Source organism: Intestinimonas sp. MSJ-38, from assembly GCF_018917925.1.
Lineage (GTDB): Bacteria > Bacillota > Clostridia > Oscillospirales > Butyricicoccaceae > Pseudobutyricicoccus.
Genome location: NZ_JAHLPO010000012.1, coordinates 1 through 57,671, shown reverse-complemented (window position 1 = coordinate 57,671; position 57,671 = coordinate 1). Strand labels below are relative to the sequence as shown.

Annotated in this window: 48 protein-coding genes and 2 pseudogenes (1 of these 50 running past the window's edge); 43 read left to right on the top strand and 7 right to left on the bottom strand. The window is 56.0% G+C overall.

Translation table 11 applies throughout. The features are described 5' to 3' along the window. The 12 genes and pseudogenes from KQI26_RS08950 to pyrE form a co-directional block, all read left to right on the top strand. Nucleotides 1-168: the 3' portion of an HAD family phosphatase gene (locus tag KQI26_RS08950; protein ID WP_216504149.1), read on the top strand. It extends 486 nt beyond the left edge of the window; only the last 168 of its 654 coding nucleotides appear in the window; its start codon lies off the left edge, out of view; its stop codon occupies nucleotides 166-168. 71 nt (nucleotides 169-239) lie between these two features. Next, a complete protein-coding gene (thiD, locus tag KQI26_RS08945) occupies nucleotides 240-1,037 on the top strand; it encodes a bifunctional hydroxymethylpyrimidine kinase/phosphomethylpyrimidine kinase (RefSeq protein WP_216504148.1) in 798 nt (265 codons plus the stop codon). Next, nucleotides 1,034-1,708, top strand: a complete 675-nt coding sequence (locus tag KQI26_RS08940; RefSeq protein WP_216504147.1) for a TENA/THI-4 family protein — start codon at nucleotides 1,034-1,036, stop codon at nucleotides 1,706-1,708. The genes thiD and KQI26_RS08940 overlap by 4 nt, the downstream gene beginning before the upstream one ends. A gap of 376 nt (nucleotides 1,709-2,084) precedes the next feature. After that, on the top strand, nucleotides 2,085-2,990 hold the full coding sequence (locus tag KQI26_RS08935) for a radical SAM protein (RefSeq protein ID WP_118747128.1): 906 nt from the start codon (nucleotides 2,085-2,087) through the stop codon (nucleotides 2,988-2,990). Further along, a pseudogene (locus KQI26_RS08930) lies at nucleotides 2,987-3,217 on the top strand (DUF1653 domain-containing protein). Before KQI26_RS08935 ends, KQI26_RS08930 begins: the two are co-directional and overlap by 4 nt. A gap of 202 nt (nucleotides 3,218-3,419) precedes the next feature. Next, nucleotides 3,420-4,295, top strand: a complete 876-nt coding sequence (locus KQI26_RS08925) for an aspartate carbamoyltransferase catalytic subunit (protein ID WP_118747127.1) — start codon at nucleotides 3,420-3,422, stop codon at nucleotides 4,293-4,295. 67 nt (nucleotides 4,296-4,362) lie between these two features. Then, nucleotides 4,363-5,478, top strand: a complete 1,116-nt coding sequence (gene carA, locus KQI26_RS08920; RefSeq protein WP_216504146.1) for a glutamine-hydrolyzing carbamoyl-phosphate synthase small subunit — start codon at nucleotides 4,363-4,365, stop codon at nucleotides 5,476-5,478. Continuing rightward, entirely contained in the window at nucleotides 5,471-8,662 is a 3,192-nt protein-coding gene (gene carB / locus KQI26_RS08915) for a carbamoyl-phosphate synthase large subunit (protein WP_216504145.1), read from the top strand. Before carA ends, carB begins: the two co-directional genes overlap by 8 nt. Next, the gene (locus KQI26_RS08910) at nucleotides 8,659-9,387 is read left to right on the top strand and encodes a dihydroorotate dehydrogenase electron transfer subunit (RefSeq protein ID WP_216504144.1); all 729 of its coding nucleotides are present in this window, start codon (nucleotides 8,659-8,661) and stop codon (nucleotides 9,385-9,387) included. The genes carB and KQI26_RS08910 overlap by 4 nt, the downstream gene beginning before the upstream one ends. Next, nucleotides 9,387-10,301, top strand: coding sequence for a dihydroorotate dehydrogenase (locus tag KQI26_RS08905; RefSeq protein WP_216504143.1), 915 nt, complete (start codon nucleotides 9,387-9,389; stop codon nucleotides 10,299-10,301). Before KQI26_RS08910 ends, KQI26_RS08905 begins: the two co-directional genes overlap by 1 nt. Then, the gene (gene pyrF / locus KQI26_RS08900; RefSeq protein ID WP_118427465.1) at nucleotides 10,298-11,005 is read left to right on the top strand and encodes an orotidine-5'-phosphate decarboxylase; all 708 of its coding nucleotides are present in this window, start codon (nucleotides 10,298-10,300) and stop codon (nucleotides 11,003-11,005) included. Before KQI26_RS08905 ends, pyrF begins: the two co-directional genes overlap by 4 nt. Before the next feature lie 12 nt (nucleotides 11,006-11,017). Further along, on the top strand, nucleotides 11,018-11,659 hold the full coding sequence (pyrE, locus tag KQI26_RS08895) for an orotate phosphoribosyltransferase (RefSeq protein WP_371744115.1): 642 nt from the start codon (nucleotides 11,018-11,020) through the stop codon (nucleotides 11,657-11,659). A 90-nt stretch (nucleotides 11,660-11,749) separates the two neighbouring features. Here the strand turns inward: pyrE and KQI26_RS08890 are convergent, their stop codons facing one another. Beyond that, a complete protein-coding gene (locus tag KQI26_RS08890; RefSeq protein ID WP_216504142.1) occupies nucleotides 11,750-12,325 on the bottom strand; it encodes a hypothetical protein in 576 nt (191 codons plus the stop codon). A gap of 278 nt (nucleotides 12,326-12,603) precedes the next feature. Between KQI26_RS08890 and KQI26_RS08885 the strand changes: the two genes are divergently transcribed. Then, on the top strand, nucleotides 12,604-12,816 hold the full coding sequence (locus KQI26_RS08885) for a helix-turn-helix domain-containing protein (RefSeq protein ID WP_371744114.1): 213 nt from the start codon (nucleotides 12,604-12,606) through the stop codon (nucleotides 12,814-12,816). Nucleotides 12,817-12,848: 32 nt separating this feature from the next. Here KQI26_RS08885 and KQI26_RS08880 read toward each other — a convergent pair whose 3' ends face one another. The 4 genes from KQI26_RS08880 to KQI26_RS08865 all read right to left on the bottom strand — a co-directional run bounded on the left by KQI26_RS08880 (nucleotide 12,849) and on the right by KQI26_RS08865 (nucleotide 19,208). Beyond that, nucleotides 12,849-15,062, bottom strand: a complete 2,214-nt coding sequence (locus tag KQI26_RS08880; RefSeq protein ID WP_253292766.1) for an ABC transporter ATP-binding protein — start codon at nucleotides 15,060-15,062, stop codon at nucleotides 12,849-12,851. Continuing rightward, nucleotides 15,059-16,798 carry an ABC transporter ATP-binding protein gene (locus KQI26_RS08875; protein WP_216504141.1) on the bottom strand — a complete coding sequence of 580 codons (1,740 nt, stop codon included), beginning with the start codon at nucleotides 16,796-16,798 and terminating at the stop codon, nucleotides 15,059-15,061. Before KQI26_RS08875 ends, KQI26_RS08880 begins: the two co-directional genes overlap by 4 nt. 23 nt (nucleotides 16,799-16,821) lie before the next feature. Next, nucleotides 16,822-17,421 carry a TetR/AcrR family transcriptional regulator gene (locus KQI26_RS08870; protein ID WP_216504140.1) on the bottom strand — a complete coding sequence of 200 codons (600 nt, stop codon included), beginning with the start codon at nucleotides 17,419-17,421 and terminating at the stop codon, nucleotides 16,822-16,824. A 146-nt stretch (nucleotides 17,422-17,567) separates the two neighbouring features. Next, nucleotides 17,568-19,208: an amidohydrolase gene (locus KQI26_RS08865; RefSeq protein ID WP_216504139.1), complete on the bottom strand. Its 1,641-nt coding sequence runs from the start codon at nucleotides 19,206-19,208 to the stop codon at nucleotides 17,568-17,570. Nucleotides 19,209-19,476: 268 nt separating this feature from the next. On the opposite strand from KQI26_RS08865, the gene KQI26_RS08860 reads away from it, so the two are divergent. From KQI26_RS08860 to KQI26_RS08810, 11 genes and pseudogenes are all read left to right on the top strand, one after another. Beyond that, entirely contained in the window at nucleotides 19,477-19,821 is a 345-nt protein-coding gene (locus tag KQI26_RS08860; RefSeq protein WP_216504138.1) for a hypothetical protein, read from the top strand. Beyond that, complete coding sequence (locus KQI26_RS08855) at nucleotides 19,815-20,858, top strand: V-type ATPase subunit (RefSeq protein ID WP_216504137.1); 1,044 nt, start codon at nucleotides 19,815-19,817, stop codon at nucleotides 20,856-20,858. The genes KQI26_RS08860 and KQI26_RS08855 overlap by 7 nt, the downstream gene beginning before the upstream one ends. Nucleotides 20,859-20,900: 42 nt before the next feature. Further along, nucleotides 20,901-22,820: a V-type ATP synthase subunit I gene (locus tag KQI26_RS08850; protein WP_216504136.1), complete on the top strand. Its 1,920-nt coding sequence runs from the start codon at nucleotides 20,901-20,903 to the stop codon at nucleotides 22,818-22,820. Between the two features lie 103 nt (nucleotides 22,821-22,923). Beyond that, nucleotides 22,924-23,346, top strand: coding sequence for an ATP synthase subunit C (locus tag KQI26_RS08845; RefSeq protein ID WP_216504135.1), 423 nt, complete (start codon nucleotides 22,924-22,926; stop codon nucleotides 23,344-23,346). 24 nt (nucleotides 23,347-23,370) lie between these two features. After that, complete coding sequence (locus tag KQI26_RS08840) at nucleotides 23,371-23,679, top strand: V-type ATP synthase subunit F (RefSeq protein WP_216504134.1); 309 nt, start codon at nucleotides 23,371-23,373, stop codon at nucleotides 23,677-23,679. Between the two features lie 14 nt (nucleotides 23,680-23,693). Continuing rightward, nucleotides 23,694-24,296: a V-type ATP synthase subunit E gene (locus KQI26_RS08835; protein ID WP_216504133.1), complete on the top strand. Its 603-nt coding sequence runs from the start codon at nucleotides 23,694-23,696 to the stop codon at nucleotides 24,294-24,296. A gap of 18 nt (nucleotides 24,297-24,314) precedes the next feature. After that, nucleotides 24,315-26,114, top strand: coding sequence for a V-type ATP synthase subunit A (locus KQI26_RS08830; RefSeq protein WP_216504132.1), 1,800 nt, complete (start codon nucleotides 24,315-24,317; stop codon nucleotides 26,112-26,114). Then, entirely contained in the window at nucleotides 26,111-27,508 is a 1,398-nt protein-coding gene (locus KQI26_RS08825; RefSeq protein ID WP_118427438.1) for a V-type ATP synthase subunit B, read from the top strand. The genes KQI26_RS08830 and KQI26_RS08825 overlap by 4 nt, the downstream gene beginning before the upstream one ends. Then, nucleotides 27,508-28,122: a V-type ATP synthase subunit D gene (locus tag KQI26_RS08820; RefSeq protein ID WP_118427436.1), complete on the top strand. Its 615-nt coding sequence runs from the start codon at nucleotides 27,508-27,510 to the stop codon at nucleotides 28,120-28,122. Before KQI26_RS08825 ends, KQI26_RS08820 begins: the two co-directional genes overlap by 1 nt. 89 nt (nucleotides 28,123-28,211) lie before the next feature. Continuing rightward, on the top strand, nucleotides 28,212-28,565 hold the full coding sequence (locus KQI26_RS08815; RefSeq protein WP_216504131.1) for a helix-turn-helix domain-containing protein: 354 nt from the start codon (nucleotides 28,212-28,214) through the stop codon (nucleotides 28,563-28,565). Nucleotides 28,566-28,590: 25 nt separating this feature from the next. Then, nucleotides 28,591-29,343: pseudogene (locus KQI26_RS08810) on the top strand (IS3 family transposase); the annotation flags it as partial. 121 nt (nucleotides 29,344-29,464) lie between these two features. Here the strand turns inward: KQI26_RS08810 and KQI26_RS08805 are convergent. Further along, nucleotides 29,465-30,256, bottom strand: a complete 792-nt coding sequence (locus KQI26_RS08805; RefSeq protein WP_216504129.1) for a Cof-type HAD-IIB family hydrolase — start codon at nucleotides 30,254-30,256, stop codon at nucleotides 29,465-29,467. 154 nt (nucleotides 30,257-30,410) lie between these two features. Here KQI26_RS08805 and KQI26_RS08800 point away from each other — a divergent pair, with 154 nt between their 5' ends. Then, entirely contained in the window at nucleotides 30,411-30,599 is a 189-nt protein-coding gene (locus tag KQI26_RS08800) for a hypothetical protein (protein WP_216504128.1), read from the top strand. Between the two features lie 324 nt (nucleotides 30,600-30,923). On the opposite strand, the gene KQI26_RS08795 is transcribed toward KQI26_RS08800, so the two are convergent. Then, nucleotides 30,924-32,432 (bottom strand): S-layer homology domain-containing protein, encoded by a 1,509-nt coding sequence (locus KQI26_RS08795; protein WP_216504127.1) that lies wholly within the window; start codon nucleotides 32,430-32,432, stop codon nucleotides 30,924-30,926. Nucleotides 32,433-32,619: 187 nt separating this feature from the next. Between KQI26_RS08795 and KQI26_RS08790 the strand changes: the two genes are divergently transcribed. The 18 genes from KQI26_RS08790 (at nucleotide 32,620) to KQI26_RS08705 (ending at nucleotide 57,517) form a co-directional block, all read left to right on the top strand. Beyond that, on the top strand, nucleotides 32,620-33,507 hold the full coding sequence (locus tag KQI26_RS08790) for a radical SAM protein (RefSeq protein WP_253292765.1): 888 nt from the start codon (nucleotides 32,620-32,622) through the stop codon (nucleotides 33,505-33,507). After that, nucleotides 33,504-34,850, top strand: a complete 1,347-nt coding sequence (locus KQI26_RS08785) for a CCA tRNA nucleotidyltransferase (RefSeq protein ID WP_216504126.1) — start codon at nucleotides 33,504-33,506, stop codon at nucleotides 34,848-34,850. Before KQI26_RS08790 ends, KQI26_RS08785 begins: the two co-directional genes overlap by 4 nt. 118 nt (nucleotides 34,851-34,968) lie before the next feature. Continuing rightward, nucleotides 34,969-35,550 (top strand): ECF transporter S component, encoded by a 582-nt coding sequence (locus KQI26_RS08780; protein ID WP_216504125.1) that lies wholly within the window; start codon nucleotides 34,969-34,971, stop codon nucleotides 35,548-35,550. A 158-nt stretch (nucleotides 35,551-35,708) separates the two neighbouring features. Next, complete coding sequence (locus KQI26_RS08775) at nucleotides 35,709-37,268, top strand: stalk domain-containing protein (protein WP_216504124.1); 1,560 nt, start codon at nucleotides 35,709-35,711, stop codon at nucleotides 37,266-37,268. Between the two features lie 157 nt (nucleotides 37,269-37,425). Next, entirely contained in the window at nucleotides 37,426-40,470 is a 3,045-nt protein-coding gene (locus KQI26_RS08770) for an EAL domain-containing protein (protein ID WP_216504123.1), read from the top strand. A gap of 19 nt (nucleotides 40,471-40,489) precedes the next feature. After that, nucleotides 40,490-41,833, top strand: a complete 1,344-nt coding sequence (locus tag KQI26_RS08765; RefSeq protein WP_216504122.1) for a diguanylate cyclase domain-containing protein — start codon at nucleotides 40,490-40,492, stop codon at nucleotides 41,831-41,833. Nucleotides 41,834-41,878: 45 nt separating this feature from the next. Beyond that, the gene (locus KQI26_RS08760; protein ID WP_216504121.1) at nucleotides 41,879-48,340 is read left to right on the top strand and encodes a Tfp pilus assembly protein FimT/FimU; all 6,462 of its coding nucleotides are present in this window, start codon (nucleotides 41,879-41,881) and stop codon (nucleotides 48,338-48,340) included. After that, on the top strand, nucleotides 48,337-49,074 hold the full coding sequence (locus KQI26_RS08755) for a hypothetical protein (protein ID WP_216504120.1): 738 nt from the start codon (nucleotides 48,337-48,339) through the stop codon (nucleotides 49,072-49,074). Before KQI26_RS08760 ends, KQI26_RS08755 begins: the two co-directional genes overlap by 4 nt. Then, nucleotides 49,071-49,400 carry a type II secretion system protein J gene (locus KQI26_RS08750; RefSeq protein ID WP_118747100.1) on the top strand — a complete coding sequence of 110 codons (330 nt, stop codon included), beginning with the start codon at nucleotides 49,071-49,073 and terminating at the stop codon, nucleotides 49,398-49,400. The genes KQI26_RS08755 and KQI26_RS08750 overlap by 4 nt, the downstream gene beginning before the upstream one ends. After that, nucleotides 49,397-49,906 (top strand): hypothetical protein, encoded by a 510-nt coding sequence (locus KQI26_RS08745; protein WP_216504119.1) that lies wholly within the window; start codon nucleotides 49,397-49,399, stop codon nucleotides 49,904-49,906. The genes KQI26_RS08750 and KQI26_RS08745 overlap by 4 nt, the downstream gene beginning before the upstream one ends. Then, nucleotides 49,903-51,606: a GspE/PulE family protein gene (locus KQI26_RS08740; RefSeq protein ID WP_216504118.1), complete on the top strand. Its 1,704-nt coding sequence runs from the start codon at nucleotides 49,903-49,905 to the stop codon at nucleotides 51,604-51,606. Before KQI26_RS08745 ends, KQI26_RS08740 begins: the two co-directional genes overlap by 4 nt. Beyond that, complete coding sequence (locus KQI26_RS08735; RefSeq protein ID WP_216504117.1) at nucleotides 51,603-52,688, top strand: type IV pilus twitching motility protein PilT; 1,086 nt, start codon at nucleotides 51,603-51,605, stop codon at nucleotides 52,686-52,688. Before KQI26_RS08740 ends, KQI26_RS08735 begins: the two co-directional genes overlap by 4 nt. 15 nt (nucleotides 52,689-52,703) lie before the next feature. Then, nucleotides 52,704-53,909, top strand: coding sequence for a type II secretion system F family protein (locus KQI26_RS08730; RefSeq protein WP_216504116.1), 1,206 nt, complete (start codon nucleotides 52,704-52,706; stop codon nucleotides 53,907-53,909). Nucleotides 53,910-54,009: 100 nt separating this feature from the next. Further along, nucleotides 54,010-54,390, top strand: a complete 381-nt coding sequence (locus tag KQI26_RS08725) for a type II secretion system protein (protein WP_216504115.1) — start codon at nucleotides 54,010-54,012, stop codon at nucleotides 54,388-54,390. 160 nt (nucleotides 54,391-54,550) lie between these two features. Continuing rightward, the gene (locus tag KQI26_RS08720; protein WP_216504114.1) at nucleotides 54,551-55,321 is read left to right on the top strand and encodes an A24 family peptidase; all 771 of its coding nucleotides are present in this window, start codon (nucleotides 54,551-54,553) and stop codon (nucleotides 55,319-55,321) included. A 16-nt stretch (nucleotides 55,322-55,337) separates the two neighbouring features. Next, complete coding sequence (pilM, locus tag KQI26_RS08715) at nucleotides 55,338-56,357, top strand: pilus assembly protein PilM (protein ID WP_216504113.1); 1,020 nt, start codon at nucleotides 55,338-55,340, stop codon at nucleotides 56,355-56,357. Nucleotides 56,358-56,360: 3 nt separating this feature from the next. Next, entirely contained in the window at nucleotides 56,361-56,954 is a 594-nt protein-coding gene (locus KQI26_RS08710) for a hypothetical protein (protein ID WP_118747093.1), read from the top strand. After that, nucleotides 56,951-57,517 carry a hypothetical protein gene (locus tag KQI26_RS08705; RefSeq protein ID WP_216504112.1) on the top strand — a complete coding sequence of 189 codons (567 nt, stop codon included), beginning with the start codon at nucleotides 56,951-56,953 and terminating at the stop codon, nucleotides 57,515-57,517. The genes KQI26_RS08710 and KQI26_RS08705 overlap by 4 nt, the downstream gene beginning before the upstream one ends. Nucleotides 57,518-57,671 lie beyond the last annotated feature (154 nt).

Here is a 57,671-nt window from a genome sequence, read left to right as displayed (position 1 = left end):
GTTTTTGAGGATGCTCTTCATGCGGCCCGCACCGCCAAAGAAGCGGGTTTTGTGACGGTGGGGGTGTGGGACCCTGCGGGAGAAGAGCACCGAGGGGAGATGGAAGCATTTTGCGATCATTATATAGAGCGTCTGGACGCACTGGAAGTGCCGAAATCTTTTCAATGACAGAACGCGGCGGGTCGGGGGCACCACTTCCCGTCGCTTAATAAAACTTCAATGCAAAAAGGAGAAAGAACATGAAAACAGCATTGACGATCGCTGGAAGCGATTCCAGCGGAGGCGCCGGGATCCAGGCCGATATCAAGACCATGACGGCCAATGGCGTTTACGCCATGAGCGCCATCACCGCCCTGACGGCCCAGAATACTACCGGCGTTTACGGCATTATGGAAGCAACCCCGGAATTTTTGGAAGAGCAGCTGGAGCGGGTGTTTACCGACATCTTCCCCGACGCTGTCAAAACCGGCATGGTTTCCTCTTCTGCTCTGATCGCCGTTATCGGCAAGGTTCTGCGGCGGCATCAGGCAAAAAACATTGTGGTGGACCCGGTGATGGTCTCCACCAGCGGCTCCCGGCTGCTTGCAGAGGATGCGGTGGCCGCTCTGAAAGAAGAACTGCTGCCTTTGTGCACCGTGTGCACCCCCAACATTCCGGAAGCCCAGGTGCTGGCCGATATGGCCGTCACCTGCCCGGAGGAAATGGAGCAGGCCGCCCAGCGCATCGGGGAAAAATATGGATGCGCTGTTTTGTGCAAAGGCGGCCATCAGGTGAGCACCGCCGACGATTACCTCTGGCAGAATGGAAAGGGCACCTGGATGCGGGGCCAGCGGATTGAAAACCCCAACACCCACGGTACTGGCTGCACTTTGTCCAGCGCCATTGCCGCAAACCTGGCCAAAGGCTATGACCTGCCTGCTGCGGTGGAGCGGGCCAAGGCCTATATTTCCGGGGCGCTGGCTGCCATGTTGGATCTGGGAGCGGGAAGCGGCCCGCTGGACCATCTCTTCGAACTGAAAGGGGAGTTTGTGAAATGAAGCGGGATCTGCTGAAAGTCTGTTTGGAAGAAAACACGCCCCTGTGGGATCAATGCCTGGATACCCCCTTCCTTCGGGGAATTGCCCAGGGCACTTTGCCGGAGGATTGCTTCAAGGGGTATATTGTGGACGACAGTCTGTATTTGCGGGAATATTCCAAGGCCTTTGCCTGGGGGATGCTCCACGCCCAGGATATGGCGGAGATCCGGGCCTATTACTCTCTTCTGTCCTTTGTCAACGAAGGGGAAGGGGCCACCCGCCGCCAGTATCTGAAGAAATACGGCCTCACCGATGAAAGTATCCAGCATCTGCCCCTGCGGCCGGAAAACCGGGCCTATGTGGACCGGATGATCGAAGGGGCCCGGGATGGAGAAGGGGCGGCGGAATGTCTGATGGCCAGTCTGCCCTGCATGCTCAGCTATGGCTATATTTTCCGTAAAATGGTGGAGCGCAATCCCGGGGTGCTGGACACCGTCTATGGCCCATTTGTGCGGGATTACGCTGGGGAAAAATACGAGGAAAGCTGTCGTCAGTGGATGGAGTTTGCAGAGAAGGTCTGCAAAGAGCTGCCGGAGGAGCGGTGGGAAACCTGCCGCAAGCTGTTCTGGGATTGCTCGGTGCATGAGCAGAAGTTCTGGGAAATGAGCCAGAATCCAAGAGAAGATGTGTAATGATAGCGGGCCCGGCGGCGAGCTGCCGCTCCCGTTCTATATCCGTTTTCGAGTTTTTGCAAGGGGCTGGCGGAGTGCCTCCGCTCCCATACTGCGCTCCCGCGCTGGGCAGGTCCGATGCAGAAAGGCAAAGAAAGTATGGCCGTCCGGCCACCGGACCAGCGGGGCGCCCCGCCCTTGAGAAGTGCAAAAAGCCACGCACAGGTCGCGGCTTTTTGCGGATTTATAGGGGTAGGGCGGACGACCCTTTTCGTTATATAGGTTTTTCGACAGTCTGGGCGGGCCTGCTTTTGCAGGCCCGTTTTTCTTTTGCGCTCTTGTGAAAAAGGCGAGGCTATGGTATGATAAAATCAGTACAATAGAAGGAGGATATGCCATGACCAGAGAGGAAAAACTGGCCTCCATTTACCGGGGCGGTACAGTCTATCGTCCGCTGCAGGAGGAAAAAAGCATCCTGCTGGAAGTGCAGCTGGGATGCAGCTGGCACAAATGCGCCTTCTGCGATTTCACACGGGATCATTTTGAGCTTCTGCCCCTGGAAGAAGTGCGCCGGGCGGCGGAGATTCTGGGAGAACTGAAGGTGGAAGGGAACCGGGTGTTTCTGCTGGGACAGAATCCCTTCTGCCGCTCCACCTCCGATCTGCTGCATATCTTCGGTTATATCCACCACTATCTCCCCTGGGTCAGCGAGATCAGTATGTATGCCCGGGCCGACGATATCCTGCGCAAATCCCCGGAGGATCTGCGCACGCTGCGCCAGATGGGGCTGCGGGATCTCCATGTGGGCGTGGAATCGGGCAGCGATACCGTGCTGCTCATGGCGAACAAGGGGGAGACGGCAGCTGATCTGCTGCGGGCCTTCCGCAAACTGGACGAGGCCGGTATCCAGTATCTGGTCACCTCCATTCTGGGGCTGGGTGGCAAACAGATGTGGAAGAGCCACGCCATCGAAACCGCCCGGCTGTATAATCAGATCCATCCCCGGAACATCTGGGTGCTGGCGCTGAAACTGTTCCCGGGAACACAGCTGTACCGGCAGGCCAGCCAGGGCCTTTTTGAAGCCATGACCCCTTGGCAGATGCTGCGGGAGGAGCGGCTGCTGGTTCAGTGCCTGGAAGTGAAGGACTGTTTTTATATGGATACCACCGCCCTCAATCAATACACCCTGGCGGCCCATCTTCCCGATGGGAAAGAAGGACTGTTGCAGGCCATCCACCAGCTGTTGGTGGACGAAGAGCTGCCGGTGGGGCCTGGAAGCGGAGAAGGAGGAGTGCTGTCGTGAACGGGGAAACACAGGAAAAGCTGCCCTTGGGGCGCTGGCGCCATTTCAAAGGTGGAGAATATCAAGTGTATGGGGTGGCCATCCATTCGGAAACAGAGGAAGAATATGTGGTGTACCGCCCCTTGTAAGGGGAAGGGAAACTGTGGATTCGTCCTCTTTCCATGTGGCTGGAAGAAGTGGAGCGGGATGGAAAAAAGCAGAAACGATTCACCTATATCGGGGAATAAAAACTCCTGTTTCTGGAAAAAATAAAAAATATGACGAAAATCCTTGCAATGGGGAAGCAGATCCGATATAATATAAGAAATTTTAGGCATCTGTCGCGGTGCGGCGCGGAAGCCGGAATAAAAAGAATTTCGTCTGCACGCAAAGCCTTCAGTTGACTGGGGGCTTTTCTTTCGGTCAGCCGCCGCAGAATAGGAGGTTTTTATGGGAAAGAATTTGCTGGAACTGAAAAGCCTGGATGTGTCCGAAATCGTTTCCATCCTGGATCAGGCCCAGGCCTTTCACGATGGAGAAGTCTTTCGCGGCCTGGAAGGACGCATTGCCGCCAATTTGTTTTTTGAACCCTCGACCCGTACCCAGTACAGCTTCAATGTAGCTGAAGTGAAACTGGGTCTACGGGTCGTTTCTTTTAATCCGGCTGGCTCCTCTTTGCAGAAGAACGAGAGCTTCTATGACACCGTCAAAACATTCGACAGCTTCGGCCCCGATCTGCTGGTCATCCGCCATGTGGAAAATGAGTACTATAACCAGCTGCTGGGCCATGTGAATGCCAAGATTTTGAACGGCGGCGACGGCACCGGCAACCATCCTACCCAGTCTTTGCTGGATCTGCTCACCATCCGCCAGGAATTCGGCCATTTTGAAGGGCTGAAAGTGGCCATCATCGGGGATGTGTCCCACAGCCGGGTGGCCCACACCAACTTCGAGGTGATGGGACGGCTGGGCATGGAAGTGTGCACCAGCGGCCCGGAGGAATATATGGAGACCGCCCTCAATTATAAGCCTTTTGAAGAGGCGGTGCGGGAAAGCGATGTAGTGATGCTCCTTCGGGTGCAGCACGAACGCCACAAAGAGAAGATGCACCTTTCGGTGGAAGAATACCACCGGCGCTACGGCATGGACAAGCAAAAGCTCAGCTGGATGAAGGATGGGGCCATCATCATGCACCCTGCTCCCTTCAACCGGGGCGTGGAGATCGCCGATGAAGTGGTGGAATGCAGCCGCTCCCGCATCTTCAAGCAGGTGAACAACGGCGTGTTTGTCCGCATGGCCGCCATCAAGCGGGCCCTGTGGGATTAAACGCCGGGCAGAACAGAGAAGAAATAACTCACCATTGTGGGAAGACAGATACAGGGAGGAAACACAGATGGAAAAACCCCAACGCTTTGACCGCAAGTTGGTTTTTGAAAACGGGCGTGAGTTTCTGGGCGCAGGCTTCGGCAGCCCGCGGGAAGCTCTGTACCATTGCAGCTTTGACACCGCCATGATCGGCTATCAGGAGATTCTCAGCGATCCGGCCTGCGCCGGGGAAGCTCTGGTGATGACCTATCCGGTGATCGGCAGCTACGGCATGGCCGACGAGGACTATGAGTCCCGGGCCTGCTACGCCGGATGCCTGATTGTCCGCCGCTATAACGACCGCCCCTCCAACTTCCGCTATACCAAAACGCTGGAAGAAGTGATGGTGGAAAACGACATCCCCGGCATCCAGGGTGTGGACACCCGGGCCATCGGCCGGATGCTCCGGGACGAGGGCAGCATGAAGGTGCTGCTCACCGACAAGGATACCAGCCTGGAGAAGGCCATGGAGCTCATTCGTCAGTCCGCTCCCGAAGAGGGCCTGGCCAAAAAGGTGGGCGGCAAGAAGATCCGTTACAGCCGTACGGCCAATTTCCGCTACAATGTGGCGGCGGTGGACTGCGGCATCCGCCAGAGCAGCATCCGCTGCCTGAACAAGCGGGGCTGCAATGTGACCATCGTGCCCCAGGATATTACAGCGGAAGAGCTGAAGGCTCTCAAGCCCGACGGCCTGTTCCTCTCCAGCGGCCCGGGCGATCCCAAGGAATGTGAGGGAGTTATTGCTCTGGTGAAGGAGATGTGGGGCCAGATGCCCATCTTCGGCGTGGGACTGGGCTGCCAGATCATCGCCCTGGCCACCGGCGGCGATACCTATAAGATGAAGCATGGTCACAACGGCGGCAATGTGCCTGTCAAGACCATCTATGGAGACAAGCGGGAGATCACTTCCCAGAGCCACAGCTTTGCCATCTGCGAAAAGAGCCTGGAGAACACCGGTTTGAAGGTGACCCACCGCCATCTGCTGGATGACACTGTGGAAGGCATCATGGAGGAAAAGAGCCGGGTGATTGGTGTGCAGCATTATCCGGAAAACGACCCCGGTGCCGATGACTGCGCTTATGTATACGACACCTTTATCACCATGATGGACAACGCCAAAGAGGGAGGAAGCAACAATGCCTAAACGCACCGATATCAATAAGATCTTGGTGATTGGTTCCGGCCCCATCGTCATCGGACAGGCGGCGGAATTCGATTACTCGGGCACCCAGGCTTGCCTGGCCCTGAAGGAAGAGGGCTACAAGGTCATTCTGGTCAACTCCAACCCGGCCACCATCATGACCGATACCAACATCGCCGACAAGGTGTATATGGAACCCCTGAATCTGGAATATGTGGCCCGGATCATCCGTATGGAGCGGCCCGATGCCATTATCCCCACCCTGGGCGGCCAGACCGGCCTGAACCTGGCCATGCAGCTGGCTCAGAAGGGCGTGCTGGATGAGTGCGGCGTGGAGATCCTGGGCACTCCCTTTGATTCCATCGATCAGGCGGAGGACCGGGAGAAGTTCAAAGACCTGTGCGTGCGCATCGGCGAGCCTGTGCTGGAAAGCTACATCGCCCATTCGGTGGAGCAGGCCAAGGAAGAGGCGGAAAAGATCGGCTATCCCATCGTGCTCCGTCCGGCTTTTACCCTGGGCGGCACCGGCGGCGGTTTTTGCGACAACGAGGAAGAACTGCTGAACCTGGCCGAAAGCGCCCTGCATCTGTCCCCGGTGGGCCAGGTACTGGTGGAAAAGTCCATCAAGGGCTATAAAGAAATCGAGTTTGAGGTGATGCGGGACAAGAACGACACCGCCATTGCCATCTGCTCCATGGAGAACATCGACCCCGTGGGCGTCCACACCGGCGACAGCATGGTGGTGGCCCCCGCTCAGACCCTGACCGGAAAGGAATACCATATGCTCCGGGATGCCGCGCTGCGGATCATCCGGGAGCTGGGCATCGAAGGCGGCTGCAATGTGCAGTTTGCTCTGGATCCCTATTCCTTCCGCTATTATGTTATCGAAGTCAATCCTCGTGTGTCCCGTTCTTCCGCTCTGGCTTCCAAGGCCAGCGGCTTCCCCATCGCCAAGGTGTCTGCCAAGATCGCCGTGGGCATGGCCCTGGACGAGATCAACCTGGGCAGCGTTCCCGCCAGCTTTGAGCCCTCTCTGGACTACATCGTCTGCAAAGTGGCCCGCTTCCCCTTCGATAAGTTCGACAAGGCTTCCAAGCTGCTGACCACTCAGATGAAGGCCACCGGCGAAGTCATGGCCATCGGCCGCACCATGGAAGAAAGCCTGCTGAAAGCGGTGCGCTCTCTGGAAGCCGGCGTCAACCATGTGTGGAAGGAAAAATTCGACCACTTCACCGTGGACGAGCTGCTGCAGGAGATTGCCACCCCCACCGACGAGCGCCTCTATGCCATTGCCGAGTTGGTGCGCCGGAATGTGGATCTGATGATGATCTGCCAGCAGACCAAGATCGACTACTTCTTCATCGACGCCATCCGCAACATCGTGGAATATGAGACGGTGTGCAAGGAAAATCCGGGAGATGCCGAGGTGCTGAAAGAGGCCAAGCGTCTGGGCTTCTCCGATGCCTTCCTGGGCAAGCTGTGGGGCATGGACGAGCTGGAAGTGCTCAAGCTGCGCCAGGAGCACAACATCTGGCCGGTATACAAGACCATCGACACCTGCGCCGGTGAGTTTGCCGCCTATGTGCCCTATTTCTACTCCACCTACGAGGAGGAGAACGAGTCCATCGTCACCGACAAGCCCTCGGTGCTGGTGCTGGGCAGCGGCCCCATCCGTATCGGCCAGGGCGTGGAATTCGACTATTCCACTGTGCACGCCATCTGGGCCATCCGGGAAGCCGGATATGAGGCCATTATCATCAACAACAACCCGGAGACCGTGTCCACCGACTACACCGTCAGCGATAAGCTGTATTTTGAGCCCTTGTGCGTGGAAGATGTGATGAACCTGATCCATCTGGAAAACCCCATGGGCGTTGTGGTATCCCTGGGCGGCCAGACCGCCATCAACCTGGCCGAGCGGCTCCACAAGCTGGGCGTCAAGATCATCGGCACCGGTGTGGAAGCCATCGACAAGGCGGAAAACCGTGACAGCTTTGAAAAGCTGATGCACGAGCTGAACATTCCCCAGCCGGCCGGTGAGGCGGTGACCCGCATTGAGGACGGCATCCGGGTGGCCAACGAGATCGGTTATCCTGTGCTGGTGCGTCCTTCCTATGTGCTGGGCGGCCGGGCCATGCAGATCGTCCGGGACGACGAGCAGCTGCGCCGGTATCTGGCCGAAGCCGTGGTGGCCAGCGAAGAGCATCCCGTGCTGGTGGACAAATACATTTCCGGCAAGGAGCTGGAAGTGGACGCCATCTGCGACGGTGAGACCGTACTCATCCCCGGCATCATGGAGCATGTGGAGCACACCGGCGTTCATTCCGGCGACTCCTTCAGCGTCTATCCCACCTTCTCTGTGGGTGAAAAGGCCCGCAAGGCCATTCTGGACTATACCATCCGCCTGGGCCGGGGCATCGGCATCCAGGGTCTGTTCAACATCCAGTTTATCGTCAGCGAGGACGAGACCGTCCATGTCATTGAGGTCAACCCCCGCTCCTCCCGTACCGTGCCCTTCCTCTCCAAGGCCACCGGTATTCCTCTGCCAAAGATCGCTACAAAGGTCATGCTGGGCCAGAGCCTGAAAGAGCAGGGCTATGAGACCGGTGAAGCTCCCCGGAAGAACCGGTGGTATGTCAAGGCACCGGTGTTCAGCTTCAGCAAGCTGCGCGGCGCCGATGTGTACCTGTCTCCCGAGATGAAGTCCACCGGCGAAGCCATCGGCTATGACAACAGCCTGAACCGGGCACTGTACAAGGCTCTGAAAGCCGCCAATATGCGGGTGGCCAACTACGGCACGGTGTTCTTCACCATCGCCGACCACGACAAAGAGCGTGCGCTGCCCCTGGTGCGCCGGTTCTACAACCTGGGCTTTAATATCGAAGCCACCCGGGGCACAGCTCAGTTCCTCAAGGAGCACGGCATCCGCACCCGCAGCCGGAAAAAGATCAGCGAAGGCAGCGAGGAGATTCTGGATTCCCTGCGGGCCGGTCATGTGACCTATGTGATCAACACCCTGGGACCCAATGAAATGGCCAACACCGATGGCTTTGCCATCCGCCGCAGCGCTGTGGAGAACAATGTGACCATGTTCACCTCTCTGGACACCGTCAGCGTGCTGCTGGATGTGCTGGAAGAGATCACCGTGGGCGTCTCCACCATCGACAGCGAAGGGGAAAGCAAATGACAAACGGTATGTATGAGATCGTCAGCAACCGGCGCATCGCTCAGGACACCTATGAAATGGTGCTCCAGGGAGATCTGAGCTTTGCGGAAAATCCCGGGCAGTTCGTCAACATCAAGCTGGAGGGGCTGTATCTGCGCCGCCCCATCAGCATCTGCGATTGGGACGACGCCACCCTCACTCTGATCTACAAAGTGGTGGGCAAGGGCACACAGCAGCTGGCCGGGATGAAGCCGAGGAAAGGGCTGGATCTTCTCTGCGGCCTGGGCAATGGCTTTGATATGAAAAAAGCCGGGGAGCACAGTCTGCTCATCGGCGGAGGGGTGGGGGTTCCCCCCCTCTACGGCCTGGCCCGGCGCATGGTATATGAAGGGAAAAAAGTCACCGCCGTTCTGGGCTTCGGCAACAAGAACCAGGCCTTTTATGTGGAAAAGTTCAAGGCCCTTGGCTGCCCGGTAGAGGTGGCCACCGAGGACGGCAGCCTGGGGACAAAGGGATTTGTCACCCATGTGATGGAAAACCTGTCCTATGATTATTATTTCGCCTGCGGCCCCATGCCCATGCTTCGGGCGGTGCATGCCTGCGGAAGACCGGGCCAGCTCTCTTTTGAGGAGCGGATGGGCTGCGGCTTCGGCGCCTGCATGGGCTGCAGCTGCGAAACTCTGGCGGGCAACAAGCGCATTTGTGTGGACGGCCCGGTGATGGATAGCAGCGAGGTGAAATTTTAATGAGCAGACTGACTGTGAAACTGGGAGATTGGGAGCTGGATAACCCCATCATCCCCGCCAGCGGCACTTTTGGCTTCGGCTATGAGTTTGCCAAATATTATGATCTGGATCTTCTGGGCTCCATGAGCCTGAAGGGCACCACCAAAGATCCCCGTTTCGGCAACCCCACACCCCGTATCGCCGAGTGCGAAATGGGCCTGCTCAATGCCATCGGTTTGCAGAATCCCGGGGCGCATAAAGTGATCGAAGAAGAGCTGCCCAAGCTGCGGCAGGTCTATCACAAGAAGGCCATCGCCAACATTTCTGGCTTTTCGGTGGAGGACTATGCCTATACCGCCGCCCTTTTTGACAAGGAAGAGGATATGGGCATTCTGGAGATCAACATCAGCTGCCCCAATGTGAAGCACGGGGGCATGGCCTTTGGCACCGATCCCCAGGCGGCGGCCACCGTCTGCCGGGCAGTGAAAGAAGTGACCACAAAGCCGGTTTATATGAAGCTGTCTCCCAATGTCACCGACATTGTGGCCATCGCCAAAGCGGTGGTGGAAGCAGGGGCCGATGGACTGGTGCTCATCAACACCCTGTTTGGCATGCGAATCGATCCCCGCACAGGAAAGCCCATCGTCTCCACCAAGATGGCGGGCTTCTCCGGCCCGGCCATCAAGCCGGTGGCCCTGCGGATGGTCTATCAGGTGTGCCAGGCGGTGGATGTGCCGGTGATCGGCGTGGGCGGCATCCAGAATGCCGACGATGTGCTGGAATTCCTTTCCGCCGGTGCTTCGGCCGTGCAGGTGGGCGCCCAGAACCTGGTGGACCCCTGGGCCTGCCCCCGGATCATTGAGGAACTGCCCCGGAAGATGGACGAATACGGTATTGAAACTTTGGAAGAGATCATAGGGAGGGCTCAGAAATGAAAAAACATGATGTGATCATCGCCTGCGATTTCCCCACCGGACAGGATGCGCTTGATTTCCTCAGCCAGTTCAAGGAGGAAAAGCCCTTTGTGAAAATCGGCATGGAGCTGTTCTATGGCGAAGGGCCGGACATTGTCCGCAAGCTGAAAGCCATGGGCCACGATGTGTTCCTGGATCTGAAGCTCCATGATATCCCCAACACCGTCAATAAGGCCATGCGCAACCTGGCCAAGCTGGGAGTCAACATGACCAATGTGCACGCCGCCGGTACCATCGACATGATGCGGGCCGCCAAAGAGGGCCTGGCCGAGGGAGCACAGGGAGAAGTGCCCATGCTCATCGCTGTCACCCAGCTGACCAGCACCTCTCAGGAGCGGATGCAGAAAGAACTGCTCATCCCCAACACCATTGAAGAGACAGTGGCTCACTATGCCCGGAATACTCAGCAGGCCGGTCTGGACGGCGTGGTCTGCTCTCCCCTGGAAGCGGGCATTGTAAAGAAGGCCTGCGGCACATCCTTCCGCACCGTCACCCCGGGCATCCGGTATCCTGACGGCGATGTGGGAGACCAGTCCCGGATCACCACACCCCAGAAGGCCCGGGAGATCGGCACCGACTATATCGTGGTGGGCCGTCCCATCACTAAGGCACAGGACCCGGTGGAAGCCTATCGCCGGGTGCTGCGGGACTTTTTGGGAGAATAAGGAGGAAATATCATGGAAAACATGGAAAAGAAGATCGCGTCCTGCCTGCTGGAGATCAAGGCCGTGTTCCTGCGTCCTCAGGAGCCCTTTACCTGGGCCAGCGGCATCAAATCCCCCATTTACTGCGATAACCGGCTGACTCTGTCCTATCCCCATATCCGGAATCAGGTGGAGCAGGGTCTGGCAGAGAACATCCGCAAGTACTATCCCGACTGCGAAGTGGTGGCGGGCACCAGCACCGCCGGCATTGCCCACGCCGCTCTGGTGGCCGACATTCTGGGTCTGCCCATGTGCTATGTGCGCTCCAGCGCCAAGGACCATGGTCGGAACAACCAGATCGAAGGCAAGGTGGAAAAGGGCCAGAAAGTGGTTGTGGTGGAAGATCTGATCTCCACCGGCGGCTCTGTCATCGAAGTGGTCAATGTGCTGCGGGAAGTGGGCGCCGAAGTTCTGGGTATTGCCTCCATCTTCACCTATGGTCTGCAGAAGGGCATCGACCGGATGCAGGAGGCCCAGGTGAAAAATGTGTCCCTTTCCAATTACGATGCACTGGTGGAAGTGGCTGTGGAGCAGGACTACATCAAGGCAGAAGATGTGAAGAAGCTGCAAGCTTTCCAGAAAAATCCCTCTGACAGCGGTTGGATGGATCTGTAAAAACAAAATGCAGCCAGAATATCGAAAAAGCCCTGCGGAATCATTCCGCAGGGCTTTTTTACAAGGCATTTTTATGGCGTTGGGAGCGGATCAGGCCAGAGACTGGACTTCCTCCACCACTTCCTCCCAGTCCATACCGGAGAGAAAATCCTTTTTCTGTTCGTCACCGGATTGGACGGCGATATGGTAAACTGTGCTGTCGGTTTCGGCCTGGGCGGTGAGGGTGGGGAGGGTTCCCGGGTCTTCACTGAAGAAATGGGAGGAAAGGCAGGCTTCCTTTCCGTCCTTCCGCACTTCGCCTGGTTCGCTGCTGAGGGAGTAGGTTTTCTGACCTTCTTTCAGGAAAAGCAGATAGGTTTCTCCCATTTGCGGTTCTGTGAAGGTATAGACCGGCATCTGGTAGGGGATGTCCTGCCCTTCGGCCTGGTAGGTCATCCGGATGGAATACTCTTTGCTCACCGTGATGGTCTTGGGCACATCTTCTCCTTTCAGCACTTGCTTTACCTGGAAGGAGCAATCCCGTTTTTGGGAATCCGCATTGGGAGAATCGCCCTTTTCGGCGTCCAGCGCCTTTTTGTAACTACCCAAAACCACGACATCTGCTTTTTCCGTCATGGTGCGCAGAGAGGAAGACAGGGACACATCGGGATAGGCATATACTGTCACATCTTCTTCTTTTTTATTTGTTTTCTGCTCCTCCGGAGTGGCTGCGCAGGAGGCAGAAGCACAAGGGACAGAGTCAGGGCAGCAAGGCGTGAAAGCTGTTTCATTGAGATCGGCTCCTTTCTGAAAGATTGATTATCAATAGGATAACATAAAAAATACAAAGTCAATGATATCTCATATGGGGAGTAGCCGGAGGTGAAAAGGGAACGATAACCGATATTGGTCAATATGATTACACACCAAATTTGGTTAACATTCAAGCAGAAAGGAAGGCTTGAATGGGTATGATTTCCTATAATCGTTTGTGGGTAACGCTGAAGAAAAAAGAAATTTCTCAATATGCATTGATTAAGCGGTATCACAGCAGTCCGGGACAAATCACCAGACTGAAGCGAAATGAAAGCGTAAGCACCCATACCATTGAGATGTTTTGCCGGATTTTGGACTGTCGGGTGGAAGATGTTATGGAATACATCAAAGAAGAGGACTAAAAAAGCAGGAGCCTTTGGCTCCTGCTTTTTTGTTATACTGCTTCTCCGGTGGGTTCAAACTGGCTGTTATACAGGTTTGCATAGAAGCCGCCTTTTTCCAGCAGCTCTTCGTGGGTGCCCTGCTCCACAATGTCCCCTTCCCGCAGCACCAGAATGCGGTCGGCATCCCGGATGGTGGACAGGCGGTGGGCAATGATGAAGCTGGTGCGGCCCTGCATCAGCCGGTTCATGGCCTGCTGAATGAGTACCTCGGTGCGGGTATCCACCGAGGAGGTGGCTTCGTCCAGAATCAGCACCGCAGGGTCGGCCAGAATGGCCCGGGCAATGGTCAAAAGCTGTTTCTGGCCGTGGGACACATTGCTGGCTTCCTCATTGAGCACAAAGTCATAGCCTCTTGGCAGGGTGCGGATAAAGTGGTCGGCGCAAGCCATGCGGGCAGCCTTCTCCACCTCTTCATCGGTGGCATCCAGACGGCCATAGCGGATATTGTCCCGGATGGTGCCATTGAAGAGCCAGGTATCCTGGAGAACCATGCCGATCTGACTGCGCAGAACGCCGCGAGGCAGATCCTTGATGTCCACCCCGTCCAGCAGGATGCGGCCGGAGTTCAGTTCATAGAAGTGCATCAGCAGTTTGACGATGGTGGTCTTGCCGGCACCGGTGGGGCCGACGATGGCGATGCGCTGACCGTCTTTCACATGGGTGGAAAAATCGTGGATGATGGTCTTTTCCGGGGTGTAACCGAAATCCACATGGTCAAAGGTCACATCGCCCCGCACGCCTTCGGCCGGCAGCTTGGCTTTGCCGTCGTCGGCTTCTTCCGGCTGCTCCAGGAAGGTGAAGACCCGCTCGGCTGCGGCCACAGTGGACTGGAGGGTGTTCATGATCTGAGCCGACTGCATCACCGGTTGATTGAACCGGCGCACATATTGAATAAAGGACTGGATATCGCCGATGGTGATCCGGCCATGGATGGTGAGATAACCGCCCAGTACGCACACGGCCACATAGCCCAGATTGCTCACAAAGCTGAGCACCGGCTGCATCAGGCCGGACAGGAACTGGCTGCGCCAGCCGGCTGCATAGAGCTTTTTGTTCATCTGGTGGAAGGTTTCCCGGCTGCGTTCTTCCCCGTTGAACAGCCGCACCACATTGTGGCCGCTGTACATCTCTTCGATGTGGCCGTTCACATGGCCCAGGTATTCCTGCTGGGTCCGGAAGTGCCGCTGGCTGCGGCGAACCACCAGGGAGATGATGAGGAAGGACAGAGGCAGGGTGATCAGGCTGGTCAGGGTCATCCATCCGCTGATGGAGAACATCATCACAAGGACACCCAGAAGGGTGGTGATGGCGGTGATCATCTGGGTCAGGCTCTGGTTCAGGGTGGTGGAGACGGTGTCCACATCGTTGGAGATCAGACTGAGGGTTTCGCCGTGGGTGGTCTTGTCATAAAAGGACAAGGGCAGGCGGTTCATTTTTTTGTTGATCTGATCCCGCAGCTGGTAGGAGACCTTCTGGGCTACGCCGCTCATTAGAAAGTTTTGCAGATAGCCCAGAATGGCCCCCAGCAAAATCAGCACAATGAGCACCATGATGATGTGTCCCACAGCCTCCTGGTCGATGCCGGGGCGGCTTTGGAGACTGGTTTCCAGAAGTTCGTCCTGGTATTGAGGCGGGATGTTTTCGATGATGGACTGACCGTTTTCCATGGAGGAAAGGTAGTCACCGATGGTTTCAAAGGACTGGGCCTGCCCGCTTTGGCCCATTTGGCTCAGCTGGGAAAGGGGAAGGGCCGAGAGGGTCTGGCGCAGATTTTTGTCCAGGCCATCCAGAGCATCTTCGGGCAGGAGGCCCTGCTCCATCAGAGTGCCCAGGGTAGCGTTTTCGTCCTGAGCCAGGGCGGCCATTTGCTGGGGAGGAATGTCGGCCAGGGCTTTCCTCATTTTTTCCATGGCCTTTTGGGTGTCCATGATGGTGTCATAGACATTGCGCTTCATCAACCCCACCATGATTTCGTCGGTGGCATTGCCCAGTACCTTGGGGATGTTCAGCGTGAGGATGACGCTGCCGATGGCCAGCAAGAAGGCCAGCAGGATCACCGGCACACTGGAACGCATGAAGCGGATGGTTTTTTGCAAAGTGCCTTTGAAATCCCGGGCTTTGCCGCCGGGGATCATCATGCCCCGGGGACCGTGGCCCATAGGCCCGCCACCCATGGGCGGGCGGGATGTTTGGTTCTGGTTCATTGAGCGATCTCCTCCTCGGAAAGCTGGGAACGGGCGATTTCTTCATAGACCTTGCAGGTTTTGAGCAGCTCTTTGTGGGTGCCCTTGCCCACGATCTTCCCGTCTTCCAGCACGATGATCTGGTCGGCATTCATAATGGTGCTCACTCGTTGGGCCACGATGAGAGTAGTGCGTCCCTTGGTCTCCTGGGCCAGGGCCCGGCGCAAAGCGGCATCGGTCTTGAAATCCAGGGCGGAAAAGCTGTCGTCGAAAATCAGCACCGGGGCCTGTTTGGCCAGGGCCCGGGCGATGGACAGCCGCTGTTTCTGGCCGCCGGACACATTGGAGCCTCCCTGGGCCACCGGGTCTTCATAACCCTTGGGTTTTTCCTGGATGAATTCAGTGGCCTGGGCCACGGCGGCCGCCTTTTCCACCTGCTCCTGGGAAATGTCCGGGGCGCCATAGCGGATGTTGCTTTGGATGGTGCCGCTGAAGAGCACACCCGTCTGAGGAACGAAGGAGATCAGCTCGTGGAGGTGATGGAGGTTCAGATTCCGTACATCGGTGCCGCCGATGGTCACCTTGCCTTCGCTCACATCGTACAGCCGGGGAATCAGGCTGATGAGCGTGGTTTTGCCCGAGCCGGTGCTGCCGATGAAGGCGGTGATCTCACCGGGGTTTGCGGTAAAGGAGATGTCGGTCAGCACATCTCCCGGCGCGCCGGGATAACGGAAGGACACATGGTCGAATGTGACAGGGCAGGGTTTGTGAAGATCCAGCACCTGGGGTTTCTCCGGGTTTTTGATGTCCACCGGGCTTTCCAGGATCTCACAGATCCGGTTGGCCGACACCGAGGCCCGGGGCAGAATGACAAAGACCAGAGCGATCATCATAAAGCTCATGATGATCTGGATGGCATACTGCATAAAGGCCATCATATTGCCCACATCGGCGATGTTGGAGGCGGTGAGAGAGGCGATCCACACCACGGCCAGGGAGACGCCGTTCATCACCATGGTCATCACAGGCATCATCAGGGAGATGGTGCGGTTGACGAAGAGGTGGTTTTTTGTCAGGTCCTGGTTGGCGTTGTCAAAGCGCTCTTCTTCATAGCCCTCGGTGCCAAAGGCCCGGATGACCAGCAGGCCGCTGAGCCGCTCCCGGGATACCAGATTCAGCCGATCCAGCAGCTTCTGGGCCTTTTTGAATCGGGGGATGACGATGGCCATCAGGGTGCCGATCAAAAAGAGCATCACCAGGATACTCACAGCGATGGTGGCCGTCATGCCGGGCATATTGCTGCTTTTGGCCTGGGCCCGCAGAATGCCGCCCACGCCCATGATGGGAGCATAGAACACCAGACGGATCATCACGGTGCAGAACATCTGGATCTGGGTAATGTCGTTGGTGGAGCGGGTGATGAGGGAAGAAACCGAAAAACGGTCAAATTCCGGATTGGAAAAGGAAGTGACCTTGTCGAAGACCTGCCCTCGCAGGTCCCGGGCCACCCCCGAGCCGATGCGGGCGGCCAGCAGGCCCACCAGAATGGCGCATACGGCGCTGGCCAGGGCGATGAGCAGCATGACAGCGCCCTTTTGCAGCACATAGCCCATATCGCCCACGGCCACACCCTGGGAAACCAGAGAGGACATATAATCGGGCAGGGCCAGCTCGGCCATGGCCTGGCCGAAGAGCAGGGCGAAGGCCGGCAGCATCCAGCCGGCATAGCGTTTTAAATGTGTCAATAGTTTGAGCATGGTATTCCTCCAGAAGGCAGAGTTCAAAGATGAGTGGGGCAAAGAGGATGCCCCTGGGGACGGATGAGCTGGGCCATGATGGCAGGCATCTCATCGGGATGGGTGCGGGGTTTTTCCTCCAGCCAGCACACCAGCACCGCCGACAGTGTGGCGGCCCGGGTGGCGATAAAATAGGGAGCGGCTTTGTCGTCTATATGAATGTGGCGGCGGAAAAATTCCATGTTGCGGTGAAGGGCCCGGGCAAAGGCATCGGTGAGCAGATTGGTGGTGCCTGTGGCCATCAGCACTTCCGCGGCCTGGGAGTGAGCCGTCCAGAAGAGAAAAAAGGCGTGGAAAAAACCCATTTCCCCGGTGGCCTGCCGCAGAGCCCGCTGATCCATCATATAGGCGATCATCTGCTCCACGGCCTGGTCAGTTTCATAGCGGAGCACATCGTCGATGGTGTCAAAGCTGCGGTAAAAGGTGGCTTTGCTCACTCCGGCTTCTTTGGCCAGAGCGGTCACCGAGATCTGACGGTAAGGGGTAGCGGCGATCAGCTGGTGCAGAGCCTTCCCGATGGATTCCACCGATTGGTTCACCCGCTTGTCGCTGTGGATATGGTACATGGCATCAACTCCCTCCATGATATTTCGCTTCGATAGTATAGCCCTGCGGGAGAAACAAGTCAATCGTATCGTAAACCTTTTTACAAACTGGTCATATTTTTTTGCTGCATTCTGGGGAAAAAAGAAAAATCCCCGGGAGAAATCCCGGGGATTTGGTGTTGTTTTTATGCCTTTTTGTAGCGGCAGACGCCGGAGACCCAGGCTTCATCCACATGGGTGTGGAGAATTTCTTCCGGGTCGATCTGGAAGAGATCCTGGTCCAGCAAAATGAAGTCGGCCAGCTTGCCGGGGGTGATGGAGCCTTTCAGATGCTCTTCACCGGAGGCGTAGGCTCCTTCGATGGTGTAGCATTTCAGGGCCTGTTCCATGGTCATGGCCTCCTGGGGCAGGAAGGCCCGCTTTCCCTCTCCGGACACATTCTGCCGGGTGACGGCGGAATACAGGTTGGGCATGGTGTCGAACTTTTCCACCGGGCAGTCGGTGCCGAAGCTCACATGGACGCCGTTTTCATACAGATTGCGCCAGGCGTAGGAGGTGGAGGTGAGGGCTTCACCGATACGGCTTTGGCAGATATTCATGTCGTAATCGATGAAAATGGGCTGGACAAAGGCCAGCACATCCAGGGTGCGGAACCGGCGAAGCAGAGCCTGGTCGGTGATCTGGCAATGGACGATGCCGTGGCGGGGATGGTTTTCCGGGCAGAGCAGCTGGGCGTTTTCAATAGCGTCCAGGGCCATTTCCACTGCACGGTCTCCGATGGCATGAATGGCCACCGGCATATTGTGGCGGTGAGCACACAGCACCAGGCCGTTGAGCTGAGGCTGGGTGAACATCTCCAGACCCTTGGTGGAGGGATCGTCGGCATAGGGCTGGCGCATGGCGGCGGTGCGGGCGCCCAGGCTGCCGTCGGCCAGCAGCTTGATGCAGCTGGGCCGGAACCAGGCAGAACCCCACTGGTCATCATAGCCGGCGTCGAAGAATTCCTGGATCAGCTCTTCCTTTTGCAGCAGGCACTGTTCGCTCACCCGGATGTGGAGTGCGCCCTGGGCCTCCAGCTGAGCAAAGGCGCGGAAGAGCAGATGGTAGTCGGCCTTGGGGGTGTAGCCCACATCGTCGCTTTGCAGGGAAGTGATGCCCTGGCTCAGAGCCTGCTCCTGGGCGGAGAGGATGATCTTTTTCAGTGTCTCCAGGTTCAGGCTGGAGATCTGGGCCTTGGTGTCATCCAGCAGGCTTTCTTTGATGATGCCGTTGGGTTCACCATTTTCGTCCACTTCCACCAGATCGCCATAGGAGGGAGCGGTCTCCCGGGTGATGTTCAGTGCTTTCAGGGCGGCGGAGTTGAGCACGCCGATGTGGAAGCAGGCCCGCATGATCATCATGGGCACGGTGGAGGACACCTCATCCAGGTCGGCCCGCAGGGGGAAGCGGCGCTCGCCTTCGGTGAAATAGTCCTGGTTCCAGCCTTCCCCTTCCACAAAAGCATCGGGGCCGGCGGGACGCAGACGGACGCCTTCGGCCATCCGCTCCTGAATTTCCTTAATAGAATGGGTGCCGGTGAGGTTGACGCTCATCAGGCCTTTGGCAAAATGGATGAAATGCATATGGGAATCGTTGAGGCCGGGGAGCATCAGCCGGTTTTTGGCGTCCACTTCCTGGGCCTGCTGACCACGGCGGCACAGCTCCACCTGGGCTCCTTCCAGAGAACCCACAAAGACAAACCGGTCGTCTTCGATGAGAGCGGCCTGGGCCACAGGGCGCCGGTCATCCATGGTGTGGATGCGGGCATTTTTGATCAGGGTAAGCATGGGATATTCCTCCTGTTTTTTGTGAAAATAGGATAGCGATCGTATTTGAATCAAGGCGATCTCATTATATCACACCCATTTACATTCCGGGGAGAAAGCGGAAAAATAGGGAAAATGATACAAATTTGCACAAGAGTTTTTGGTCAAGATGCTGAATTGATGTGAAAAATTGACCTTGCCCCCCTTGCCAAGCATGTTATAATAAAAGCAAAAGGCCCCTGAAAGCAGTATTTCAGGGAGAATATGGAAGCGAGGAGGGAAGAGGAAAATGCGCCACAGCGACATGATCAACAGCATCGTGGAAGCCGAGCATCACGCCCGGGAGATCACCGATAAAGCCGAAGAAAAGCGGCGTCACTTGGACGAGGAAGTGGCCCAGGCGGTGTGCCAGATGGAAAAAGAATATGAAGAAAAAGCAAAGCTGCAGATCGAACAGGCCAAAAGGGAAGAGGAAGCCCTGCGGCAGCGGTCTCTGGCCGAGCTGGAAGGTCGTCTGCAATCGGCCATGGATGATCTGGAAAAGAAAAGCCAGATCCAACATGATGCTTGGGTAGACGCCTTGTTTTCTCATATTGTAGGTGAGGAAGCAGAACGGGGGGACGGCGGGTGCTGAGAGAGCTGTTCGACTATGCAGCCATAGGCGGCAAAGTCCATGCCATGCTGGGAAACCGGCTGCGGCAGGAGGATTTTGACAAGCTGATGCAGATGCACACCGTGCCGGAAACCGCAGCCTTTCTGCTGAATACCCCTGGCTGGGGGAACTGCCTGCAGGGGATGGATGTGGAGCATGTGCACCGGGGCGAGCTGGAAAAACGACTGCGCATGGGTCTTGCGGGGGAATATGACCGGCTGGCCACCTTTGCTTCCAAGGGGATGCGTCAGCTTCTGCGGGCCATGGCCGCAAAAGCCGAAGCGGTGGAACTGTTTCGCTTTCTCCGGTATTTTTCCGCAGGGCACCCGGCGGATTTTGCTGTCAATCTTCCGGCGGGGCTTCTGCGCCGCAGTCATATCCGGTTTGATAAACTGGCCGCCCGGCCCGATTACCAAGGTCTTTTGCAGGCCGTGGAGGGAACGGTGTTCTATTCTTCCCTGAAAAAGACCCAGCCGGGAGAAAATGGCTTTGATTACACCATGGCCGAAGCGGCCGTGCAAAACGCCTATTACCGGGGGGTGCTCACCAGCATCCAGCGGGCCTTCCATGGAGAGGACCGGCGGGAACTGGAGGAATATTTCCTGCGCCAGTGTGATTTTCAGAACATTGTGCGCATTCTGCGGATGAAGCGGTACTTCAAGGTGGAGAGCGAAGAAGTGCTTCGGGGATTGCTGCCTTTCTCCTTAAAACTGAAGGATGGTTACCTGAAGGAGCTGATCAAGGCCCCCACCTGGGATGAGGCCATGAGCATTCTGAAGGAAGGACCCTATGGACCGGTGTTCCGGGAAGAAGAGCACCGGCAAATCGAGGATTACGCCTTTTCCTTTTTCCAGAAAGGCCGCCAGATGATACGGCGTGGGCGTCCATCGGCCTTTGACGGCATCATTTACCTGGATATCAAGGAACACGAACTGAAAAGCATCATCAATATGGTGGAATGTGTCCGTTATCAGGTGCCGGAAAACCGCAGGGCCGCCTATCTGACCCCCATTTATTAAAGTTGCGGCCATAGATTATTTGAAGCAAAGGAGGCGAGGATCATGGCCATTGAAAAAATGAAGCTGGTCAATATTGTGGGCCCCTTGGGACTATTTGACCAGGTGGTGCGGGGAAGCCTGGTGGACAGCGGCTTTGCCCCAGAAAGCGTGCTGGATTTTGTGGGCAGCGGCGGCGGGCTTTTGCCTTTCACCTTGCGCAATCCCAACGGGGCCCTTCTTTCCCGGAGCGAAAATCTTCTGGATAAACTGAACATTGAGCCGGAATACCGGCCCTTCCCGGAAGAAGGATTCGGGGAAACGGAAATGACCGGTTATTTCGACGATCTGACCCGGCGCTATCAGGCCATTGTGGATCAAAAAGAAGGATGCCGCAGGCCGTTGGAGGAAGATGAGCAGATCCTGGGCCAGCTGGATCACATCATGGATGTGAAGGCCAATCTGGACGATCTGTTTGATCTCCACTATGCCAAACTGCGGGTGGGACGGATCCCTCGGGATATTTATGTGAACTATGTGCGGTATGTGGAGCAAAACCCGGATATCTTTTTCTTCACCACCGGTGAAAGCGGGGATTATGTCTACGGGATGTACATCACCCCTGCTGCAGCAGAGGGAAAGAGCGACGCTCTGTTTTCCTCTCTCCATTTTGAACGCATTCACATTTCCGACCAGGTTCACGGCAGCCCGGATGAGGCCAAAAAAAGGCTGGAAGAGGAGATGGAGGAATACAAAAAGAAGATGGAAGAGGCCGACCGGCAGATGCAGGCCTTGCGGGACAGCGAGCAGGACCGGTTGTTGACCTATTATTCCATGCTAAAATATGACAAGGATACCTACGACCTGCGCCGGTATGCCGCACACACCAACGACACCTTCTATCTGTGCGGCTGGATTCCTCAACAGGATCTGCCCGCTTTTGAGAAGCGGTTTTCTCCCTTCCAGGATTCGGTGTATGTGCTGGAAGAGCCGCCCACTGCGGCAGTGGCCCCTCCCACCAAGCTGAAAAACCGGGGTCCCATCCGCTTTTTCGAGCAGTTTGTGGAGATGTACGGTTTGCCGGCTTACAACGAAGCCGACCCCACCTCTCTGCTGGCCCTGTCCTACACCCTGTTTTTCGGAGTGATGTTCGGCGATGTGGGGCAAGGTGCGGTGCTCATTCTGGCCGGACTGCTGGCCTGGCGGTTTTTGAAGCTCTCCCTGGGCAAGATCATCGCTGTGGTGGGATGTTCCTCGGTGGTATTCGGTTTTGTCTATGGCAGTGTGTTCGGCAACGAAGATCTGCTTCCCGGTTTCAAAGTCTTTGAAAATGTAGATAACACCAACAAGATTCTGCTTTGTTCGGTGGCCATGGGTCTTTTGTTCATCTCCATTGCCATGATCTACAACATCTATAACGGCATCCGTCAGAAAGATCTGGGCAAAGCCCTGTTTTCCCAGAACGGTGTGGCCGGTTTCATCTTTTACTGGGCGGTGATTGTGGGGGTTCTGTGCACCCTGCTCACCAACATCAAGCTGCTCAGCCCGGTGTATATCGCCTTGCTCATCCTGCTGCCTTTGCTTCTGATCTTTGCCCAAAAGCCCTTGGGAGCTCTGGTGGCCCGGCGGAAAGACTGGATGCCCAAGGAAAAGGGCGGCTTTATTGTGGAGAATTTCTTCGAACTGTTTGAAATTCTGTTGTCCTTTGTGTCCAACACCGTGTCCTTTGTGCGTATCGGTGCTTTTGCCCTGAACCATGTGGGCATGATGATGGTGGTCTTTGCCTTGATGGACAGCGTAGGCACCATCGGCAGTCCTATTGTGTTTGTCATCGGCAATGTGTTCGTCATGTGTCTGGAAGGCCTGATCGTGGGCATTCAGGTGCTGCGGCTGGAGTTCTATGAGCTCTTCGGCCGGTTCTATTCGGGCACCGGTGTGCCTTATCAGCCCTTTACGGTGCATTTCCGGCGGGAGAAGAAAAGCTGATCCCCTGGAAGAACATACAGACAAAAAATACAATCAGCCCCGCCCGGCGGCGGGGAGGCCCTTATCATAAAAATTTCGCACCGCCGGAGACAAGGAGAAACTTATGGAAATCATGATCGTTACCATTTTGGCCGCTCTGGCCTTTTCCCCGCTGCTGGTCGCTTATCACCGTCATCAGAAAGGGAAAAATCCCAAGGGTGCTATGGCCCTCAACATCGTTTCGGTATTCGCTCTGTGCCTGCTGACCACCGGTATGGGCATCGGCGGCCATGTGCTGGCTGCTGGTGAGCAGGCCGCTTCGCCTGCCTCCTCTTCCGCCGGCTGGGGCTACCTGGCTATGGCTCTTTCCACCGGTCTGGCCTGCATCGGCGGCGGCGTGGCCGTGGCCTCTTCCGCCAGCGCAGCCATCGGCGCCATTTCGGAAAATGACAAGGTGTTCGGTAAGGCCCTGATCTTTGTGGCCCTGGCCGAAGGCATCGCCATCTACGGTATGCTGGTTTCCATCCTCATCATGCTGCGCCTGTAATCCGGCGAAGAAAAGGGTGAGACCATGCGCTATTTTCTCATAGCAGACAATATGGATACCCAGACAGGCTTCCGCCTGGCGGGGATCGAGGGCGTGGTGGTACACAAAGCCCAGGAGGTGGAAGAAGCTCTTTCTACCGCCATGAACACACCGGATATCGGCGTGATCCTTTTGTCCGAAGGGCTGGTGCCTTTGTGCCAGAGCCAGGTGGATGACATCAAATTGCGGATGCATACGCCCCTTTTGGTGGAGATTCCCGACCGGCACGGTACCCATCGGGCCCCCGACTCTATCACCCAATATGTGCGCCAAGCCATTGGCGTGAAGATCTGAAGGGAGGAGACTGGATGGAAAACGATACAAACAAGCTGGAACATTTTACAGAAACCATTCTGCGGGATGCGGATGAGCGAAGCCAGAAGATCCTGGAGAGTGTGGAAAAAGCCCGCAAGGCTCGGCTTAATTCGGCAGAAAAAGAGCTGAAAGCCCGTATGGAGCGGCAGGTGGAAGCGGGCATTGCCCAGGTGAAGAGCAAAACCGGCCAGGCTGTCTCCCAGAAGATGATGGAAGACAAGCGGAGGCTGTTTGAAAAAAGAGCCCAGGTGGCCCAGAAGATTTATGATGACCTGGCAGAAAAAGTGGAGAGCTGGACGGAAAGCGGCGATTATACCGCCTGGCTCAGCCGTCAGCTGGAAAAGGCCCTGAAGGCGCTGCCGGGGGAGCAGGAGAAGGTCTATCTTTTCTGCCGCACCCAGGATGAAGAATGTCTGAAAGGCTGCATGGAGCAGTGCCAGCGTCCCTGGGAGCTGGCGGTTTCTGAGAGCATCCACATGGGCGGTCTGCGTCTGGAGTGCCCGGAAAGCCATATGGCGGTGGACTGCACTTTGGACAGCGCGGCCCAGGAGACCCAGGAGCATATTGCCGAATATCTGGGCCTGCGTCTGGAATAGGCCCGGGAGGTGAAGCATATGAACGAGGAAAATTATTGTGTGTATTCGGTGAATGGCCCGGTGGTCACCGTCAAAGGCGGCCGGGGCCTTGCCATGCAGGACATGGTCTATGTGGGCAAAAGCCGCCTCATCGGCGAAGTGGTGGGCATTGAGCGGGACCATGCCACCGTGCAGGTTTATGAATCCACCACCGGCCTTGCTCCCGGAGAACCGGTGGAACAGACCGGCGCACCTCTGGCGCTGGAACTGGGCCCCGGTCTGCTGGGTGGTATTTTTGACGGCATTGCCCGTCCCCTCAAGGCCATCCAGGAAAAGGGCGGCGCCTTTATCCCCGCCGGTCTGGACATCCCCAGCCTGGACGAAAAGACCAAATGGGATGTGCAGGTGCTGGTAAAAAAAGGGGAGCAGGTGCAGCCGGGACAGATCATCGCCCAGTGCGATGAAAAGGGCAGCATTATGCACAAGATCATGGTGCCTCCCACCCTTTCGGGAGAGATTGTAGAAGTCAGCCTCGATGGGGCCTATACCGTGCGGGATCAGATTGCGCTTCTCAAAACTCCCGACGGCAAGGAACACAGCCTGACCCTTTCCCAGAAGTGGCCCATCCGCCAGAGCCGCCCGGTGAAACTGCGCCGTCCGGTGGATCAGCTGATGGTCACCGGTCAGCGGGTCATTGACACCATGTTCCCCATCGGCAAAGGGGGCTGCGCCTGCGTGCCCGGTCCCTTCGGCGCAGGCAAGACCATCATACAGCACCAGCTGGCCAAGTGGTGCGATGCCGACATTATTATCTATTTAGGCTGCGGCGAACGGGGCAACGAAATGACCCAGGTGCTGGAGGAGTTCGGCGAGCTGCAGGACCCCCGCACCGGAAAGCCTTTGCTCAACCGGACAGTGCTCATTGCCAACACCTCCAATATGCCGGTGGCCGCCCGTGAGGCATCCATTTACACCGGCATGACCATGGCGGAATACTACCGGGATATGGGTTACCATGTGGCTCTGATGGCCGATTCCACCTCCCGCTGGGCCGAGGCCCTGCGTGAGATCTCCGGCCGTCTGGAGGAGATGCCTGCAGAAGAGGGCTTCCCCGCCTATCTGCCCTCCCGTCTGGCGGAGTTTTACGAGCGGGCCGGGTATACCGACAACCTCAACGGCACCGAAGGCAGCGTCACGGCCATCGGCGCTGTATCCCCCCAGGGCGGCGACTTTTCCGAGCCGGTGACCCAGACCACCAAGCGGTTTATCCGCTGTTTCTGGGCTCTGGACCGGGAGCTGGCCTATGCCCGTCATTTCCCCTCCATGAACTGGAATACATCCTATTCGGAATATCTGGCCGATCTGGCTCCCTGGTTTGAAGAGCGCTTCGGGCCCAAGTTTGCCCAGTGCCGGGAGCGGATGGCCCGGCTGCTTCTGGAGGAGAACAAGCTGATGGAGATCGTCAAGCTCATCGGCTCCGATGTGCTCCCCGAGGACCAGAAACTGGTGATCGAATGCGCCAAGGTGGTGCGTCTGGGCTTTTTGCAGCAGGACGCCTACCAGCCCATCGACACCTATGTGCCTATTGAAAAGCAGTACCGCATGATGGATCTGGTGCTCTATCTCTATGACAGCGCCAAGAAGGTGGCCCAGCAGGGCATCCCCATTTCCCAGCTGGTGAGCACGGGGATCTTTGAGATGGTCACCCGTATGAAATACAACATCCCCAACGATGACTTCTCCCTGTTTGACGATTACAAAAAGAAGATCGATCAGGCGGTGGAGCAGGCCATCAGCAAGAATACCCGCCAGACAGAAGGGGAGGTGAAGCGGGCATGAGAATCGAATATACCGGGGTCTGCGATCTGAACGGCCCCCTTCTCACGGTGGAAGGCGTCCGGGGCGTGGCCTATGATGAAATGGCCGAGATCGTCACCAAAGACGGCCAGGTCCGTTCGGGTCGGGTCATTATGATCGATGGCGACCGGGCGGTGCTTCAGGTGTTTGAAGGCACCAAGGGCATCTCTTTGGAGAAAAACAGCGTCCACTTCCAGGGCAAGCCCATGGAGCTCTCCCTCAGCCGGGAGATGCTGGGCCGGGTCTTTTCCGGTGCAGGCCGTCCCATTGACGGCCTGGGAGAGATCTTCCCCGAGGAAAAGCGGGATATCAACGGTCTGGCCATGAATCCGGTGGCCCGTCAGTATCCCAGAAACTGCATTTACACCGGCATTTCGGCCATCGACTGCATGGCCACTCTGATCCGGGGACAGAAATTGCCCATTTTCTCCGGCGCCGGTATGAGCCACAACCAGCTGGCCGCCCAGATTGTCCGCCAGGCCAAGGTGGGCAGCCAGGATGAAAAGTTCGGCATTGTCTTTGCAGGTATGGGCCTGAAAAAGGACGCCGCCGACTTCTTCAAAAAGGACTTCGAGGACTCCAGCGCCCTGCAGCGGGTGGTGATGTTCCTCAACGAGGCCAGCGATCCTATCATCGAGCGTATTCTGACCCCTCGCTGCGCCCTTACTGCGGCGGAATACCTGGCCTTTACCCATGGGATGCACATCCTGGTCATCATGACCGATATGACCGCTTATTGCGAAGCGCTGCGGGAATTCTCCTCTTCCAAAAACGAGATCCCCAGCCGAAAGGGCTATCCTTCCTACCTCTATTCCGACCTGGCCTCTCTCTATGAGCGGGCCGGTATGCTGGAAGGCCAGCCGGGCAGCGTCACCCAGGTGCCCATCCTCACCATGCCCAACGACGACATCACCCATCCCATCCCCGACCTGACCGGTTACATCACCGAAGGCCAGATCGTGCTGGATCGGGATATGGACCAGAAGGGGATGTATCCCCCCATCGGCGTACTGCCCTCCCTGTCCCGTCTGATGAAGGACGGCATCGGCAAAGGCTACACCCGGGAGGATCATCCGCCGGTGTCCACCCAGCTGTTTGCCGCTTACTCCAAGGTGCAGGACGCCCGGAGCTTGGCCAGCGTCATCGGTGAAGAAGAGCTGAGCCCGGTGGACAAGATGTATATGCGCTTTGGACAGCGGTTTGAACAGGAATTTGTGCAGCAGGGTGTTTCGGAAAACCGCACCCTGGACCAGACCCTGGAATTGGGCTGGGATCTGTTGTGCGACCTGCCTCGCTCGGAGCTGAGCCGCATTGATCAGAAGCTGCTGGATCAGCATTATGTAGACCACTCGGCGGCAGGAGGGAGTGAGGACTGATGCCGGTCATCGCGCCCACCAAAGGAAATCTGTCCAAGATCAAGCGTTCCCTGGCCCTGGCGAAAATGGGCTATGAGCTGATGGATCGGAAACGGAACATCCTCATCCGGGAAATGATGCTGCTCATCGACAGCGCCAAGCAGATCCAGGCGGAGATCGATACCACCTTTACCCGGGCCTATTCCGCTTTGCAGGAGGCCAATATCAAGCTGGGCGCCTGCCAGGATATCGCCCTGGCCACCCCGGTGGATGACAGTTTGCAGCTGGGCTACCGGTCGGTGATGGGGGTGGAGATCCCCATTGTCACCGCTTCCGATTTTGAAGCCCGGCTGAGCTATGGGTTTTTCGGCACCGATTCTTCTTTGGATAAGACACTTTATGAGTTTTATCGGGTCAAGAAGCTGTGCGCCACTTTGGCCGAGGTGGAGACCAGTGTCTATCGTCTGGCCAACGCCATCAAAAAGGCCCAGAAGCGGGCCAATGCCCTGCAAAATATCATCATTCCCCAGTATACCGCCTCCATCGCCTATATCACCGGCGTGCTGGAAGAGCGGGAACGGGAGGAATTCAGCCGCTTGAAGGTCATCAAGGCCCAGAAGGCCAAAAAGACATAAAAACAGAATCCCCGGCAAAGAACGAAAATGAACAGCACCCCATTTGTTAGACAGTATGGTATACTATCTAACAAGTGGGGTGTTTTGCTATGCCAAAAGGAGTACCAAATAAACGATATACGCCGGAATTCAAAAAACTGGTGATTGAAACCATGCAGAAAGAGAAATTGAGTTACAGCGAAACCTGCCGTAGATTTGAGGTAAACAGCAGAGATCGAATCAAATCATGGGAGCGAATCTACCTGGAAGAAGGGCCGGAAGGGTTAGCCATCGAACGGCGTGGCCGCAGCAGTAAGGGTCGTCCGCCAAAGCAGCTGCCGAAGCAGGTGGAAGAAGATCTGCTGGCCGAAGTGCAGCGACTGCGTGCGGAGAACGATTACCTAAAAAACTTGCAAGCCTTGGTTTTGGAAGACGAGCGACGCCAGCACAAAAAACGCTGGTAGTTCAGAAGCTAAGGCAAAAACACGCACGATGCAGAGAGAAGACAAATATGCATCTGTTAAGGAAGAAATCGCAGCAATTTACCACGAAAACAGGGGCCGGTACGGCTATCGCCGGATCACGGCAGAACTTCGCAAGCGTAAATTCTCTGTGAACCACAAGACTGTCCAGCGGCTTATGAAAGAGTTGGGCTTAGTTTGCCGTGTCAGGATGAAGAAGTATCGCTCTTATAAGGGAGAAGTGGGCAAAATTGCGCCAAATCTGTTGAACCGGGACTTCCGCGCCGAAAAGCCGAACCAGAAGTGGGTCACCGATGTGACAGAGTTCAGTTTGTTTGGAGAGAAGCTCTATCTCTCTCCCGTCCTTGATCTGTGCAGCAGCGATCTGGTCAGTTACACCATATCGGATCGTCCTGTACTCAGCATGGTAACCACCATGCTGGACGAGGCGTTTGCAAAAATTCCGGACGGAACAAACCTCATTCTCCATTCTGATCAGGGCTGGCAGTACCAACATAAACAGTATCAACAGATGCTCCGGGAGAAAGGTGTTCGCCAGAGCATGAGCCGTAAGGGGAACTGTCTGGACAATGCTGTGATAGAAAATTTCTTTGGGCTGCTCAAAAGTGAGCTGCTATATCTGCAAGAATTTCAGTCCATGGAGCACTTCAAACAGGAACTCGTTGAATATCTGGATTACTACAACAACCGCAGGATCAAGGCAAAGCGAAAGGGCTTGCCGCCTGCAATTCACAGACAGCAAGCCCTTTCGGCTGCTTGAACAATTTTTACTCCAGAATATTGTCTAACTTTTTGGGGTCACTTCAAAAAGTTCTCTGCCGGGGATTTTTTAAATTTTGACAAAGAGGGAAACTTTTTGCCTCTTTTTTTCGTCTCAAGGATTAGAAGAACTTGGCGATGACTTCGGCCACGCCGTCGCCATAGGATTTGGTCGCCACATAGTCGGCGATCTCTTTGACGGCGGGGGAGGCGTTCTCCACGGCCACGCCCAGACCGGCCCATTTGATCATGGCGGCGTCGTTGGAATTGTCGCCGCAGCACACCACTTCATCCGGCGCCACACCATAGCGGCGGCAGATCAGCTCTAGAGCGCTGGCCTTGGACACATCCTTGGCCATGATCTCCACCAGGTAGTCCTTGGAGGCCGCCAGAGTCAGGCTGTCGCCGAATTCCTCCCGCAGCTGACGGTGGATGGTTTCTCGCTCTTCCGGAGATACCACCAGGATCATCTTGGGAGAGGGAGACAGAGGATAGGAAGAAAAATCCCCCACTTCCACCACCGGGTTGTGAATCAGGTCCGGGTCGATATCGGTTTCCTTGGTGCGCTTTTCCACCAGAATCCGGTCTTCGTTGTAAAGCTGTACATAATAGCCGTGTTTGCGGCAAAAGGCGGCGATACCCTTCATGGTTTCCAGAGACAGAGGACGGAGCAGTTCATAGCCCCCTGGCTGGGTGGAGCGGATGAGGGCGCCGTTGTAGGTGGCCAGGGGACAGGTGATGCCCACTTGCCGGGCATAGAATGCGGCAGAGGGGAACATCCGGCCGGTGGCCAGAGTGACCAGAATTCCGCGATCCAGCAGCCGGCGCAGTCCGGCCCGGGCCGCAGGAGCCATGGTCAGGTCTTTATAGAGCAGGGTGTTGTCCAGATCCAAAGCCAGCAATTTATAGGACATGGAAAAGCTCCTTTCCTCATAGAAATCAAGGTGAATGGACAGCAGTTGCCATACCAATTCCATTATAGCTTCTTTTCAAATAAAAACCAAGGGAACATTTGTCCGGTTTATGGGACAGGCAAAGAGATATGATAGGAGCAAAGGAGGTCATAGCATGATACAAAGTGGATTGATGACGGGATTCAGTTTGATTTTAGGGATGGTGTGTATGGCCTGTGCTCTGCGGGATATGCTGCGGCAGAGGAAGGAAGTTTTGAAGGAAGAGTGGGAAGAGAGCAATGTGATCTATGTCCCCAGGCAGTATTTTTTGTCTGAGGATTCTAGCGCCCTGTGCCGTTTTTGAGAAAGGAAAAGGCCGGGCATTCGCCCGGCCTTGAGCGTGTCGAAAAAGTGGCTTAGGCCACTTTTTCGAGTTTTTGCAAGGGGCTGGCGGAGTGCCTCCGCTCCCATACTGCGCTCCCGCGCTGGGCAGGTCCGATGCAGAAAGGCAAAGAAAGTATGGCCGTCCGGCCACCGGACCAGCGGGGCGCCCCGCCCTTGAGAAGTGCAAAAAGCCACGCACAGGTCGCGGCTTTTTGCGGATTTATAGGGGTAGGGCGGACGACCCTTTTCGTTATATAGGTTTTTCGACAGTCTGATGGCCGGGCATTCGCCCGGCCTTGAAAATTTAATAGTGTTCCAGCAGGTCCCAGATGACCCCAATGTATTTGTCAATGTAGCCGCTGGTGTAGAAAGCCAGGTAGGAACTCACATCCCGGGGAAACTCGAACAGGCAGGAGTCATATCCCAGACTGCGGGTGTAGGCGGTAAAATAGCCGTCCCCACCCAGGTAGTTCAGAGAATTGCAGGGGAAATACCGGTGGAAGGTCTGGGAAAGGACGCTGGAAGGGTTGGAAGTGAGAATCTGCTGGGTCCAGCTGTGGGTGTCGATGTGTATATTTTTCCCGGAGCCTTCATGCTGGATGACAAATTCTTTCAAACGCAGAGCCTCCAGGGCCTGCAAGGGAGCGGTGCCGTTGTAATTGCGGTTTGATGTATGGCGCCGGTAGCCGGTTTCAAAGCAGCGATTCAGGTCGATGCCCATGCCGTAGATCAGATTGCCTGCCGTGTCCAGCATGGTGGTGGTGCACCGGCCGGGGCCGTTGTTGGTCCAGCCGGCGGCGACTCCGTCGGGATTGGCACAGGGAATGACATATACCGTCCATCCCAGCCGGTCCACCCGTTCCGCTTCATTTTCCAGGGAGGCGCGGACCTTTTGTCCCAGATAGACCAGCTCGGCCCCATCGGCGGCCCAGTGGTCTTCAAATCCGTGAATGGCAAAATTCAGGATCATCACATTTTCACCGGTGCCGATGCGGTAGGCTGTCATATCCCGGCCTTCGCCGCTTTGGCCAAAGACGATGGTCTCCAGAAGTTCCGGTTCTTCCTCCAGCGTGAAGGTCAGCCGTGTTTCCGGCTCAGCCATACGGGTCAGGAGGGCGGCCGCTTCGCTGCGGCTTACTGTGTTGTTCGGAAGGAAGGTGCCGTATTTGTCGGTGCCGTTGAGGATACCGGCCTGGTACAGGGTGTAGATCTGCTGGCTGTATTCGTCTCCCGGCTCCACACCGGGAAGGGAAGTGACCTGGTTCAGCTGAGGGAAATTGTCCCCCAGGGCGTTGGCGAAAAGATAGGCCATCTCATCCCGGTGAATGGCGGTGTTCATCTCGCCGGCGAAATCCTCCGGGGACCATAAGCCATAGGCCTGCGCTTTTTCCAGCGTTTCGGCATACCAGGGGTCTTCTGATGCGGCAGCGTCTGTTTCCTCCTGTTCTTCCTCCTGTCCCTCTTCCGGCAGAGCATCGGCATCATCTTCCGTTTCATCTTGGGGAAGGGAGCCATCTGCATCGGAGCCCGTTTCCTCCGGCGGCGGGGCCTCCAGGGCCGGAAGCGGGGGATACAGTGTTTCGTAGCATCGGACGGCCGCGGCAATGCCTTCGGCCACCGTCAGAGAGTTGTCCGGATAGAACCGGTCGTTCAGCATCCCCTGCATCAGCCCCATTTGGGTGCATTCCGATACATAGATGGCATACCAACTGCTTTCCTGCACATCGGCATAGGCCCGGACCAGCAGCCGGGCATAAAAAAGCAAGGCACAAACGGCGACCAAAGCGCCGAAGTGCCGGAGCAACTTATTCACTTTACAACACCTCTTGGAATAATTCCTCTATTTTCAAGTATAACACTAAAAAATAAGGAGTAAAAGGGCTTTTTCCGCAAAAAAACCCTTGTTTTTTGTGTTTGGCCGGGAAGCGGCGCTTTTCACTTCCTGGTAAATCTGCTATAATAACCGCAAAACGGTGATTGAGATCTGAAAAGGAGGGGCCATGATGGGATGCGAACTTTGTCCCCGCCGGTGCGGCGCGCGGCGGAAGGAGGGACAGGCCGGGGCGTGCGGCGCTAAGGGGCTGCGTGCGGCCCGGGCGGGGCTGCATCAATGGGAAGAGCCCTGTATCAGCGGCAAAAGAGGAAGCGGCGCTGTTTTTTTCAGCGGCTGTCCCTTGGGCTGCGTGTTCTGCCAGAACTACCAGATTTCCCACGAAAAGGAAGGGAAGGACCTGACGGCTTCCCAGCTGGCCCGGGTGTTTGCCCGGTTGGAAGAGCAGGGAGCCCACAACATCAATCTGGTCAGTCCCACTCCCTATGTGGAGGAGATCATGGAGGCCCTGGAACTATACCGCCCTCATGTGCCGGTGGTTTATAACACCAGCGGCTACGAACGGGTGGAGACCCTTCGGCGCATCGATCCTTATGTGGATATCTATCTGCCCGATGTGAAATATGTCAGCCCGGAGATCAGCAAAAAATACAGTGGGGTCTCCGATTATTTTGAAATGGCATCCCAGGCCCTGCTGTTTATGCTGGAACAAAAGCCCCAGGCGGTTTTTGATGAAGATGGGATGATGCGCCGTGGAGTGATTCTCCGCCATCTGGTGCTGCCGGGAAATCTGCGCCAGACCTATTTGCTGCTGGATTGGATGGAGGAAAACATCCCCAAAGAGACCTATATCAGCCTGATGGGTCAGTATTTCCCTGCCGGGCGGGCGGCCGATTTCCCGGAGATCAACCGGAGGCTGAAGCCGGGAGAATACCAGCGGGCTTGCAGCCGGTTGCTGGGCAAGGGGTTTGAACATGGGTTTTTTCAGGATCTGGAATCGGCCAGCGGGGAATATGTGCCGGACTTTGACCTGAGCGGACTGGAGGCGGAGGAATGAGCAGCAGCGCCCCCATTCAGTGGGAGAGTTTGCCGCTTCCGGTGCGCTTGGTGATGGAGCGGCTGGAAAGCAAGGGGTTCCAGGTCTTTTTGGTGGGAGGCTGTCTGCGGGATCTGCTGCGGGGGGAAAATCCCCAGGATTATGATCTGGCCAGTACCGTTCCGCCGGAGGAGATGGAACAGCTGCTTTCTCCCTATCCGGTGATTGCCACCGGTCTGCGTTATGGCACGGTGACGGCGGTGGTGGAAGGGCAGGCCCTGGAGATCACCCGGCTGCGTCGGGAAGGGGGCTACAAAGACGGGCGGCGGCCCGATTGGGTACTTCCCACAGAGGATATCCGGGAGGACCTGGCCCGGCGGGATTTTACCATCAATGCCATGGCGTTTTCTCCATCCCATGGGTTGATCGATCCCTTTGGTGGAGCGCAGGACCTGGAAAAGCGGCTGATTCGGGCCGTGGGAGAGCCGGGCCGGCGGTTTCAGGAGGATGGCCTGCGGATTTTGCGGGGGCTTCGGTTTGCCTCGCGCCTGGATTTTGATTTGGAGCAGGAGACCGCCCGGGCTTTGGTGGAAAAGCGGCATCTGCTGGGGCAAGTGGCCCAGGAGCGCATCACCGGGGAATTTATCCGCCTGGTGGAAGGTATGGCTGCTCCACGGGTGCTGGAGGAATTCTTTCCTGTGGCTGTGCAGGTGGTGCCGGAATTGCAGACCCTGCAGGGGTTTGAACAGCACACCCCTTATCATATCTACGATGTGTGGCAGCACACCCTTCGGGTGCTGGACGGAGTGGGAGAAGGAAGGGAAGTCCGGCTGGCCGCCCTTTTCCACGACATCGCCAAGCCCCAGTGCTTTTTCCAAGGCCGCCGGGGCACAGGCCATTTCAAGGGCCATGCTGTGGCGGGCGGAGCGGTCACTGGGCAAATTCTCAAGCGGATGCGTTTTCCTACCCAGCTGCGGGAGGAAGTGTGCCAGCTGGTGCGCTGGCACGACGAGGACATTCCCCAAACCGATGAAGCGGTGCGCCGGTGGCTCAATTTGCTGGGGCCGGTGCAGCTGCGGCGTCTGCTCCTTCTCCAGCAGGCCGACAGCCGGGCCAAGTCCCCCCGTTCGGATACTCTGTTTGCCGGGCGGCTCCTCCAGCGGATGGAGAACATTTTGCAAAGAGGGGACTGCTTTACCTTGAAGGCGTTGGCTGTCCGTGGAAATGACCTGAAGGCCATGGGATTTTCCGGGCCTCAGGTGGGGCGTACATTGGAACGGCTTTTGGATCAGGTGATAAAGGACCCAGAGAAAAATCAGCGGGAGATTCTGTTGGCCCTGGCCGACAAATGGGAAATACAATAGAAAAACACATCCCTTTCTGAAAATCTGATACCATAAAATAATCTTATTTTGGATATTTTGAAGGTATCAAATGAAGCGTATACTGAGAAGCGTCTTCAAGGCAGAAAGGGGAAGAACGATGGAAAAGAAAAAGTATTTCACGGTGTATCGCATGGCCGTGGTGGGATTGATGAGTGCATTGGTCTTTGCCTGCACTTTTATCCACATCGATGTGCCGGTGCCCATGAGCAACAAGGTGATGATCCATTTTGGCAACATCATGTCCCTTTTGGCGGCGCTGCTCTTTGGGCCGGTGACCGGAGGACTCTCCGCCGGACTGGGGTCGGCCATTTACGATTTGACCGATCCGGTGTATGCGCCGGAGGCCTGGATCACCTTTTTGATGAAATTTGCCATGGCTTGGACGGCAGGAATGATCGCTCACAGCGGAAACGCCCACGGGGAACGAAAAGGGAAAAATATCCTGGCGGCGGTGTGCGGTGCAGGGACTTATGTGTTTCTCTATGGCTGTAAAACTGTGGTAATGCAGCGTTTTGTCATGGGTGCAGTATGGCAGGCGGTATGGCCGGTGGTCATCAGCAAATGCAGCATTTCTCTTTTTAATGCTGTGCTGGCTTCGGTGTGCTCGGTGGCCCTTATGGAGCTGCTGCGCCGCCCCCTGACCCGGGCCGGTGTATTTGATCGCCTGAACGGGCGGTAAAACGAAGAAAAACAATGGGAAAAAGGCCTCCTTCGGAGGCCTTTTTCTGTGTCTTTTTGTTGCGGCGAAAAATGGGATATGTTATAATCAAAAATGCATATTGTGGCGAATTTATCTAGATCTTTGGGGAAAGTGAATGGCGAAAAAGGGAGGTTGGCATGAAAAAAAGACCTTTTTTTCGGATGGTATCGGCATTGGCCGCCATATGGGTTTTGGCGCAAGGCGGAGGCGTTCTGGCCTATTCTGTGCGTCAGTCCACCATTGAAAGCGAGGACGACAGCCGTCTGACATCGCTGCACCAGTTAATGGAAAAACAGGCGTTTTCCACGGCGGCCGACCGGGAAAAGGCGATGGAGGGCGCGGAATATCTGCTGTTTGACAGTGCTTATGCAGCTGTGGAGGGCGGCACATTTCCCTATCCCAACAGCGGCGGTTATGTGATGAATGTGGATGACGGCATTTACCAGGTGGAGGTGAAGGCCGCCGGATGCTATGCCTATTCCAAGTATGCTTCCTATGTGAGCTATGGGGAATTCGGGGAAAAATGCTGGCTTCGGGATGGGGGTGGACGGGAGATCACCCATACCGATGAGCTGACAGGGGAGATCCTTCGGGATTTTCTGCTGCGCTATGGCCAGATGGGGGAGCATTTGCGGCTGGATGGAGTCCATTCGGTCACTTTCCTGGCCGGGGATGAAGAAGGGTTTTATTTTACGGAATATTCCAGCGATAACGACCCTTTTATCCGGCTGCGTTATGTGACTTATGAGAATTTTGCAGCCTCGGCCCAAAAGGAAAATACCGCGATTTGGTTCCTGGACAGCAATCCCATGGAAAACGATGAGAACTCCGGGAATATCCTGCCCCAGCCGGAAGAGGCACAGGATATACAGGTCTTGGTGCATCTGAACCCGTCTTATAGCCGTCAGGTGGAGCTCACCGTGAAGTCGGGGGAGGCCGTGGGAGCTTTGCCCGTGCCGGAGGGCGTGGAAGGGGCCGTGTTTGCAGGATGGTACACCCATGCGATTTCCGGAGAGCGGGTCACCGAGGCCACGGTGTTTCAGGGAATCTCTTCTGTGGTTCTCTATCCCCGGTATCAGCCAGTCGCAGCAGGGGAACGACACACCGTCACATTGCAAAACCAGCAGGATGGAAGCAATCTTGGTATTTGCCAGGCGGTGAATGGAGATGTGTGGAATCTGCCGGAGCCTGTGATGCAGGGGTATGTCTTTGCAGAGTGGTATGACGGAGAGGGCCGTCTCTATCGCAATGGAGACACCATTGCACTCAGCGGAGATATGGTCCTGTATGCCGCTTTTGAGAAAAGTGCAGCCCAGACCACCATCACTTTGCAGATCGGAAATCCGCTGATGACCATCAACGGCGTGGAGCAGATGATCGATCCCCAGGGAACTGTGCCGGTTTTGCGGCAGGATCGCACTTTGCTGCCTGTGCGGGCGGTGATGGAAGGCTTGGGCGGTACGGTGGAGTGGGATGGAGCGAACCAGACGGTTTCTCTGACCCGGGGGGAGCAAACGCTGTTTTTGCGCATTGGCAGCACGGTGGCCTGGGACAAAGACGGCGCCCGGTTTATTCTGGACAGTGAGCCCATCCTCCTCAATGACCGCACAATGCTGCCCATCCGCTTTGTGGTGGAGTATTTCGGCGGCACAGTGGAATGGGTGGGAGAAACCCAGACTGTGGAAATTGCGGGGTGAATTTTACCCGGAAGCGGGTGTTTTTCACACAGCGTGTGGCATCTGTGGAGAGAGACCGATACTAAAGTAAAACTCAAACATGAATCAGGGAAATCTCTTTTCGTGGGAGATAAGGAAGAGAGATTGCGAAAAAACAGGGAGAAAAAGGATTTAAAATATGTGGGAGTTTTTTGAAAAGTTAGATGAGATGGTGTATGTATCCGATGTGGATACCCATGAACTGATTTACATGAATGAGCATCTGCGGAATTCATTGGGCTATCAGAACCATGAAGAATATGTGGGAAAAATGTGTTATGAGGTGCTGCAAGGGGCCGCCAGCCCCTGCGAGTTCTGCACCAACAGCCAGCTGAAGGAAGGGGAATTCGTCACCTGGACTCATAAAAATCCAGTGCTGAACAAACGGGTGCTGCTGAAAGACAGTATGATCCATAAGAATGGCCGGAATTATCGGATTGAGCTGGCCATCAATGCCGACTCTGAGGCCGCGTGCCAGAGTACATATTATTATGCACGCAGCGAAACCATACTCAACGAATGCATCCAGCAGATCTTTTCCACCACCAATGCGGAAGAGTCCATCAGCAGGATGCTGGCCTATATCGGCAAAACCTTTGCCAGCGACCGGTCTTATATTTTTGAGATTACCGGAAATGGTATTGCCACAAATACCCATGAATGGTGTGAAGAGGGAGTGGAGCCTCAAAAGGATTTGCTGCAGAATATTCCCGTGTCGGCCATTGATTGGTGGTTCTCTTTGTTTGACAAAGATAAGGTGACCGTCATTTCCGATCTGGAAGATATCCGCAACGAATATCCGGAATCCTATGCCCTATTGAAGCCTCAGGGCATTCACTGTTTGGCTGTGGGCCCAATCAAAGAAGAGGGAAAAACCATCGGTTTCATCGGCGTGGACAATCCGGATAAACAGATGATGCCCATGATCGAATCCTTTATGAAGGTGATCGGCTATTTTACCGTCACCCTTTTGCGACAGCGTGATCTGCTGGAGCGGATGAATAACCTGAGCTATCACGACCAGCTGACAGGGGCCTACAACCGCCATGCCATGAACGAGCAATATGGGAAACTGCCCATGGACTCGGTGGGCGTTATTTATTGCGATATCAGCGGCTTGAAAGAGGTCAATGACAACCAGGGGCATGAAGCGGGCGACCGGCTGATCTGCCATTGCTGTGGCCTGATCTGCCAGGGGGACAAGGACTGCAAAGTCTATCGGGCCGGCGGAGATGAATTTGTGGCGGTGTATGCCGATTGCGGAAAAGAGGAGTTTCAGAATAAAGTCTCTCAGCTGCGGCAAAAGATCAAAGAAGATCAATGCCATATGGCGGTAGGGTATGCTTGGTCCGATCAAAAACCGCTGGAGCTGGAAAAACTCATCGCTCAGGCCGACCAGGTGATGTACCAGGACAAACGGAAATATTATAGGATCAACCGGCACCGGCCCGGCGTGGAGCGCCGCCATGTGGATGTGCAGCATTTCCCGGAGGAAAATGCAGAGCAAACGCCGTTTCAGCGCTTTTTGAACAATTCCGGCGGCGATATGGAGTCGCTGTTTCAATCGATATCCCAAAACAACAATTCCAGCTATTTCTATCTGGGAGATATGCAGAAGGATCTCTACTATATCTCGGATAATATGCGGCAGGATTTTGGATTTGAGAGCAATCTGGTTCCAGGGTTTTTGCAGCGGTGGTCCCAGCGGATCAGTACGCCGGAAGTCTGTGATTTGTTCTGGCAGGATATTTCCGGTATGATGCGGGAAAAACGCACCGTTCACGACATGAGCTATTGGGTACAGGATGCCAAAGGGAACAACCAGTGGATCCGCTGTTACGGCATTTTGAAATGGAACAAGGACAAAACAGAGCCTCTGTTCTTTTCCGGCCGGATCACCCATCAGGACACCGATTTTGTGGTGGACCCCATCACCGGCCTGCCCCGGGAACAGATGTCCTTCCAGCAGATGAAGGAACTGAAAAAGAACGGAGAAAAAACCATTGTCATCGGCTTCAGCCTCAATGGTCTGGCCGCCATCAACAGCACCAGAGGACGGGAATACGGCGACCGGCTGCTCAAGCGGGTGGCCGATGCTCTGATGGAGAAATTGTCCTGGAAAATGTCCTTTTACCGTCTGGAAGGGGCCCGGTGCATGGCCATCGTCAATCCTGTGTGCGTTGAGGAAGGCCAGGAAAGCCTGGTGCAGCAGATCCGGGATACCGTGCGGGCCTCCTACGATGGCATGGACATCTCTGTGCAGAATCCCTGTTCCTGTGGTGTGATTCAGTATCCCAGCGAGGATATGGCAGAAGAAGATCTGGTGGAAAACCTGGTTTCCCTGATTCGGGTGGCCAAACAGGAAAGCAAGAAGTCGTTTGTGGATTATTCTGCCCGCAGCATCCAAAAAATCAAGGAAATGTCCAATCTGGCGCTGGCATTGAGCCAGGATGTGGACAACAATATGGAGAATTTCCGCATCGTTGTTCAGCCGATGGTGTCCGGCGGAGACGGCCGGGCCATTGGGGGAGAAGTGCTGCTGCGGTGGTCCTTTGAAGGAAAGGATGTTTCACCGGGAATCTTTATCCCGCTTCTGGAGGAAAATAGACTGATCCAGCGGGTAGGCCGGTGGGTCTTTGAGCAGGCCGTGAGCACCTGTGTCCGTCTCCATACCTATGACCCTGCTTTTTACCTGACATTTAATGTGAGTTTGCATCAGCTGTCCGACAGCGCTTTGCTGCCCTTTATGAAAGAGACGCTGGAAAAATACAACCTGAAGGGCTCCAGCCTGGTGGCTGAGCTCACCGAAAGCGCGCTGGATGAGCATCCGGAGCAGTTGAATAATTTTACGCAGGAATGCGAAAAAATGGGGCTGTTTATCGCTCTGGACGATTTTGGAAGCGGCTATTCTTCTCTGCGGATGCTTTTGCAATATCCCTCCAGCATCATCAAGTTGGACCAGTCTTTGGTGCAGGAAACGACCGAGTCGGAAGCCAAGATGAACTTTATCCGAAGCATTGTGTTTGCCTGCCATCAGTTTGGAAAAACGGTGTGCATGGAAGGCGTGGAGCAGGCCGAACAGAATGAGATCATTCTCAATACAGGCTGCGATATGATCCAGGGGTATTATTATTTCCGCCCCATGGAGCTGCGGGACCTGTATCGCCTGGTCAGCCAGATGTGATGGGAAAGGAGAGAGCGGGATGCGGAAGGAAAAAGAGCATGAGAGCGTGGAAGAAGTCCTTCGCACTTTTTTGCATCGCTGTTTCACCCAGCGGGATATCCCGGGGACTCTGGAGCTGCTTTCTCCCGGCTTTTTTGGCGTAGGCGTCTGGGAAGGGGAGCGGGTTCTGAGCAAAGAGGCCTTTGCGCAGATGATGCACTCCAAAGTTTTTCAGAAGAAGAGCCCCATATCCTATACCATCGCTGATTTCGGGGCCCGGGAACGGGCGGCGGGATGTTGGGATTGCAGCTGTATGCTGTCCTCTGAACAGGAACAGGAGGAAAATTCTGCTCCTGTGCGGCTGACGGCAGGGTTTCATTGGGAAAATGACCGGTATTTACTGGATACTCTCCACCTGTCCCAGGGGAGAACGACCGTGCGGACGGGGGATTTTGCGGCCTTGCAGTTTGCCGCCCGGGAAGGCGGAAAAGAGCGCAGACAGGATCTGCGGGAACGGATGGAACTGCTGGGGCAGGTCATGCCCGGTGGAATACTGGGGGGATATCTGGAAGAAGGATTTCCCCTGTATGTGGCCAATCAGCGTTTTTTGGATATGGTCGGCTGCAAAAATCTCCGGGAGCTGGAGGATGAATTCCAGGGTTTGATCATCAATATGATCCATCCCCAGGACAGAAAACGGGTGCGGGAAGAGCTGGCCGGGCTGCGCTGGCCAGGAGATCAGTATGAGATCCAGCATCGTTTGAAGAGAAAAGATGGCAGCAGTCTGTGGGTACATAATATCGGCCGGCGCACTGTGGCGGTGGACGGCCAGGATACCGTCGTCAGCGTGCTGGTGGATATTTCACGGCAGGTGCACAGCAGGGCCTGCCTGGAACGGGCGGCTCTCACCGATCCTCTCACTGGCATACGCAACCGGAAAAGCGGGGAAGCGTGCATTCAGCAGCAGCTGCAGCAGGTCTCCCGGTATTTGTTCGTTATCATTGACTTGGACAGATTCAAGCATGTGAATGATATTTATGGTCACGATCAGGGCGATGCGGCGCTTTGTGCCGTGGCGGGAATGCTGCGCCGGTCTTTCCGAAAGACCGATGTGGTGTATCGGCTGGGCGGCGATGAATTTGCCATTTTTGTATCGGGCTGGGACGATGTGGCCCCGCTGAAAAGCAAGCTGCAGCGGCTCATCGACTCCTATCGAACGATGATGGAGGAGAAATGGCCCGAGGCCGGTTCCACTTTGTCTATGGGCGGGGTATACAGCAGCCGGCCCGTTCCCTTTCAGGAACTGTATCGCTTGGCAGACCAACTGCTCTATCAGGTGAAAAAGAGCCAGAAAGGGCGCTGCGTTTTGAAATCTTTGGAATGATACTATTTTGACCACATGGTCTTGGCGTATATAGGAGGAAGAAAAATGCCCAATCCCCTGAAAAAACAACAACAGGGCTTTACTGTGCAGGAAATGCTTGTTGTCATAGCGATCACAGTGATCCTGTTGGGGGTTTCCATTGTGGGTGTGGTGGCCTATGTGCGTCATTTGCAGCTGAAGGAGCTGGACAATGCTGCCCGGGAGATCTTCATGGCGGCCCAGAACAGAGCCATATTGATCGGCAGCGATAAGGTGAAAAAAGCGGCTGTAAAAGCGGATGACCAAAATCGGATCGACCATGTGGAGATCATACCCAGCGAGGGGGGCGAGGCCACCACCCAGATCACCGTCTACTATGTGCACAGCAGCGATGAAGAGGCCATGAAGGAGCTTTTGCCCCAGGAGGCCATCGACCCTGCTTTGTGGGATGGGGATTTTTACATCTCCTATGAGCCGGAAAGCGCCAGCGTGGTGGATGTGTTCTATTCCGATGATACTTTGCCGGTGGAAGGGGAGCTTGCCGACTTTGCCGATTTTTATATGCGGTGGCGAAAGGCGGACAAAGAAGAACGGATGAAGAGCCGCCCGATGATCGGCTATTATGGGGGCGAGTCGGCCGAAAGCGGCACGGCCCTGTCTTTGCGCACGCCGGTGATTCAGATCACAAATGACAATGATCTGCAGGTGCAGGTGACTCATTGGGTTCCCCGTGCCCTTCAGATGATCGGGCAGGCCGACCAGGTGAGTCTGGATGTGGAGCTGGAATACCAGGGACAGAAGATCCCGCTGACCCTGGATATGGGAAACCAGAAGGAAAAGCCGGACATCGCCTATTTGATTTATGAGAGCACCTGGACCCTGGAGTCTCTGGAGGAAGGCAAGCATTTTGCTGATCTGTTTTCTGCTCCCGGCACAACCTTGACCTATGGAGAAGATTTTACCATTGTGGCCGAGGTGTCCTATACAGGCACACTGAAGGTGAATGGCGCCCAGAAAATAGCCCAGGACAACAGCCTGTTTGCCAAAGACAGCGGCGGGGAGACGGCCTATATTACCTGCCTGCGCCATTTGCAGAATCTGGATAAAAACTTTTCCCAGGTGGAGGGCAAGACCCAGGCCCAGCAGCTGGGAGATGTGGAAAAGGTGGAAGATTACATTTTCCAGCCTGTTTTCAATGAAGAGCTGAAAAGCTGCGACGGCGGCAGCTTTGCCATCACCGGCCTGACAGCCAAGAGCCGGGAAGATCAGCCTGCTGGCGTGTTTGGCCAGATGGAGGGGACGGAGGACGCTTACCGGCAGCTGAAAAATATCCATTTGGTGGATGCCAGCGTGACAGGAGGCAGCACTCCCACCGGCGCTTTGCTGGGAGAAGGGAAGTTTGTGTCCATCACCGGCTGTCAGGTCTATTGGAACAACCGCCGGGAAGATGGAACTACCCTCCAGCAGCTGCTGGGCAACAGCCAGGATGGCCTGGATTATCAGATCACCGGCCAGGAAATGGTGGGCGGTCTGGTAGGCCGCTTGACAAACGGGACGGTCACAGAGTGCTCCGCCTCTACTTTGGTGAGCAGCAACCTAGCCGCCGGTGGCCTTTTGGGCCAAGGGGACAGCGTGGCGATCGCTCAGTCCTATGGGGCCTGCTATGTCCAAGCGCCGGAGGCCGCAGGGCTTGTGGGACGACTGAATGCGGGTGACACCGCAACAGTGGACAGCAGCTATGCCGTGGGCTTTGTGCAAAGTCCGGAAGGAGGCATGGCCGCCGGGCTGTGCCTGGGGGATGGTTATGGGAGAGTCACATCCTCTTACAGTGCCATGCTGTTTACCACAGGAAGTGTGATCAATTACCCCTTGTGTCAGCAGGGAGGTTATGAAAAGGCCCGCTATCTGGATTCCGACCAGTTCGGTTTTTCGTCAGCACATAAAGGCCTGGCTCTTTCCTATGAAGAACTGCTGGATGAGAGCCGGTGGGATTCTCTGTTTGGCCGTGAGACATTTGATTCACTCAGCGCCGCTCAATCGCACCCTTATAATTTGCAGACCACCCTGTCTCTCACCCGCTACCGGTATCCTGGCCTTCCCTCTCTGGAGCATTGGGGAGACTGGGGCGCCCAGTTCCAAAAGGGCAGCCTGGTCTATTATGAATGTTATGAAGATGGCAGCTATGGCTTCAGCGGCGGCGATGTCAGCCATCTGAAAGACGATCGGCTGGTGACAGAGGACGGCTATGCCGTGGCCTACCAGAGCACCGATTCCATTGCGACCCTGGGGGCCACGCTGGAAGTGACCTATCAGGGGGAAATGGGAGAAGAGACAGAAAAGTTTACCTATCAGAAGGAAACAGACTACTATGTGATGAAGGATGTGCAGGATCTGGGGAAGGAAAATGACTATTACCTTCTCCCCCTGCCCACACAGGTGGTGAATACCACCCATGCTTCTACGGATTTTTATCAGAAGATCGCCATCCAGCACATCACAGAGGATAGGGTCAAAGAGTACTATTACAATCCTCATTTTGCCCACGATCCCCGGTATGCCATTGCCATTCTGGACTATGAAGAGGGACTGGATCTGGATCAGATGGCCCGGCAGCTGCCGGTGCTCCTTCGGTCCCCCCGGCATTTCTGGGATCTGAGCAGTTTTGATGCCTATTTTGCCAGCCAGAACCGGTATCGGTTTTTGCAGCATCTGGACCTGGATTATACTGTTTACCAGGCCTATGATCTGTTTACTGGAAATTGGAAGCAGCATCCGGTGGGCACCAGCTACCAGAGTCCTTTCCGGGGCAATTACAATGGTGGCTTCCATGAGATCCGGGGTGTGCAGCTGGCCACTACCGATCTGAACGGAAAAGAATGCTCCTATGTAGGAATGTTTGGCTACAGCACAGGCGTGCTTCAGGATGTGGTCTATCGGATGGATGAGAATCAGGCCCTCCAGATCAACCGCAAAGGGAACCGCACCCAACCCCTCTATGTGGGCGGGTTGGTGGGCTATAACGGCGGCACGGTGGAAAACTGTGCTGTGTATGGCGGAGAGATCCGGGCCAGCTGTTATGAGCAAAGTATCGTCTATCTGGGCGGTTTGGCGGGGCTCAATGAGGGCTATATCCATTCCAGCATGGCTCAGACAAAGACCGTGACCGCACAGGCCAACCTGTCCGATGCCTATGCAGGCAGCTTTGCAGGCCGCAATGGGCCTGGAGGCACCATCGACCAATGCTATGGCGTGGGCAAGGTGGATGTCAGCCGGGCCCGGTATGGCACGGTGTATGCCTGCGGTTTTGCCGGACGGAATGAAGCGACCATCCGGCGCAGCTATGCCGCGGCGGCCCTTTCCGCCGAAGGCGGAGCCCTGCGGTTTGGTTTCTGTGCCGATCCCACCTATGACTGCGTTTATCTGGATCAGGGAAACTTTTCCTATCTGGGCGAAAATTACGGAGCGCAGTATGAGGATGATGGGGCCACTTCGGTGACCTGGGCTCAGCTGGCCGGGCAGCAGGCAAGCACGGCGGTGGACGCCATGGGCATGGGAAGACCGGTGTCTGCGGCGCAAGGGAATTATCCTTATCCCGGCACTCTGACGGGGGCTGGGGGGCAGTATATCCACTACGGAGCCTGGCCGGATCGGATGGATCTGGGAAGCATGGGCGTTTATTATTGGGAAAAGCTGGTTATTGATGGGGCTTCTTCCTATCATCTCAGCGCCATTTGCGATGGAGGAAATCAGGCCATTTACAGTTCTACTCTTTCGGAGGCCCACGGGGACAATGGCGTGGTCACCCAGTATGGCTATGGCTATTTCCACCAAAGCTCTTTGAGCCGGCCTACGCTTCAAAGCCAGGATATTTATTGGGACGATAGGCTTTTTTCTGTAAACTACGCCACAACAAATCAAGAAGCCGATGATGCGCTGCGCCACTTGATGGGTGAGCAATATCAATTTTATAGCTATAACACCTGGCAGAAAGACCAGGGCCAAGGTCTACACTTGGTAGTGAATGGAGAAAATCAGGCAAGCAACCAGCCGCCAGTGGGAACCTGGACATTGAACAACAGTTTTACAGTTCGTTTGAATCCTTTATTTGCTGCATCGATGAGCACGAGGGCGCAGGCATTGCCGGGAACAGAGAGCAGTCCCTATCAGGTGCGGTCCATCCAGCAACTTCAGTTTATCAACTGGTACGCATATCAGGGACAGAAAACTGTCAATCGAGTGGCTGCGCCAGGAGGTGGAGAGGGCTATCTATTCCTCAATAACCGGCTGACGGCTCAGCAAGGACGACAATATTCCTGGGTGCAGACCCATGATCTGGACGGCAGCCAGGTGAAAGATTACACCCCTATTGCAGCGCTTTATGATGAGATTGCTGAGGGAACCAAACCGTATACACCGGGGAAGATCATTGCTTGGTTCAGCGGAAGCTACAATGGAAACGATTACACGATTCAGGAACTGTCCATTTCCACGGAGAATGTGAACACCACTGGCCTGTTTGGCGTGACAGTCAATGCAAATCTGAGCAACATTGTTCTGTACTCTCCCAGCGGTAAGGCTACTATTTCTGCCACCAATCCGCAGAATAGTTCAGAATACAGAACCTGGTATGCCATTGGTGGATTGGTGGGACTTGCGGCGAATACGGGAGAGAGCAATCGCTCCATCCAGAACTGCGCTGTGGCCGGATACACCATTTATGACAATAACTCTGGCTGTGAATACGGCGGAGGCGGTGTAGGCGGGCTGGTAGGCATATGCAACATGGCTTTGAGCAAGTGTACAGCTGTCACCCGCATCGAATTGAATTTCAGACACAGCGACAATGCACGAAACATTCGTGTGGGTGGTATAGCCGGTTCCTGCCAAAAAACCATCACCAACTGTTATTCGGGAGGAAGCATTGTCCAAGGGGAGAATTTGCTGGAATCTTCTGCTTCCAATCTTCATATCGGCGGCATCACCGGCGGCTATTTCATGAAAACATTGAATTTTGCCACAGTTGCTGGTTATACGCCTCCTCCCATTCAGGCCGGTTTGGAAAAGAATAGAGTGCCGGAATTGCTGGTTACCACTTTTAACAATTGTTATACTTATGTGGATGTGGATCATCGGCTGAAAGAGATCACAAAGGCCGGTGGCAGTTATTATGCCATTGGCGGTCTGGGAGAAATTTTCCGCAAAGAGAATTTTTCCAGGTTGGCGAACTATAAAAAATGCTTCTATCTTGCCCAAACAGCAGATAATAGTGTATTGGACAGATCAGAAAATGTGCAAAACTGTTCCTATAAAAGCCTCTCTTCCGGAGATGCTTTCAAGAGTTTGCAAAATGCCGGATTTTCCACTGTCACCACCAAAACAGACCAGGGAGACTCTTTGGATGGACGGTACAGTTTCGGTAACGATCTCAGTCTGCTGGGCAAAGATTATCCCTTCCCCACCATTCTTACCCAGTCCAGTGATCTGGTGGAAAGTAAGCTGGCCAATGTGCATTACGGCGACTGGCCCTTGGAAGGCATCCGCCGTCCCAGCGGCGCTCTGCCGGTAAATCTGGATCTTTTTGCCGATTATTCGGAGGAAAAAGGAGGAGCAGTCTGGGAGGAAACCTTCACTTTGTCCGGTGTGGAGCCGGGAGGACAGTGGTGGGTAGAAAGTGCTGCGCCGGCAATCGCTCAGGCCCAGCTGACAGGAAGCTCACAGAACGACTGCACCGTACAGGTCACAGCCCTTCAGGCGGGCAGCACCACAGTGACGGTATCCTACCTGGCGCCGGGACAGACCGAGCCCTATACCCTGGATGTGACGATCAATGTGACAGCCAATCTGCGCCTGGCCGCGGCCGATCCCTTGCCGGTGAAGGTGTTCACCGAGGAACGGGTGGAAGTGCCGCTGGAGTTGCGGGATGGGGAAAACAGGCCTCTGCCCGAAAAGCTGAAAGAACAAATTCAGATGACTGCTTTGACGACGGAATTTGATCCTGCCTACTTCACCCAGGTGAAAACCGATTTCAGCGCCATTTCCCTGGCTGCTGAAAGCCGTCAGGCATTGGGGGCCACCCAGATGACGCTGGCCTATGATTTCACCTACGGAGCGGCCAGCTATCAGGCCACCAGCGCCCTGTCGCTGGAAGTGGAGACGGCGGAAGTGCAGCTTCCCCCGTTGGAGTTTGTGCTGAAAGCAGGGGAAACAGAACAGAAGCAGAATTATACCGCTCAGGATCTGGAATTGTGGATGAACGGCGAGCAACAGACTGTGAAAGAGATCCATGTTGTGGAGATCGAAGAAGTGGGCGAAGAAATGCGGGAGATGATCTGGGCCCAATGGGCTGTGGATTCGGATGGTGCAGAAATTCCCGGCACCGTGGAAATCACCGCCTATGCCCAGAAAATTTATCCCACTATCGCTTCGGTGCGGCTGCGCATCGCCTTCCAGTATGAAGGCCGGACCCATATCCAGTGGCAGTATCTGCAGGTGAATATCCGGGATCGGGCAGAAGGGGGCCAGCCATGAAAATAGCTTTGAAACGAAAACTCCAAAGTCAGCGGGGAGCCTCCCTGCTGCTGGCCCTGCTGTTTCTTGCGCTGTGCTCTCTGGTCTCGGCTACCATCCTGATGGCGGCGGTGTCCAATGCAGGCAAAGCCCGCAGCAATCTTCGGGAGCACCAAAGCTATCTGGCCCTGTCTTCGGCGGCGGATCTCATTTGTGATGAGATCGTCCGCTCGGAATACCAGGGAATATACAATTACAAGGAAGTAGTGGAGGAAACGCCGGTAAAAGACCCGGAAACCGGTGAAGAGACCATTGAAACGACCACTTATTACTACTTCACTCAGCTGGAAGGCAGCTGCACTCGCAAAGGAGCGGACACAGAATCCCAGCTGACCGGACTGCTGAAGAAAGACCTGGACACCCTTTTTGCCCAGCAGATCGAAAGCACTTTGGATAGAGGCAAGTTTGCCACATTGACTCTGCAAAGTGGAGGCACCTTTAACCACACCTGGAAGGTACATCCCCAGACCGGTACAGCACTGGACGAAAAAGAGGTGGAGGTACAGCTGAAAGTGGTGAAAGAGTCCTATGCCATTGAGCTGACGGCCCAGCTGGACGGCTACCAGCTCCAGGCCGAGCTGACTCCCAGCACCAACCGGCCCTCTCTGCCCGGTACGCTTTCTCAAGGAGATAACAAAACGGAACCGCTGCAGTGGAAAGTGGGCTGGATCACCACGGGAGAGGAGGAAGAATGAAAGCCATGAAAAACAAGCTGAAAAGCCAAAAAGGGGAAACCCTGGTGGAGCTGTTGGCGGCCATTCTGATTTCTGCTCTGTCGGTGGCGCTGCTCATGAGCGGTGTGGCGGCCTCCATCCAGATGATCCGCAAAAGCGATGAGACCGATGACCGGTTTTACCAGGCCCTTTCGGCGGCGGAAAACCGTGAGACTCCCGTGGCCGAGGGGGTAGATACCGCTCCTCAGGTGAAAGTCCAGGAAGGGGAGTGCGAGGTCTTGCTCCCGGTGCAGGTCTATGGCACAGAGGAGCTGTATTCCTATGGCTTGGAGGCGACCGGCCCATGAGAGCCATGAAAAGCAAGCTGAAAAGCCAGAAAGGCGTAACTTTGGTGGAAGCGGCAGCGGCGGCGGGAGTGCTGGCTGTGCTGGCCCTGATGCTCCACACCGGTCTTTCCATGGCCAATCGCAGCTATCAGCAGGTGACAAGCCAGGCGGAAAGCCGTCTGCTCTTGTCCACGCTCACCGATCTGCTCACCCGGGAGCTGCGTTTTGCCCGGGATGTGACCCTTTTGCCCGATGGCACCCTGGATTACTACACCAGCATCAGTTATGGCCGCCGGACCGTTCTGAGTCTGGACGATCAGGGACAGTTGCTGGCCAATGGCCGGCGGATGCTTTCCACCGGAGCTTATGGGAATGGCACCGGCCAGATCAAAAATTACAAGATCACCTATGAAGACGGTGTTTTCCATGTGGAATTGCAGGTGTCCGGGGTGACGGGAGAAAATCAAGCAACCAGTTTTTCCGTCCGATGTCTCAATGGAGACCGGGGGGAGGGAGGAAGTATATGAAATACACAAGACTGGGCGACCTGCTGGTGGGCAGCGGGGCCATTACCCAGCAGCAGCTCCAGCAGGCCCTGGCTATCCAGAAGGAAAACGGCAAGCGGCTGGGCGATGTGCTGCGGGACAGTCATATCATCACCGAAAGCCAGGTCATCGATGCTCTGATGGCTCAGCTGGGTCTGGAATTCATCGATCTGAATTCGGCGTCCATTTCCTCGGAGATGGCGCAGCTGGTGCCCAAGAGCCTGGCCAAAAAGCACCGGGTAGTGCCGGTGCGGGCCACCCGCTCGGAACTGTATCTGGCCATGAGCGATCCGCTGAATTTTGCCGCCATCGAAGAGGTGGGAGCGGCTACACGCCGTCAGGTCATTCCCATGATCGCCACCGAGGAGGCTCTGGAACGGGCTTTGCAGAACCTGTACAGCAACCAGGGCACCATGAAGGCCATCGAGGATATGCGCCGGGATCTGGACACCAACCAATATGGTTCGGCGGTGCGGATGGGGGAGGAATTCCAGCTGGCCGCCGATGAGGAGGACGAAAATGCCGCCCCTACCATCCGGCTGGTCAACTCCATCATCCAGCGGGCCTATACAGAAAAGGCCAGCGACATCCATCTGGAGCCCATGGGTACGCAGCTGTCCATCCGTATGCGCATTGACGGCGCTTTGCGCCATATCATCACCGTTCCCCGGGAATTGCAGATGTCGGTGATTTCTCGCATCAAGATCATGGCCCAGATGGACATCGCCCAGAAAAACATCCCCCAGGACGGCCGTATCAATATGACGGTGCAGCAGGAAAACCTGGATCTGCGTGTATCCACTTTGCCCACTATTTATGGGGAAAAGATCGTGATCCGTCTGCTGCGGAAGGATGAAAAGATGGTTTCGATGGAGGGCATCGGCCTGCGGGGAGAAAACCGGAAGAGATTCCTGGACCTGATGGCCGGGAGCCGGGAAGGGGTGCTGATGGTGGTAGGCCCCACCGGTTCGGGCAAAACCTCCACATTGTATACCATGATCGATCAGAAAAAGAGCGAAGAGATCAACCTGATTTCCCTGGAAGACCCGGTGGAATACCACATGGAAGGGGTCTGCCAGGTGCAGATCAACGACCGCACCGACCTGACCTTTGCCAATGCTTTGCGGGCGGTGCTGCGCCAGGACCCGGACATCATCGCCGTGGGCGAGATCCGGGACGGTGAAACAGCGGAGATCGCCATGCGGGCCGCCATGACGGGCCACCTGGTGTTCACCACCATCCATACCAATGATGCCCTTTCTTCCATCGACCGTCTGCTGGACATCGGGGTGGAGCCTTATCTCATCGCCGGCGGCGTGCGGGGCATCATCTCCCAGCGGCTGGTGCGGAAAATTTGCCCCCGGTGCAAGCAGGCCTACACCCCCTCCCAAGAAGAGCTGGAGCTTTTGGGACTGCCCCAGGGCGACTACCAGTTTTACCGGGGCACCGGGTGTTCCGAGTGTTTCCATACCGGCTACCGGGGCCGGACAGGTGTGTTTGAAATCCTCACCATGACCCCGGATATGCGCCACGCCATCCATCAGAAGGATCGGAAGGCCATGGAGGAAGCGGTGCGCCGCTCCACCTTCCGGCCCATTCTGGAGGATTGCGCCCATCTGGTGGCCGAGGGCATTACCACCACAGAGGAAATCGTCAAGGTCATAGGGGGACAAGTGAAATGAACATTGAGAGTTTGATCGAAAAAGCCAGGGAGCAGCGGGGCTCCGATGTGCACCTGGTGCAGGGACTTCCCCCCAAGTGCCGGGTGGATGGAAGCATACAGAACCTGGAAGAGGATCGGCTGGACAAGGAGCAATGCCTTCGGTTTGCCCACGAGCTGGCCGGGGAGGATTTTCCCCAGCTGGAGCAGGCCGGAGAGGTGGACCTGGCTCGGACCATTGCCGGGGTGCGCTGTCGTATCAATGTGTTCCGGCAGCAGGGGGCCTATTCCGCTGCCATCCGTTTGCTCAATGACCACATCCCGCCTTTGGAGGAGCTGGGGCTGCCGCCGGTGGCCCAGGAGTTCTGTTCCTATAACCAGGGCCTGGTGCTCATCACCGGCGAGACCGGTTCGGGCAAATCCACCACCCTGGCTTCGCTGCTGGACCGGATCAACCACACAAAGCCGGTGCATATCCTCACCCTGGAGGACCCGGTGGAATATATTTACACACCGGATCAGAGCCTGATCAACCAGCGGGAGATCGGCCGGGACACCATGAGCTTTGCCGCCGGGCTGCGGGCTGCGCTGCGTGAGGACCCGGATGTGATTCTGGTGGGCGAGATGCGGGATCTGGACACCATCCAGACCGCCCTCACCGCAGCCGAGACCGGGCATCTGGTGTTCGGCACGGTGCACACCAATTCGGCGGCCGATTCCATCGACCGTATCGTGGATGTATTCCCCGCCGAGCGGCAGCAGCAGATCCGCTTGCAGCTGTCCATGACCCTGAAAGCAGTGCTTTCCCAGCAGCTTTTGCCCAAGGCCTCGGGAAGCGGGCGGGTGCTGGCCTGCGAGGTGATGAAAACCGACGACGCCATCCGCAATCTGATCCGGGAGGGCAAGACCCCCCAGATCCAGAACGCCATTCAGACCGGCGGGGCCATCGGCAATATCCTGATGGACCGGGCGCTGCAAAACCTGTACCGCAGCGGCTCCATCACCCGGGAGACCATGGAGCAGGCCATGCACGCACCGCCTTCGCCGGCCCAAGGTATGGGAGCGGCTCCCCTGGGGGCTCGGCCCCGGGGATTTACCCGATAGACAGGGGGGAAAAGCGTGCCAACCTATCGTTATGAAGCCGTGGGCGGTGATGGCCGGAAGGCCGAAGGGGTGCTGGAAGCATCCAACACCGCCCAGGCAGTGGCGCAGATACGCCAAAGTTATGATGTGGTGCTCAAGCTGGAGGAAATCTCCGCCCAGCGCACCGATCTATTGGAAAAATACCAGAAGCTCAACCTGAAGGTCTTTGCTCTGATGTGCCGCCAGTTTTCCATCATCCTCCAGGCCGGCCTGCCATTGAACCAGGCAGTGGACCTGGTGGCCTCCCAGGTTTCCGACCGGATGCTGAAAAAGCTGCTGGGTCAGGTATCCCAGGACATCGCCAACGGCTGGAGCCTGTCCTATAGCTTTTTGCAGCGGGGCAAGGGAAAACTGCCCGCCGTGTTTGTGGAGACCATCCAGTCCGGGGAGGAATCGGGAGATCTGGTGCGGGCCTTCCAGCGGATGAGCACCTATTACGACCGGATGAACAAGACACGGAGCAAGGCCATCGGGGCGCTGATCTATCCCGCTTTCCTGTTGATGGTGGCGGTGGGGGTTATTCTGGTCATTATGACCTTTGCTGTGCCCACCTTTGCTTCCACTTTTTCCGGCATGGATCTGGAACTGCCTTTGACCACCCGGATCGTCATCGGCCTTTCTGACTTTTTCAGCAAATACATCTGGGTGATTCTGGCCCTGGGGGCCGGCGGATTGTTTGCCCTGCGGCTGTATGCCGCCACCGAAAAAGGGCGGGTACATATGGCCAGGGCCCGGCTGACTTTGCCCATCTTGGGCAAAGTGGCGCTGATGACGGCGGCCAGCCAGTTTTCCCACACCATGTCCGCCATGCTTTCCGCCGGAATGCCCATTCTGAAGGCACTGGACACCGCTTCCCGCTCGGTGAGCAACGCCTATCTGTCTCAGCAGATCGGGGGCACCATCCCCGGGGTGGAAAGCGGCCAATCCTTGGGTGAGTGTATGCGCCAATGCCCGGATCTGCCTCCCATGCTGGTGAATATGACCGCCATGGGCGAGACCACCGGCACTCTGGAATCGGTGCTGGAGATCCAGGCGGAATTTTACGACAACGAGGTGGATGTGCTGTCCGCCCGGGCCTTGTCTCTGCTGGAGCCCATTATCATCTGTATCATGGCGGTTTTTGTGGTCATCATTTTGCTGTCCATCTATCTGCCCATGTTCCAGCTGTACGACGCCATTTGATTGAAAGAGACCTTCAAAGGCGGCACCCCCCGCCTTTTGACGGATACAGTATTGCATCCTTTGCCGGGAGGGCGAAGGGAAAGTATAAGGAGGAGTCAATATGAATCTGAAAGAGAGACTGCGGAAGAAAATGAAGCGCTCCGGCGGCTTCACCCTCATTGAGATGCTCATCGTGGTGGCCATCATCGCCATCCTGGTGATTGTTTCTATTCCTATGGTCAGTTCCAGCCTGGACAAGGCAAAGTCGGCTACCGATGATGCCAACGAGCGGGCTGCCAAGGCTGCGGCTATGATTGAGTACATGATGAATGGCGCTGGAACGGGTGAAGCAACATATTATTACAATGCAGATACCGGAAAAGCCCAGACCGGGAACACACCGACTATTAGTGCGTATGGTCAAAAGAAAAGCGGATTTGTTAAAGTTGAGATTAGCGCTACAGGCGAAGCTAAAACAACTTGGGTTACAAGTGTAAGCTAACAAAAACATTGCATCCATAACATTCCAATCACCGCCGGGGGTGGGGTGGCCCCCGGCGGCACAAAACCTCTGTGGGAGAGGGCCGAATGTTCGGCCCTCTCCCAGGGCGGTTTCAGACAAAACCCCGGAGACTGGTTTCTCCGGAAAAAGGAGGATCACCATGGACGCCCAGCAGCTTTTCACCGGATATCTGGCCTTCTGCATGGCCCTTTTGGGGGCGGCCATGGGGAGCTTTCTGGCCTGTGCCGCCGACCGGCACGGTCTTCCCACCGGCCGCTCCTGCTGCGACAGCTGCGGCCATGTGCTGGCCCCCCGGGATCTGGTACCCTTGTTCAGTTTTCTCCTGTCCCGGGGCAAATGCCGCTATTGCGGCGCGCCCATTCCCCTGTCCTGCCTTGCGGCAGAAGGGCTGGGGGCCTTGTCCTTCGGGGCGCTGACCCTCCGTTTCGGCCCGTCCCCACAGCTGGGGATGCTTTTGGGGGCGGCGGCGCTGCTGTTATTGCTGTCGCTGATCGACTGGAAGGAGCATATTCTTCCCGACCGGCTGCTGCTGGTGCTGGGCGCTTGGCGCCTTTTCTGGGCCGTTCTCCTGGGGGAGAATTGGCGGGAAACCCTGCCAACCATGCTCCTGGGGGCTTTGAGTGTGTCCCTTCCTCTGCTGGTGTTGTCCCTTGTCATGGACCGGCTGCTGGGAAAGGAGACCATGGGCGGCGGGGATATCAAGCTGCTTTTTGTGTTGGGGCTTTATCAAAGCTGGCTCCAGATGATTTTGCTGGTGTTTTGCGCCTGTGTACTGGCCCTGTTGTTTGCGGCCTTGGGGAAGAGCCGGGGGAAAGAGATCCCCTTCGGCCCCTTCCTGGCCATGGGCTGGTTGGTGGTGACTTTGTGGGGTGAAGGCTGGGTTCAGTGGTATCTGAGCCTGCTGATATAAAAAGAGGAGCGTATCAATGGGAAACAGACGAAAAATTGGATTTGACCTGGGCAACCACAGTTTGAAAATTGCGGTGTCCAAAGGGGATAAGTGGGAATATCATCAGGTGCTTCTGCCGGAAAACCTGATGGAAGAAGATCAGATCACCATGCCCCATGCCTTTTCGGCCTTTTTGAAAAAGACCAAAAAAGAGCTGGGCCTGCCCAAAGGAGAGGCCGGACTGATCCTGCCCGGCGGTCAGGTGATCTGCCGCCTGGTGACCATGCCCCGGATGCTGGAAAGCCAGCTGCTGCTCAATCTGCCCTATGAGTTCAGCGACTTTATCCGGGGAGAACCCCACCAGTATCACTGCGATTATGCCATGTGCCGTCCCACCGGCCCGGAGCCGGAAGAAGGGGAAGAAGCAGAGATGACCATGATGGCGGCTGCTGTGGAAAAACGGCAGGTGCAGGAATATGTGAGTATGTTTGCCGCCGGAGGCTTTCACCTCAAACGCATCCTGCCCCAGGAGATGGCCCTGATCCAGCTGGTGGAGGCTTACACCAAGGCCCACCCCGGAGAAAGCGAGGAATTCTGCTTTATCGATCTGGGGTATCTGTCCACCCGGATCTTTGTGGTGCAGGGGGACCGGATCAAAACCACCCGCCGGATTCCGGCGGGCTGCCGTCAGCTGGACAGCGTGGTGGCCGATGTACTCAATGTGGATGGATTTTTGGCCGACAGCTATAAGCGCAGCAATTACCAGGGGATTCTGGAGCATCCCCGGTGTGTGGAGATCTATGAACACATCGCCGTGGAGGCGCTGAAGCTGATCAATTTTTATCACTTCACCTATCGCCAGAATCAGCTGGCCGGTGTGTATCTTCTGGGCGGCGGGGCCGCCATTGCCCCCTTGCGGAAGATGCTGGAGGAAACTCTGGGGCTTCCTGCGCTGCCGGTGGAAGGGCTGATGGGCGCCAGTGGGCAGCCGGTGGACAATATAGGCGCGCTGGCCTGCGCCGCCGGGCTCATTGCCTGTGAGGAAGAGGAGGGATAAGGAATGAAACTCAACACCGATATTGGCCGTTTGGTGAAGGGGAAAAAGGAAACTTATCCCACCAAAAAACGGATGAATCTGTATTTCAAGGTGGATCGCACCACCGCTCCTGCCACAGCGATCCTGTACATTTCCTTTGTGGTGGTGGTTCTGGTGGCGCTGTCCAAAGTGATGATCCTGGACCCCTGGCTGGAAGTGCGCGGCCTGGAGGAACAGGCCCGTCAGCTGGAGGAGGAGAACGCTGCCCTTTTGCTCCAGCTGAAGGATTTCAGCAAGGTGCAGGAGGAATATCTGCGCATCGCTCCCACAGAAGAAGAACAGGCCCAAGGGGATATTTTGGAGGTCTTGCAGCTGATCGACGGCGTCATCCGTCCTTCGGCCCAGGTCAAGCAGGTGTCTGTTTCGGAGAACAAGGTGCTGCTCACCTTTTCCGGCGTCACTCTGGGAGAAAGCGCTCAGCTGGTTTCCCTGCTGGAGCAGTCGCCCTTGGTGACCGGGGCCAGTGTGGATACCGCCGTCTCCCGGGAGGAGGACCAGGGCTTGAGCGAGGTTCATGTATATTTTGAAATAAATATGGAGAAAGAGGTGCAGCCGTGAGGAAATTGTCCACCCGGGAACGGGTATTGCTGGCCATTTTAGTGGTGGTGGCCGTTGTCAGCGGTTATGTGCTGCTGTTCTCCATGCCCCTCAATGAAGAGATCCAGACCCTGGGCCAGGAGATCATGGAAAGCGAAGATCTGAAAACCCAGCTGGAAAGCCGGTGGAGCCAGCAGCAGCGGCTGCAGCAGCTGACGGAGCAGCTGAAAAAGCAGGAGGGAGAAGTCCGGTATATGCCGGAATATGACAACCTACAGGCGGTGATGGTGGAGCTGAATACCATTTTGGCCGATTGCCAGGAATACTCCCTGACCTTTCAGCCGGATGACCCGGAGGATGCCATCTATGCCCGCCAGGCCACCATCCCTTTTACCTGCGGCAGCTATGACCAGGCGCGGGATGTCCTCCAGCGGCTGCATGACAGCCCCTTGCGGAATCTGATCACCGATGTGCAGATCACAGAGCAGGACGATGGATCGGTGAAAGCCACAGCTACCATGCTCTTTTTCGAATATCAGACCGATTTTCAGCCTGCGGAAAAAGAGGAAACCACAGAAGATTGATAAAGGCGAAAGAAGAAAAAAGCCGCCCTTCCATTTGAACTGCACCCCATTTGTTAGACAGTATGATATACTATCTAACAGATGGGGTGATTTATTATGTCAAGAGGAAAACCAAACAAACGATACACGCCGGAATTCAAGAAGCTGGTCGTAG

Excerpts from the sequence above, each read along its gene's own strand:
- KQI26_RS08720 (WP_216504114.1), top strand. The coding sequence starts at position 54,551 with ATGGACGCCCAGCAGCTTTTCACCGGATATCTGGCCTTCTGCATGGCC.
- KQI26_RS08910 (WP_216504144.1), top strand. The coding sequence starts at position 8,659 with ATGACAAACGGTATGTATGAGATCGTCAGCAACCGGCGCATCGCTCAG.
- KQI26_RS08925 (WP_118747127.1), top strand. The coding sequence starts at position 3,420 with ATGGGAAAGAATTTGCTGGAACTGAAAAGCCTGGATGTGTCCGAAATC.
- KQI26_RS08820 (WP_118427436.1), top strand. The coding sequence starts at position 27,508 with ATGCCGGTCATCGCGCCCACCAAAGGAAATCTGTCCAAGATCAAGCGT.
- KQI26_RS08825 (WP_118427438.1), top strand. The coding sequence starts at position 26,111 with ATGAGAATCGAATATACCGGGGTCTGCGATCTGAACGGCCCCCTTCTC.
- KQI26_RS08710 (WP_118747093.1), top strand. The coding sequence starts at position 56,361 with ATGAAACTCAACACCGATATTGGCCGTTTGGTGAAGGGGAAAAAGGAA.
- KQI26_RS08770 (WP_216504123.1), top strand. The coding sequence starts at position 37,426 with ATGTGGGAGTTTTTTGAAAAGTTAGATGAGATGGTGTATGTATCCGAT.
- KQI26_RS08740 (WP_216504118.1), top strand. The coding sequence starts at position 49,903 with ATGAAATACACAAGACTGGGCGACCTGCTGGTGGGCAGCGGGGCCATT.
- KQI26_RS08835 (WP_216504133.1), top strand. The coding sequence starts at position 23,694 with ATGGAAAACGATACAAACAAGCTGGAACATTTTACAGAAACCATTCTG.
- pyrE (WP_371744115.1), top strand. The coding sequence starts at position 11,018 with ATGGAAAACATGGAAAAGAAGATCGCGTCCTGCCTGCTGGAGATCAAG.
- KQI26_RS08760 (WP_216504121.1), top strand. The coding sequence starts at position 41,879 with ATGCCCAATCCCCTGAAAAAACAACAACAGGGCTTTACTGTGCAGGAA.
- KQI26_RS08880 (WP_253292766.1), bottom strand. The coding sequence starts at position 15,062 with ATGAACCAGAACCAAACATCCCGCCCGCCCATGGGTGGCGGGCCTATG.
- pyrF (WP_118427465.1), top strand. The coding sequence starts at position 10,298 with ATGAAAAAACATGATGTGATCATCGCCTGCGATTTCCCCACCGGACAG.
- KQI26_RS08745 (WP_216504119.1), top strand. The coding sequence starts at position 49,397 with ATGAGAGCCATGAAAAGCAAGCTGAAAAGCCAGAAAGGCGTAACTTTG.
- KQI26_RS08840 (WP_216504134.1), top strand. The coding sequence starts at position 23,371 with ATGCGCTATTTTCTCATAGCAGACAATATGGATACCCAGACAGGCTTC.
- KQI26_RS08905 (WP_216504143.1), top strand. The coding sequence starts at position 9,387 with ATGAGCAGACTGACTGTGAAACTGGGAGATTGGGAGCTGGATAACCCC.
- KQI26_RS08725 (WP_216504115.1), top strand. The coding sequence starts at position 54,010 with ATGAATCTGAAAGAGAGACTGCGGAAGAAAATGAAGCGCTCCGGCGGC.
- KQI26_RS08860 (WP_216504138.1), top strand. The coding sequence starts at position 19,477 with ATGCGCCACAGCGACATGATCAACAGCATCGTGGAAGCCGAGCATCAC.
- KQI26_RS08750 (WP_118747100.1), top strand. The coding sequence starts at position 49,071 with ATGAAAGCCATGAAAAACAAGCTGAAAAGCCAAAAAGGGGAAACCCTG.
- KQI26_RS08845 (WP_216504135.1), top strand. The coding sequence starts at position 22,924 with ATGGAAATCATGATCGTTACCATTTTGGCCGCTCTGGCCTTTTCCCCG.
- KQI26_RS08800 (WP_216504128.1), top strand. The coding sequence starts at position 30,411 with ATGATACAAAGTGGATTGATGACGGGATTCAGTTTGATTTTAGGGATG.
- carB (WP_216504145.1), top strand. The coding sequence starts at position 5,471 with ATGCCTAAACGCACCGATATCAATAAGATCTTGGTGATTGGTTCCGGC.
- KQI26_RS08765 (WP_216504122.1), top strand. The coding sequence starts at position 40,490 with ATGCGGAAGGAAAAAGAGCATGAGAGCGTGGAAGAAGTCCTTCGCACT.
- KQI26_RS08830 (WP_216504132.1), top strand. The coding sequence starts at position 24,315 with ATGAACGAGGAAAATTATTGTGTGTATTCGGTGAATGGCCCGGTGGTC.
- thiD (WP_216504148.1), top strand. The coding sequence starts at position 240 with ATGAAAACAGCATTGACGATCGCTGGAAGCGATTCCAGCGGAGGCGCC.
- KQI26_RS08865 (WP_216504139.1), bottom strand. The coding sequence starts at position 19,208 with ATGCTTACCCTGATCAAAAATGCCCGCATCCACACCATGGATGACCGG.
- KQI26_RS08850 (WP_216504136.1), top strand. The coding sequence starts at position 20,901 with ATGGCCATTGAAAAAATGAAGCTGGTCAATATTGTGGGCCCCTTGGGA.
- carA (WP_216504146.1), top strand. The coding sequence starts at position 4,363 with ATGGAAAAACCCCAACGCTTTGACCGCAAGTTGGTTTTTGAAAACGGG.
- KQI26_RS08755 (WP_216504120.1), top strand. The coding sequence starts at position 48,337 with ATGAAAATAGCTTTGAAACGAAAACTCCAAAGTCAGCGGGGAGCCTCC.
- KQI26_RS08780 (WP_216504125.1), top strand. The coding sequence starts at position 34,969 with ATGGAAAAGAAAAAGTATTTCACGGTGTATCGCATGGCCGTGGTGGGA.
- KQI26_RS08775 (WP_216504124.1), top strand. The coding sequence starts at position 35,709 with ATGAAAAAAAGACCTTTTTTTCGGATGGTATCGGCATTGGCCGCCATA.
- pilM (WP_216504113.1), top strand. The coding sequence starts at position 55,338 with ATGGGAAACAGACGAAAAATTGGATTTGACCTGGGCAACCACAGTTTG.
- KQI26_RS08790 (WP_253292765.1), top strand. The coding sequence starts at position 32,620 with ATGATGGGATGCGAACTTTGTCCCCGCCGGTGCGGCGCGCGGCGGAAG.
- KQI26_RS08875 (WP_216504141.1), bottom strand. The coding sequence starts at position 16,798 with ATGCTCAAACTATTGACACATTTAAAACGCTATGCCGGCTGGATGCTG.
- KQI26_RS08805 (WP_216504129.1), bottom strand. The coding sequence starts at position 30,256 with ATGTCCTATAAATTGCTGGCTTTGGATCTGGACAACACCCTGCTCTAT.
- KQI26_RS08870 (WP_216504140.1), bottom strand. The coding sequence starts at position 17,421 with ATGGAGGGAGTTGATGCCATGTACCATATCCACAGCGACAAGCGGGTG.
- KQI26_RS08735 (WP_216504117.1), top strand. The coding sequence starts at position 51,603 with ATGAACATTGAGAGTTTGATCGAAAAAGCCAGGGAGCAGCGGGGCTCC.
- KQI26_RS08935 (WP_118747128.1), top strand. The coding sequence starts at position 2,085 with ATGACCAGAGAGGAAAAACTGGCCTCCATTTACCGGGGCGGTACAGTC.
- KQI26_RS08815 (WP_216504131.1), top strand. The coding sequence starts at position 28,212 with ATGCCAAAAGGAGTACCAAATAAACGATATACGCCGGAATTCAAAAAA.
- KQI26_RS08785 (WP_216504126.1), top strand. The coding sequence starts at position 33,504 with ATGAGCAGCAGCGCCCCCATTCAGTGGGAGAGTTTGCCGCTTCCGGTG.
- KQI26_RS08940 (WP_216504147.1), top strand. The coding sequence starts at position 1,034 with ATGAAGCGGGATCTGCTGAAAGTCTGTTTGGAAGAAAACACGCCCCTG.
- KQI26_RS08885 (WP_371744114.1), top strand. The coding sequence starts at position 12,604 with ATGGGTATGATTTCCTATAATCGTTTGTGGGTAACGCTGAAGAAAAAA.